Origin of the sequence: uncultured Neglectibacter sp. (assembly GCA_937958185.1) — a bacterium.
Classification (GTDB): Bacteria; Bacillota; Clostridia; order Oscillospirales; family Acutalibacteraceae; genus Acutalibacter.
Genome location: CALFFN010000022.1, coordinates 168,921 through 224,943, shown reverse-complemented (window position 1 = coordinate 224,943; position 56,023 = coordinate 168,921). Strand labels below are relative to the sequence as shown.

The 56,023-nt window shown below is 56.1% G+C and carries 55 protein-coding genes (2 of these 55 only partly in view); 36 read left to right on the top strand and 19 right to left on the bottom strand.

All coding sequences use genetic code 11. The features are described from left to right. The 7 genes from AB8996_RS07965 to AB8996_RS07935 form a co-directional block, all read left to right on the top strand. A protein-coding gene (locus tag AB8996_RS07965; RefSeq protein WP_369298445.1) for a YbbR-like domain-containing protein crosses the window boundary here: on the top strand, positions 1-1,164 show its 3' portion. It extends 276 nt beyond the left edge of the window; the window shows 1,164 of its 1,440 coding nt (coding positions 277-1,440); its start codon lies beyond the left edge, outside the window; the stop codon is at positions 1,162-1,164. 84 nt (positions 1,165-1,248) lie between these two features. Continuing rightward, positions 1,249-1,443, top strand: coding sequence for a DUF951 domain-containing protein (locus tag AB8996_RS07960; RefSeq protein ID WP_369298444.1), 195 nt, complete (start codon positions 1,249-1,251; stop codon positions 1,441-1,443). A gap of 60 nt (positions 1,444-1,503) precedes the next feature. Next, complete coding sequence (gene prfA / locus AB8996_RS07955; protein WP_369298443.1) at positions 1,504-2,568, top strand: peptide chain release factor 1; 1,065 nt, start codon at positions 1,504-1,506, stop codon at positions 2,566-2,568. 54 nt (positions 2,569-2,622) lie between these two features. Further along, entirely contained in the window at positions 2,623-4,278 is a 1,656-nt protein-coding gene (locus AB8996_RS07950; RefSeq protein WP_369298442.1) for an L-threonylcarbamoyladenylate synthase, read from the top strand. Continuing rightward, positions 4,275-4,829: a lytic transglycosylase domain-containing protein gene (locus AB8996_RS07945; protein ID WP_369298441.1), complete on the top strand. Its 555-nt coding sequence runs from the start codon at positions 4,275-4,277 to the stop codon at positions 4,827-4,829. Before AB8996_RS07950 ends, AB8996_RS07945 begins: the two co-directional genes overlap by 4 nt. A 144-nt stretch (positions 4,830-4,973) precedes the next feature. Then, positions 4,974-6,386, top strand: a complete 1,413-nt coding sequence (locus AB8996_RS07940; protein ID WP_369298440.1) for an aminopeptidase — start codon at positions 4,974-4,976, stop codon at positions 6,384-6,386. Positions 6,387-6,422: 36 nt separating this feature from the next. Further along, positions 6,423-6,809 carry a VOC family protein gene (locus tag AB8996_RS07935; RefSeq protein ID WP_369298439.1) on the top strand — a complete coding sequence of 129 codons (387 nt, stop codon included), beginning with the start codon at positions 6,423-6,425 and terminating at the stop codon, positions 6,807-6,809. A 77-nt stretch (positions 6,810-6,886) separates the two neighbouring features. On the opposite strand, the gene AB8996_RS07930 is transcribed toward AB8996_RS07935, so the two are convergent. Both AB8996_RS07930 and AB8996_RS07925 read right to left on the bottom strand, forming a co-directional pair. Further along, complete coding sequence (locus AB8996_RS07930) at positions 6,887-7,645, bottom strand: heparan-alpha-glucosaminide N-acetyltransferase (RefSeq protein WP_369298438.1); 759 nt, start codon at positions 7,643-7,645, stop codon at positions 6,887-6,889. Beyond that, positions 7,642-8,130 carry a cytidine/deoxycytidylate deaminase family protein gene (locus tag AB8996_RS07925; RefSeq protein WP_369298452.1) on the bottom strand — a complete coding sequence of 163 codons (489 nt, stop codon included), beginning with the start codon at positions 8,128-8,130 and terminating at the stop codon, positions 7,642-7,644. Before AB8996_RS07925 ends, AB8996_RS07930 begins: the two co-directional genes overlap by 4 nt. A 610-nt stretch (positions 8,131-8,740) precedes the next feature. Here AB8996_RS07925 and AB8996_RS07920 point away from each other — a divergent pair. The 5 genes from AB8996_RS07920 to AB8996_RS07900 all read left to right on the top strand — a co-directional run bounded on the left by AB8996_RS07920 (position 8,741) and on the right by AB8996_RS07900 (position 14,325). Beyond that, positions 8,741-10,924, top strand: a complete 2,184-nt coding sequence (locus tag AB8996_RS07920; protein WP_369298437.1) for a hypothetical protein — start codon at positions 8,741-8,743, stop codon at positions 10,922-10,924. After that, positions 10,921-11,790 (top strand): 16S rRNA (adenine(1518)-N(6)/adenine(1519)-N(6))-dimethyltransferase RsmA, encoded by an 870-nt coding sequence (rsmA, locus tag AB8996_RS07915; RefSeq protein ID WP_369298436.1) that lies wholly within the window; start codon positions 10,921-10,923, stop codon positions 11,788-11,790. Before AB8996_RS07920 ends, rsmA begins: the two co-directional genes overlap by 4 nt. Positions 11,791-11,881: 91 nt before the next feature. Next, positions 11,882-12,067, top strand: a complete 186-nt coding sequence (locus AB8996_RS07910; protein WP_369298435.1) for a hypothetical protein — start codon at positions 11,882-11,884, stop codon at positions 12,065-12,067. 166 nt (positions 12,068-12,233) lie between these two features. After that, positions 12,234-12,719 (top strand): RNA polymerase sigma factor, encoded by a 486-nt coding sequence (locus AB8996_RS07905; RefSeq protein WP_369298434.1) that lies wholly within the window; start codon positions 12,234-12,236, stop codon positions 12,717-12,719. Continuing rightward, positions 12,706-14,325 (top strand): hypothetical protein, encoded by a 1,620-nt coding sequence (locus AB8996_RS07900; protein ID WP_369298433.1) that lies wholly within the window; start codon positions 12,706-12,708, stop codon positions 14,323-14,325. The genes AB8996_RS07905 and AB8996_RS07900 overlap by 14 nt, the downstream gene beginning before the upstream one ends. 72 nt (positions 14,326-14,397) lie before the next feature. On the opposite strand, the gene AB8996_RS07895 is transcribed toward AB8996_RS07900, so the two are convergent. The 7 genes from AB8996_RS07895 to AB8996_RS07865 form a co-directional block, all read right to left on the bottom strand. Then, entirely contained in the window at positions 14,398-16,023 is a 1,626-nt protein-coding gene (locus AB8996_RS07895; protein ID WP_369298432.1) for a hypothetical protein, read from the bottom strand. After that, complete coding sequence (locus tag AB8996_RS07890; RefSeq protein WP_369298431.1) at positions 16,004-16,507, bottom strand: RNA polymerase sigma factor; 504 nt, start codon at positions 16,505-16,507, stop codon at positions 16,004-16,006. The genes AB8996_RS07895 and AB8996_RS07890 overlap by 20 nt, the downstream gene beginning before the upstream one ends. Before the next feature lie 124 nt (positions 16,508-16,631). Continuing rightward, a complete protein-coding gene (locus AB8996_RS07885; RefSeq protein ID WP_369298430.1) occupies positions 16,632-18,023 on the bottom strand; it encodes a uracil-xanthine permease family protein in 1,392 nt (463 codons plus the stop codon). Positions 18,024-18,312: 289 nt separating this feature from the next. Beyond that, positions 18,313-19,197, bottom strand: a complete 885-nt coding sequence (locus AB8996_RS07880) for a M15 family metallopeptidase (protein WP_369298429.1) — start codon at positions 19,195-19,197, stop codon at positions 18,313-18,315. A 284-nt stretch (positions 19,198-19,481) separates the two neighbouring features. After that, entirely contained in the window at positions 19,482-20,405 is a 924-nt protein-coding gene (locus tag AB8996_RS07875) for a hypothetical protein (RefSeq protein ID WP_369298428.1), read from the bottom strand. After that, on the bottom strand, positions 20,398-20,880 hold the full coding sequence (locus AB8996_RS07870; RefSeq protein ID WP_369298427.1) for an RNA polymerase sigma factor: 483 nt from the start codon (positions 20,878-20,880) through the stop codon (positions 20,398-20,400). The genes AB8996_RS07875 and AB8996_RS07870 overlap by 8 nt, the downstream gene beginning before the upstream one ends. Before the next feature lie 53 nt (positions 20,881-20,933). Further along, complete coding sequence (locus tag AB8996_RS07865; RefSeq protein WP_369298426.1) at positions 20,934-21,356, bottom strand: hypothetical protein; 423 nt, start codon at positions 21,354-21,356, stop codon at positions 20,934-20,936. Positions 21,357-21,726: 370 nt separating this feature from the next. Here AB8996_RS07865 and AB8996_RS07860 point away from each other — a divergent pair, with 370 nt between their 5' ends. From AB8996_RS07860 to AB8996_RS07850, 3 genes are all read left to right on the top strand, one after another. Continuing rightward, positions 21,727-22,344: a flavodoxin family protein gene (locus AB8996_RS07860; RefSeq protein WP_369298425.1), complete on the top strand. Its 618-nt coding sequence runs from the start codon at positions 21,727-21,729 to the stop codon at positions 22,342-22,344. 126 nt (positions 22,345-22,470) lie between these two features. Further along, positions 22,471-23,271, top strand: coding sequence for an SDR family NAD(P)-dependent oxidoreductase (locus AB8996_RS07855; RefSeq protein WP_369298424.1), 801 nt, complete (start codon positions 22,471-22,473; stop codon positions 23,269-23,271). 173 nt (positions 23,272-23,444) lie between these two features. Then, positions 23,445-24,008 (top strand): GNAT family N-acetyltransferase, encoded by a 564-nt coding sequence (locus AB8996_RS07850; protein WP_369298451.1) that lies wholly within the window; start codon positions 23,445-23,447, stop codon positions 24,006-24,008. Between the two features lie 124 nt (positions 24,009-24,132). Here the strand turns inward: AB8996_RS07850 and AB8996_RS07845 are convergent, their stop codons facing one another. Then, complete coding sequence (locus tag AB8996_RS07845) at positions 24,133-25,011, bottom strand: aldose 1-epimerase family protein (protein ID WP_369298423.1); 879 nt, start codon at positions 25,009-25,011, stop codon at positions 24,133-24,135. A gap of 258 nt (positions 25,012-25,269) precedes the next feature. Here AB8996_RS07845 and dtd point away from each other — a divergent pair, with 258 nt between their 5' ends. The 3 genes from dtd to AB8996_RS07830 all read left to right on the top strand — a co-directional run bounded on the left by dtd (position 25,270) and on the right by AB8996_RS07830 (position 27,295). Then, on the top strand, positions 25,270-25,725 hold the full coding sequence (dtd, locus tag AB8996_RS07840; protein WP_369298422.1) for a D-aminoacyl-tRNA deacylase: 456 nt from the start codon (positions 25,270-25,272) through the stop codon (positions 25,723-25,725). A gap of 30 nt (positions 25,726-25,755) precedes the next feature. Beyond that, on the top strand, positions 25,756-26,664 hold the full coding sequence (locus AB8996_RS07835; RefSeq protein ID WP_369298421.1) for an acyltransferase domain-containing protein: 909 nt from the start codon (positions 25,756-25,758) through the stop codon (positions 26,662-26,664). Between the two features lie 121 nt (positions 26,665-26,785). After that, positions 26,786-27,295 (top strand): helix-turn-helix domain-containing protein, encoded by a 510-nt coding sequence (locus AB8996_RS07830; RefSeq protein WP_369298420.1) that lies wholly within the window; start codon positions 26,786-26,788, stop codon positions 27,293-27,295. Positions 27,296-27,544: 249 nt separating this feature from the next. On the opposite strand, the gene AB8996_RS07825 is transcribed toward AB8996_RS07830, so the two are convergent. Genes AB8996_RS07825 through AB8996_RS07810 form a run of 4 tightly spaced genes read right to left on the bottom strand, consistent with a single transcriptional unit; the run spans position 27,545 to position 32,684 of the window. Beyond that, entirely contained in the window at positions 27,545-29,014 is a 1,470-nt protein-coding gene (locus AB8996_RS07825; protein ID WP_369298419.1) for a serpin family protein, read from the bottom strand. A gap of 52 nt (positions 29,015-29,066) precedes the next feature. Next, a complete protein-coding gene (locus tag AB8996_RS07820; protein WP_369298418.1) occupies positions 29,067-30,506 on the bottom strand; it encodes a serpin family protein in 1,440 nt (479 codons plus the stop codon). A 46-nt stretch (positions 30,507-30,552) separates the two neighbouring features. Further along, complete coding sequence (locus AB8996_RS07815; RefSeq protein ID WP_369298417.1) at positions 30,553-32,094, bottom strand: serpin family protein; 1,542 nt, start codon at positions 32,092-32,094, stop codon at positions 30,553-30,555. Continuing rightward, entirely contained in the window at positions 32,091-32,684 is a 594-nt protein-coding gene (locus tag AB8996_RS07810) for an RNA polymerase sigma factor (RefSeq protein WP_369298416.1), read from the bottom strand. Before AB8996_RS07810 ends, AB8996_RS07815 begins: the two co-directional genes overlap by 4 nt. Positions 32,685-33,045: 361 nt before the next feature. On the opposite strand from AB8996_RS07810, the gene thyX reads away from it, so the two are divergent. From thyX to AB8996_RS07745, 13 genes are all read left to right on the top strand, one after another. Next, positions 33,046-33,804, top strand: a complete 759-nt coding sequence (thyX, locus tag AB8996_RS07805) for an FAD-dependent thymidylate synthase (RefSeq protein WP_369298415.1) — start codon at positions 33,046-33,048, stop codon at positions 33,802-33,804. Positions 33,805-33,844: 40 nt separating this feature from the next. After that, positions 33,845-34,507: a dTMP kinase gene (locus tag AB8996_RS07800; protein ID WP_369298414.1), complete on the top strand. Its 663-nt coding sequence runs from the start codon at positions 33,845-33,847 to the stop codon at positions 34,505-34,507. 4 nt (positions 34,508-34,511) lie between these two features. After that, positions 34,512-35,060, top strand: coding sequence for a DJ-1 family glyoxalase III (locus AB8996_RS07795; RefSeq protein ID WP_369298413.1), 549 nt, complete (start codon positions 34,512-34,514; stop codon positions 35,058-35,060). Continuing rightward, complete coding sequence (locus tag AB8996_RS07790) at positions 35,048-35,740, top strand: 5-formyltetrahydrofolate cyclo-ligase (protein WP_369298412.1); 693 nt, start codon at positions 35,048-35,050, stop codon at positions 35,738-35,740. Before AB8996_RS07795 ends, AB8996_RS07790 begins: the two co-directional genes overlap by 13 nt. Next, positions 35,691-37,007: an endolytic transglycosylase MltG gene (mltG, locus tag AB8996_RS07785; RefSeq protein WP_369298411.1), complete on the top strand. Its 1,317-nt coding sequence runs from the start codon at positions 35,691-35,693 to the stop codon at positions 37,005-37,007. The genes AB8996_RS07790 and mltG overlap by 50 nt, the downstream gene beginning before the upstream one ends. Before the next feature lie 69 nt (positions 37,008-37,076). Beyond that, the gene (locus AB8996_RS07780) at positions 37,077-38,309 is read left to right on the top strand and encodes a U32 family peptidase (RefSeq protein ID WP_369298410.1); all 1,233 of its coding nucleotides are present in this window, start codon (positions 37,077-37,079) and stop codon (positions 38,307-38,309) included. Positions 38,310-38,466: 157 nt separating this feature from the next. Then, the gene (locus tag AB8996_RS07775) at positions 38,467-39,636 is read left to right on the top strand and encodes a D-alanyl-D-alanine carboxypeptidase family protein (RefSeq protein WP_369298409.1); all 1,170 of its coding nucleotides are present in this window, start codon (positions 38,467-38,469) and stop codon (positions 39,634-39,636) included. 220 nt (positions 39,637-39,856) lie between these two features. Continuing rightward, positions 39,857-40,183, top strand: coding sequence for a hypothetical protein (locus AB8996_RS07770; RefSeq protein WP_369298408.1), 327 nt, complete (start codon positions 39,857-39,859; stop codon positions 40,181-40,183). Positions 40,184-40,346: 163 nt separating this feature from the next. Then, on the top strand, positions 40,347-40,523 hold the full coding sequence (gene rpsU / locus AB8996_RS07765; protein ID WP_369298407.1) for a 30S ribosomal protein S21: 177 nt from the start codon (positions 40,347-40,349) through the stop codon (positions 40,521-40,523). Positions 40,524-40,676: 153 nt separating this feature from the next. Further along, positions 40,677-41,180: a YqeG family HAD IIIA-type phosphatase gene (locus AB8996_RS07760; protein WP_369298406.1), complete on the top strand. Its 504-nt coding sequence runs from the start codon at positions 40,677-40,679 to the stop codon at positions 41,178-41,180. After that, positions 41,177-42,259 (top strand): M24 family metallopeptidase, encoded by a 1,083-nt coding sequence (locus AB8996_RS07755; RefSeq protein ID WP_369298405.1) that lies wholly within the window; start codon positions 41,177-41,179, stop codon positions 42,257-42,259. Before AB8996_RS07760 ends, AB8996_RS07755 begins: the two co-directional genes overlap by 4 nt. Before the next feature lie 126 nt (positions 42,260-42,385). Further along, the gene (gene efp / locus AB8996_RS07750) at positions 42,386-42,943 is read left to right on the top strand and encodes an elongation factor P (RefSeq protein WP_369298404.1); all 558 of its coding nucleotides are present in this window, start codon (positions 42,386-42,388) and stop codon (positions 42,941-42,943) included. Between the two features lie 38 nt (positions 42,944-42,981). Then, entirely contained in the window at positions 42,982-43,422 is a 441-nt protein-coding gene (locus AB8996_RS07745) for a CD1247 N-terminal domain-containing protein (protein WP_369298403.1), read from the top strand. An 85-nt stretch (positions 43,423-43,507) separates the two neighbouring features. Here AB8996_RS07745 and AB8996_RS07740 read toward each other — a convergent pair whose 3' ends face one another. Next, positions 43,508-44,563 (bottom strand): hypothetical protein, encoded by a 1,056-nt coding sequence (locus AB8996_RS07740; RefSeq protein ID WP_369298402.1) that lies wholly within the window; start codon positions 44,561-44,563, stop codon positions 43,508-43,510. Between the two features lie 221 nt (positions 44,564-44,784). Between AB8996_RS07740 and AB8996_RS07735 the strand changes: the two genes are divergently transcribed. Continuing rightward, the gene (locus tag AB8996_RS07735) at positions 44,785-45,678 is read left to right on the top strand and encodes a helix-turn-helix domain-containing protein (protein ID WP_369298401.1); all 894 of its coding nucleotides are present in this window, start codon (positions 44,785-44,787) and stop codon (positions 45,676-45,678) included. Positions 45,679-45,966: 288 nt separating this feature from the next. Here the strand turns inward: AB8996_RS07735 and AB8996_RS07730 are convergent, their stop codons facing one another. The 4 genes from AB8996_RS07730 to AB8996_RS07715 form a co-directional block, all read right to left on the bottom strand. Continuing rightward, on the bottom strand, positions 45,967-46,539 hold the full coding sequence (locus tag AB8996_RS07730) for a hypothetical protein (protein WP_369298400.1): 573 nt from the start codon (positions 46,537-46,539) through the stop codon (positions 45,967-45,969). 244 nt (positions 46,540-46,783) lie between these two features. Next, entirely contained in the window at positions 46,784-48,172 is a 1,389-nt protein-coding gene (locus tag AB8996_RS07725; protein ID WP_369298399.1) for a radical SAM protein, read from the bottom strand. A gap of 63 nt (positions 48,173-48,235) precedes the next feature. Beyond that, positions 48,236-50,011 (bottom strand): oleate hydratase, encoded by a 1,776-nt coding sequence (locus AB8996_RS07720; protein WP_369298398.1) that lies wholly within the window; start codon positions 50,009-50,011, stop codon positions 48,236-48,238. 147 nt (positions 50,012-50,158) lie between these two features. After that, positions 50,159-50,722, bottom strand: coding sequence for a TetR/AcrR family transcriptional regulator (locus AB8996_RS07715; protein WP_369298397.1), 564 nt, complete (start codon positions 50,720-50,722; stop codon positions 50,159-50,161). 337 nt (positions 50,723-51,059) lie between these two features. On the opposite strand from AB8996_RS07715, the gene AB8996_RS07710 reads away from it, so the two are divergent. The 4 genes from AB8996_RS07710 to AB8996_RS07695 all read left to right on the top strand — a co-directional run. After that, the gene (locus AB8996_RS07710; RefSeq protein ID WP_369298396.1) at positions 51,060-51,911 is read left to right on the top strand and encodes a tyrosine-type recombinase/integrase; all 852 of its coding nucleotides are present in this window, start codon (positions 51,060-51,062) and stop codon (positions 51,909-51,911) included. Positions 51,912-52,148: 237 nt separating this feature from the next. Next, the gene (locus AB8996_RS07705) at positions 52,149-54,257 is read left to right on the top strand and encodes a Firmicu-CTERM sorting domain-containing protein (protein WP_369298395.1); all 2,109 of its coding nucleotides are present in this window, start codon (positions 52,149-52,151) and stop codon (positions 54,255-54,257) included. Continuing rightward, positions 54,254-54,859: an exosortase family protein XrtG gene (gene xrtG, locus AB8996_RS07700; protein ID WP_369298394.1), complete on the top strand. Its 606-nt coding sequence runs from the start codon at positions 54,254-54,256 to the stop codon at positions 54,857-54,859. The genes AB8996_RS07705 and xrtG overlap by 4 nt, the downstream gene beginning before the upstream one ends. Continuing rightward, positions 54,834-56,023: the start of a TIGR03111 family XrtG-associated glycosyltransferase gene (locus AB8996_RS07695; RefSeq protein WP_369298393.1), read on the top strand. The gene runs 1,753 nt beyond the window's last position; the window shows 1,190 of its 2,943 coding nt (coding positions 1-1,190); it begins with the start codon at positions 54,834-54,836; the stop codon falls past the right edge of the window. The genes xrtG and AB8996_RS07695 overlap by 26 nt, the downstream gene beginning before the upstream one ends.

Sequence of the window (56,023 nt, the reverse complement as noted above, 5' to 3'; positions counted from 1 at the left end):
GACCTTGAGATCGCCGGCAGCAGCCTGATCACGAACAAGCTGTCCGGGGAGGATTTTGAGGTGTCCGTGAACCTGAACCTCACCTCCACCAAGCTGACGGGCAATACCCTGCAGAAAGCCACGGCGCAGGTGCGGGCGGAGAAGAAAAGCTCGATCTCCGACTACAATATCGTGTCCATCAATCCCGAAGAGATCACGGTGGAATATGACCGCTACAAGGAGGTCACCTTCCCCATTGACCGCGAGGAGATACAGTACAGCGCCGATCCCAATTATTATCCCGGCACGCCCACGTTCTCCGCGGAAAGCGTAACGATTTCCGGTCCTGAATCCTCTGTGAACAAAATCAGCCGGGCGGCGGTGAGCTATACCCTGAACGACCCGCTGAAGGCGGACGCGTCCTTTACCTGTCCGGTGCGGCTGTATGACCAGAACAATCAGGAGATCAGCGATATTTCCTCCCTGTATCTGGAAATGGACGTGGACACGGTGGACGTGGTGATCCCCGTGCTGAGCAAAAAGACGGTAAATATCGTGGCGTCCACCGTGCACCAGCCAAAGGGCTTCTCCGACGCCAGGATCACAGTAAGCCCCGCCACCATTGATATCGCGGGCGCTTCCGATGTGCTGGCAGGGATCAGCGAGATCCAGCTGGATACCCCCATTGATTTTGCCGATCTTGACATTTCCCAGAAGAATACCTTTACCATGGATATCCCTCTCCCGGCGGGAGTAAGGAACCTCAGTGCTGCCGGGGAAAATACCGTCAGCCAGGCGACTGTGACCGTCAATCTGGCAGACTTCCAGGATTCCAAGGTAACGGTTTCCTCCGACAATTTCCAGATATCCAATAAGCCTGTGGGCAAGGACGTGACCATCAACACCCAGTCTCTGGAGGTTGCCCTGATGGGCTCGGAAGCACAGATCACACGGTTGACCGGCGACGCGCTGTCCGTGCAGATAGACCTGACGAACTTTGCCAACCGCACCGGCAGTGTGGAGGTGCCCGCCACCATTGCCATTACCGGCAGCGGCTCGGATTCCTGCTGGGTACTGGGCAAGTATACCGTGTTCCTGCAGATTTCCGACAGAGCCTCCAATCAGGCGGACGCGCCGCTCGGAAAGGGTGAGTCCGACGCGCTGGTGGCAACGCCGCAGGAGTAGAAGCACAAATTTTATCGCATAACTTTGGTAAGGGGAGCCGCAGGCTTCCCTTACCTTTCCCTATTGAAAAACAGGAGGTTGCCGATGGACGTTCGGGTAGGAGATATCCTGCGCATGAAAAAGCCGCACCCATGCGGCTGCTATGAATTTTCCGTGCTGCGTTCGGGTATGGATTTTAAGATCAAATGCTGCGGCTGCGGGCGGGAGGTCATGATCCCCCGGCTAAAGTGCGAAAAAAACATCAAGAAGATTTTGCGGGAAGAAGCGGGGGAACCGTAGCTTGGCTGTGTGATTTCGCGACAAGCGACTTTACTTTACACAGAAAGAGGCTGATTTCCCATGTTTGAAAATCTTCAGGCATTTGAGAACCGATTGGAAGAACTGAATTTGAAGCTGTACGACCCGGCGACCTCCGCCGACCGGGAGTTGTATGCTGCCCTGATGAAGGAATACAAAGAGCTGGAACCCATTGTGGAAGCCTACCGCGCTTACCGGCGCTGTGAAAGCGCCGCCGCAGAAGCCAGAGAGGTGCTGGAGGAGTCTTCCGACCGGGAGCTGCGGGAGCTGGCGCAGGCGGAGCTGAAGGAGAATGAGGAGGGCTTAGCCCAGTGGGAGGAGCGCATCAAGCTCCTGCTGCTGCCCAAGGACCCCAACGACGAAAAGAATGTGATCGTGGAGATACGGGGCGGCGCCGGCGGCGAGGAAGCGGCGCTGTTCGCCTATGACCTGTACCGAATGTACACCGCCTACGCGGAAAGCAGGGGCTGGAAAACGGAGATCGTGGGGCTGAACGAAACGGAGCTGGGCGGCTTTAAGGAAGTGAGCTTCCTGATCGACGGCGCGGGGGCGTATTCCCGGCTGAAGTTTGAAAGCGGCGCCCACCGGGTGCAGCGTGTGCCGGAAACGGAGACCCAGGGGAGGATACACACCTCTGCCGCCACGGTGGCGGTGCTGCCGGAAGCGGAGGACGTGGAGGTGGATATTGATCCCAAGGACCTGCGCATCGACACCTTTCGTTCCAGCGGCGCCGGCGGGCAGCATATCAACAAGACCTCCTCCGCCATTCGCATCACCCACCTGCCCACGGGTATGGTGGTAGAATGCCAGGACGAACGCAGCCAGTACAAAAATAAGGATAAGGCAATGAAGGTGCTCCGCGCCAGACTGCTGTCCCAGGAGCAGGAAAAGGTCAGCGCCCAGGTGGCAGAGGAACGGAAAAGCCAGGTGGGCAGCGGCGACCGCTCCGAGCGTATCCGCACCTACAATTTTCCCCAGTCCCGGGTGACGGACCATCGGATCGGCTTGACGCTCTACAAGCTGGAGGAAATATTAGCAGGAAATCTGGATCAGATCATCGACCCGCTGATTGCCGCTGATAGATCGGCAAAGCTGGAGGAATCCTGAGCTTTTGCCGGAGCTCCAAGTCCTCTAGCCGGCGCGCAGTATCGGAGAACTACTATGAATACATTACTTCTAAGCGGACAGCATACAAATGATATCAAAACAGCGGGGGAGCTTTTGCGCCGCGGCGATGTGGTGGGTATCCCAACGGAAACTGTTTACGGGCTTGCCGCCGCCGCCACGGACCCCGAAGCAGTGAAAAAAATTTTTGCCGCCAAGGGCAGACCGGCGGATAACCCGCTGATCGTCCATATCGCGGAGCTTTCCCAATGGGCACCGCTGGTGCGGAAGATCCCCAAGCAGGCTTTGCGGCTGGCGGAGCGCTTCTGGCCCGGACCGCTGACCATCATTCTGGAAAAGTCCGATCTGGTCCCCGTGGAGACCAGCGGCGGGCTTTCCACCGTGGGGGTGCGGTTCCCCTCCCACCCGGTGGCGCAGGCGGTCATTCGGGCGGCAGGCGTGCCGCTGGCAGCCCCCTCCGCGAACCGCTCCGGCAGACCCAGCCCGACCACATTTTCCCATCTGTGCGAGGATATGATGGGGCGGGTAGCGGCTCTGGTCGATGGCGGCGATTGCAGCGTGGGGGTGGAATCCACTGTTATCACGCTGGCGGGGGAACGCCCCAGACTGCTGCGCCCGGGCGGTGTGACCCTTTCCCAGCTGGAAAGCGTGCTGGGCGCGGTGGACGTGGACCCCGCGGTGCTGGACCGTTTGCAGGAGGGGGCGCAGGCTGCTTCTCCCGGCATGAAATACAAGCACTATGCCCCCCGGGCGCAGGTCACGCTGGTGGACGCTTCCCCGGAGGAGTATTCGAGTTATGTAAACCAGCAGAACGATTGCCACGGGGGAGAAGCGGAGCCAAATGGCTGCTATGCCCTGTGCTTTGACGAGGACATTCCCCTGCTGAAGCTGCCCTGTTTCAGCGTGGGCAGCCGGTACGACGGCGAAAAGCAGGCGCATTTGCTGTTTTCCACGCTGCTCCGGCTGGACGAACGGGACGCAAAGCAGGTCTATGCCCATATGCCCTCCAAGCGGGGGGTGGGGCTGGCGGTGTACAACCGCATGATCCGCGCGGCTGGCTTTTCCGTAGTGAACCCTTGGCGCCATTTTGTGGTGGGGCTGACAGGACCCAGCGGCGCGGGAAAATCCACAGCGGCAGCGGTGCTGCGGGAAGCCGGCTGGGCGGTGATAGACTGCGACGCCCTCACCCGCAGCGAAGCGGTTTACGACAGCGGCTGTCTTTATGAGCTGCAGCAGGCTTTTGGAAAAGATATCGTGACGGCAGCCGGGCTTGACCGCCGCGCTTTGGCGCAGAGGGCGTTTGCCACGCCGGAGAGCAAAAGAAGGCTGGAAGAGATCACCTTCCCGAAAATCCTGTCCGCGGTGCGCAGAGAGATCGCAGCTGCTTTTTCCGCCGGAAAGCGGGTGGTGGCGCTGGACGCCCCTACGCTGTTTGAAGCGGGTCTGGACGATGCCTGCGCCAGGATTTTGGTGCTTACCGCCCGGTCGGAGGAGAGGATCGCCCGCATTTGCGCCCGGGACGGTATTTCTGAGGAGCAGGCAAGGCAGAGGCTTTCCGCCCAGCACAGCGAAGAATTTTTCGCCGGGCGGGCGGATTGGGTGATAGAGAACCCCGCAGGGTGCGACCTGTCCGCCGCCCTTGCCCCTGTCATCGGGGAATTGCAGATAGAAAACGGAGATACTGCGCTATGAAAAAAGGACGCATCGTGCTTGCCGCCATTGTGCTGATCGTGACCGTATTGGGTGTTTTCGCCGGACCCTCTCTTGTGGAAACGGGCTGGCGGCTGCTGTACCCCCGCCCCTATGAGGAGCTGGTGCAGCGGGAAGCGCGGGAATTTTCCCTGGACAGCAGCCTGATCTACGCCGTCATGCGGACGGAAAGCCGGTTCCACGCGGAAGCAAAGTCCCACGCCGGGGCGGAAGGACTGATGCAGCTGACCCCTGCCACCTTCCAGTGGATCGCCTCGCTCTATCCTCCGGAAAACGGCGGCGAAAACGTGCTGGACCCCTCGGACAATATCCATTGCGGCTGCGCGCTGCTGCGGCTGCTGCTCAATGAATTTGGCAGCCTGGACGTTGCCCTGTGCGCCTACAACGCCGGAATGGGCAACGTGGAGGCGTGGCTTGCAGAAAGCAAATATTCCCACGACGGGGAGAACCTTCACACCATTCCCTACCCGGAAACGGATTCCTATGTGAAAAAGGTAAAGAAGGCCATGGAGCGGTACGAAGCGCTGTATTGACTGTGAAATCCCTTCTCCATGCAGGAAAGCGGTTGACTTTTTGCAAAAAGGAGAGTAAAGTTACCCTTGGACCTGGAAAATTCAGGAGCCCATAAATCCCGGGCTTACCTGGAATTTATCTGAAATAAAGAAAGGAAGATTCCTATGGCAAAGAAAGTGGAAAAGATCGACGCGAAAGAGCTCTCTAAGCAGCTTTTGAACGACCGTACCCACGGCGTGAAAAAAGCCGGCGCCGCTGAGATGAAGAAGGCGGACAAGTTTGCCGAGGGCTATAAGGCGTTCCTGGACGAGGCGAAGACTGAGCGGGAGTCGGTAGACTACGCTGTCAAGGCTGCGGAAGCCGCCGGGTTCGTGCCCTTTGACCCCTCTCACAAGTATAAGGCGGGGGACAAGGTATACTACAACAACCGCGGCAAGGCAATGTGTCTGGCGGTGATCGGCAAAAAAGGCTGCAGGGAGGGCGTCCGCATTGCGGCGGCGCATATCGACAACCCCCGCATTGATTTGAAGCCCATTCCGCTGTATGAGGCAAATGAGCTGGCTCTGCTGAAGACCCACTATTACGGCGGGATCAAGCATTACCAGTGGACGGCGATCCCCCTGTCCATGCACGGCAAGATCGTGCGCAAGGACGGGACGGAGATCACCGTAAACGTAGGCGATAAGCCTAGTGACCCCCAGTTCACCATCACCGATATCCTGCCCCATTTGGGCAGGGACCAGATGGGCAAGAAGCTGGGCGAAGCCTTCACCGGCGAGGACCTGAATATCCTGGTGGGCAGCCTGCCTTTGGAGGATGCCGAAGGCGAGCAGCTCTTTAAGCTGAATGTGATGAAGATTCTGAACGAGCAGTACGGCGTGGTGGAAAGCGACCTCATCTCCGCGGAGATTTCCTTTGTTCCCGCTTTCCGTGCTGCCGATATCGGCTTCGACCGCAGCATGGTCGGCGCTTACGGTCATGACGACCGGGTGTGCGCCTATCCCGCTTTGGAAGCGATCTTGAACTGTAAGACCCCTGAGCGTACCGTGATCACCTGTCTGGCGGACAAGGAGGAGATCGGCAGCGTGGGCAACACGGGTCTCTGCTCCGAATATCTCAACTATTTTGTGGCTGATCTGGCAGCTGCCGAGGGCTTGGAGCCCCGCCATGTGTGGTCTGCTTCCAACTGCCTGTCTGCCGATGTGACCGCGGCATACGACCCCACCTATGCCTATGCCTATGAAGTGGGCAATTCCTGCTATCTGAACCGTGGCGTGGGCGTTGCCAAGTATACCGGCTCCCGGGGCAAGGGCGGCAGCAACGACGCCTCCGCCGAGTTTGTGGGCTGGGTGCGCCGGATTTTGGACGATGCCGACGTGGTATGGCAGATCGGCGAGCTGGGCAAGGTCGACCAGGGCGGCGGCGGAACCGTGGCGCTGGATATCTCCCGCCTGAACGCGGACGTCATCGACATCGGCGTGCCGGTGCTTTCCATGCACGCGCCCTTCGAGGTGGTCTCCAAGCTGGACGTTTATATGGCGTACAAGGCGTTCAAGGCTTACTTTGAGGCGAAGTAAGAGAAAAGCGCTCTTGTATGATGCGGGGGAAAACGCATGAAAAATTATACGCAGGTCTATGTGAAAAACAGTCTGGAAGCGGCGGCGTTGTATTGCCGGGCTTTCGGCGCGGAGATCACATTTGAAATAAAGAACCGCGATAAAACCGCGTATGAGCATTGCGAATTATCCGTAAACGGCGAAGGCTTTCTGGCATTGGCTGAAGCGGAGAACCCCTGCGACGTAAGCCTTGTCCACAAATTGAAGTGGGAGACGATGACCTTCAACGTCTTTGAAATGGGAAGCAGGGAAGCGGTCGATCAGGCGTTTCGTGCCCTGAGCGACGGCGGCGCAGTTCTGCACCCCATTCACTCGCTTCCATGGAGCGAATACTGCGCAACGGTGATAGATAAATTCGGCGTATGCTGGTGGATCTCCATTTGACAGGCGCGGTATTTTTCCAGAACACATGAAATTGAAAAAACGGATACGGCTGTAAAAAAGCCTGTATCCGTTTTGTTTTATTTCAGATAGGACAAAAGGAAAAAGGTTCCCAGCAGCACGGGCTGGTGCAGAAGATAGATGAGCAGGCTGTGCCGCCCCAGAAAGGACAGGGGCGCAATGCCGGGGCGTAAGCGCTCCATTGCCTTTTCACGCGGGGAAAGGAGCTTCCAGAGGAAGTATCCGGCGGCGTAAAGGAAAAACCATGGGAGCAGCGGGAAGTAGTCGGCGGAGAAAAAGGTGGGGGAGGGAAATCCCAGCAAAGCTGCTAAATTCGTGTCAGAGAGGAAATCCGGCAGCACGATTGGCCGGTCAAAGGGCAGAGAGCCACGGGACAAATTCCGCGTCAGGAAAAGCAGGAGCAGGGAAACGCCCAAGCCTGCCGGGGCGGGAATGCTCCAGTGCAGCCGGTCAAAGAGCCGTTTCAGCCCCGTGAGCAGCAGCGCCGACAGCCCCAGCAGCGTCAGCACACCGTACTGGATCAGCTCCGAGGGCATGAAAAAGTAGGTGATCAGTGTGATGGCAGCCCCGCAGCCCACCAGGACCAGCCCGTGCCGCAGAGGGTGGTGGGAAAAGCTCCAGCAGAAGCCGGAAAGGGCGATAAACGTCCAGCAAATGCTCTGCTGCCAAAGATAGCCCGGCATATCGTCCAGCCACGGGACGGGCACGCCGATGATATTTACCAGATCATACACCCCGTGAAAGCCGATCATGCTGAGAAGGCACAGCCCCCGCAGGGTGTCCAGCGCGCCATAGCGGCTGCTTTTTGGGGCGCTCAATAGCCCAGCACCCCTTGCAGGGATTCGTCGTCCCGGACCCAATCGGCAACGTAGATGGTGCGGTAATGCTCCCCATCGTCCCGGACGATGACCTTCTCAATGCCGGCGTTTATCACCATGCGCTTGCACATGGAGCAGCAGGTGGCGTCCTTGACATACTCGCCATCGTCCACGTTCCTGCCCACCAGATACAGGGTGGCGCCGATCATGTCCCGGCGGGAAGCGGAAATAATGGCGTTTGCCTCCGCGTGGACGCTGCGGCACAGCTCGTACCGCTCCCCTCTGGGAATGCCCATTTTCGTCCGCAGGCAGTAGCCCAGATCGGAGCAGTTTTCCCGCCCTCTGGGCGCGCCCACATAGCCGGTGGAGACTACCTCGTCATTTTTTACGATCACGGCTCCGTACAGCCTGCGCAGGCAGGTGCCCCGCAGGGCAACGGTTTCCGCCAGGTCCAGATAATAATTTATTTTGTCGCGCCGCTTCAGCTTTTCCATAGAACAGCCCCCATATGTAATTTGTTTTGCGGTCATTACCGTAGGCACCAAAGGTGCGTTGATATCGTGTGTCCATCGCCCATTATTCACAGCACAAACCGGGCGACAAATTGTAGTTTAGCGGTTGCCGGAGAAACCATTTTCCATAGCTTCTGCTTTCGCACATTTAGATCCCTGCCTTTTCGATTATGCTGCCGTGTGCGATTTTTTCTTTCTTCGGTGGGGGACTTCGTCCCCCACCTTCCCCCTGATAAAGGGCAGATAGCCTGCGGTTTTCCCATCGGGAGTGAATAGAACTTTTTTCTCCTCCGTTATTTCGATTTTACGAGATAGAGGAACGAGAGTTCTACGATAATTGCGCGTTACTCATTTCTCATTTCTCATTGCTCATTTCTTGCGTGCTAAACTAAAATTTGTATAATAGCCGCTTTGCGGTTATTATACAACAATTTCCCCGGAAGCGCAAATTTTCAAAAATGCCTGGGCGGAGCAAGGCGTTTCGGCGCATTTCCCACAAAGCGGCTTTACTTTATTCGGCAGGACGGGTATAATGGGCGTAGAGCGACCCTCTCCGCCGGGAATCCTGCGGCGGAGAAAACGCATGAGGAAGAAAGGGGAGGAAACGATCTTGACGGAAGCGTACTGGTTGATTTTCTTTTTCCTGCTTTCTTCTCTTTTCTTTTTTGCGTTCCAGCTTTGCGGCGTGCTGATGGCGCGGCGGCTGCTTCCGGGAGAAAGCGGCGGCGTGCGGCTGCTGCTGGGCAGTGTGCTGGGCAGCGTGCTGCTGCAATGGTGCCCTGTTCCCTTTTCTTTCTTTTTGGGGTTCACGGCGGCGTCCAATCTTTGCGGGCTGGGGGCGGCGGTGCTGCTCTGCGTCCTCTGCCTTGTGGCTTTCAAAAAAGGAGAGCGCGTACCCCTGGGCTTTTCCGCCTTTCGGCGCAGGAAATTCCTGTGGGCAGCCGCTGCGGTGCTGCTGCTGTTTTGGGCGCTGGTGTGGCGCTCCTTCCGCTTGGAAAACGGCAGGATATTTTCCAGCCAGGCGACCTACGGCGACATGAGCATGCACCTGAGCTTTATCACCAGCATTGCCAGGCAGGGCGCGTTCCCGCCCGGTTACCCGCTGCTGCCGGGCTTCCGGCTGTCCTATCCCTTTTTGAGCGACAGCATTTCCTCCTCCCTCTATCTCCTTTACTATCTGGCAGAGGGGTTGACCGGCTGCTGGGACATTGCGCTGAAATGGTCCTATTTCCTGCCCATGGCGGTCGCCGGGGCGCAGGTGCTGTTTGGGGGCTATCTGTTCATGTCCCGGCTGTTAGGGTCGGCGAAAAAAGCGGCGCTGGCATGGATTTTTTTCTTCCTGAACGGCGGCTTCGGTTTCCTGTATTTTCTGGGCAGCAGGGAAGACTTTTTTCGCATTTTTACAGATTTTTACCAGACCCCCACCAACTACGTGGAGGGCAATATCCGCTGGGTCAATGTGCTCGTGGACATGATGCTGCCCCAGCGGGCGACGCTGTTCGGCTGGGCGGTGCTGTTTCCCACCCTCTATCTCCTGTACCGGGCGGTATTTGAGCAGGAAAAAAAGTATTTTCTCACCGTTGGAATTTTGGCTGGGCTGCTGCCCATGATCCATACCCACTCCTTCGTGGCGCTGGCGCTGTGCTGCGGCGTTTGGCTGCTCGCTTCCCTGCTCCGGCAGGCGGACTGGGAACGTCAGGCTGCCCGGGTGGGGAAATGCCTGCTGGTTTTCACGCTGCTGGTGTTCTGCGTTTTGCAGCACTATGCCAAGGGCTCCGGGCAGATAGGATCCGCCGGGCTGTTGTGGGCAGCCTGCATTCTGGCAGGGATTTTCCTGCTTTTCCTGGGGTGGCTGCTCTGGAAAGCGGTGCGGGCAGGGGAGGGCAAAGCCCTTTTGACCACCTGGGGCGTGCTGCTTCTTGCCGCCTGTGTGCTGGCGCTTCCCCAGCTCTGCTTCTGGACCTTCCGTCAGGCGGGCACCGGCGGGTTTATCCGGGGGCATTTCGGCTGGGTCATCGGAGAGGACGAATACCTTTGGTTCTATTTGAAAAACCTGGGGCTGGCGGGGGTGCTGGCGCTTGGGGGCGTCCTGACCGCCAGGAGCGGTCGCTTTATGAAATACGCGCCGGCGCTGTTCCTCTGGCTGCTGGCGGAGCTTGTGGTCTTCCAGCCCAACAATTACGACAACAACAAGCTGCTCTATGTGGCGTATCTCTTTTTGTGCTGCGCCGGAGCGGAGTGCTTCTTCCGGCTCTTGGACTTTATCCGGCTCAAAGGCGTAAAATGTGTTCTTGTGGGGCTGACGGTGGCGGTCTGCTCCTGCTCCGCGGTGCTGACCGTCGGCAGGGAATGGAACGCCCGGTATGAAATTTATGGAGACGGGGCGATCGCCCTCAGCAGGTTCGTGGAGGAAAACACCGCCCCCGATTCGCTGATCTTGACGGATACCCGGCACAATAACGAGATATGCACCCTTGCCGGGCGGAACATCGTCTGCGGCTCGTCCTCCTATCTCTACTTCCACGGGCTGCCCTTTGGCAAGTGGGAGCATGCCGCCGGGCTGATGTACGAGCACCCGGCGGAGAACCCGGGGCTGTTCCGGGAATACGGGGTGGATTATGTGCTGGTCAGCGATTTCGAGCGCTCCACCTATGAGGTGGACGAAGGGTGGATCGCCGCCCATTTCCCAAAAATATACGATGACGGGGTGCGTGTGTTGTACGACGCGCGGCAGGAAAAAACAGACGGAGAAAAGGAGCGGTCATGAGCAGGCTTTCGGATATTTCCTATATCAAAGAGGTGCTGTCCCGCCACGGGTTCCAGTTTTCCAAAGCCATGGGGCAGAATTTTCTGGTAAACCCCGGCGTCTGCCCCAGAATGGCGGCGGAATGCGGGGCAGAGGACTGCGCCGGCGTGGTGGAGATCGGTCCCGGCATGGGCGTGCTGACCTGGGAGCTGTCCCAGGTGGCGAAAAAGGTGGTGGCGGTGGAGCTGGACCGCCGCCTGTTCCCAGTACTGGAGGAAACTTTGTCGGGCTGCTCCAACGTGGAGCTGGTGGAGGGCGATGTGCTGAAGCTGGACCTGGCGCGGCTCATCGAAGAAAAATTCGGCGGCGGGGAAATTTGCGTCTGTGCCAACCTGCCCTATTACATCACCTCCCCGGTGCTCATGCGCCTGCTGGAAAGTGATTTGCCTTTACAGAAGATCACCGTGATGGTGCAGAAAGAGGCGGCGAAGCGTATCTGCGCCCAGCCCGGCAGCCGGGAGTGCGGGGCGGTCAGCGCTTCCGTGTGGTACCACAGCCGGCCGGAAATCCTTTTTCCCGTCAGCAGAGGCAGCTTTTTGCCCCCGCCCAATGTGGATTCCGCCGTCATTCGGCTGACACTGCGCAGGACGCCGCCGGTAGAGGTGGGAAACAAGGAGCAGTTTTTCAAAGTAGTCCGTTCCGCTTTTTCCCAGCGCCGGAAAACCGCTGCCAATTCCATTGCCGCCGCCGGGCAGTACACCAAAGGGCAGGCGGAACAGGCGCTGCTTGCCGCAGGGGCGCCGAAAAATGCCCGTGCCGAGCAGCTTACCCTGGAACAGCTGGCGGCACTTGCAAACGCGCTGGAAATTGAGTATAATAAGTGTTAAATACTGGATACTGAAAAAGAGTGTGCTCTTTTGTCCCGTCCTTTCTAACAACTAACAACTAATGACTAACAACTAACATCGGGGGTTTTTCATGACGGACGTAGAAAAAAGGCTGTATCGTCTGCTGATCGGGGCGGACGCTGTCGCGATCCTGATCAGCATGGTGGCAGGTCCGCTGGACCGCACTGCCATCGCGCTGGGAGCTGCCGCCAGCGCCATTCTCATTTCCCTGTGCCTGCTGGGGTACGGGCTGTATTTCTGGCCGAGAAGGCGGTAAATCGGAAAGAAACAGGAGGGACGTCCACGGGGCGTCTCTTTTTCTTTTCGGCGGGTTTCAAAAATTTTTTCCGGGCGCAACCTTTTGGGAAGATACAGGGTATTCAGGGCAGAAGCGAAAACCGGTTTTCACGATCTTCTAAAACAGAGGAAAGGGGAGAACTCCTATGAACGAGCCGTTGGAACGGGCGGAGCAGGTCATCAGCAGGCATTCGGATATGGTATATAAGCTTGCCTTTGCCCAGCTGAGGAACCGCAGCGACGCCGACGATGTGTACCAGGAGGTATTTCTCCGATATGTGCGCAAGGCTCCGACCTTTGAAAGCCCGGAGCACGAAAAAGCATGGTTCCTGCGGGTGACGCTGAATTGCTGCAAAAAGCTGTGGGCTTCCCCCTGGCGGCGGCACAGCGTCCCGCTGGAGGAAAGCATTCAGGCGGATATGCCGGAGAACCACTATTTGACGGAAGAATTGAAGAAGCTGCCCTTAAAATACAGCGCGGTGCTGCACCTGTTTTACTGGGAGGATATGACCGTGGACGAAATCAGCGCTATGCTGGCGCTGCGTCCCGGCACGGTGAAATCCCGGCTTTCCAGAGGACGGGAGCTGCTGCGGAAACGGCTGAAAGGAGAGAACGATCATGTTGGAACGTGACTATAAAGAATTGATGGCCCAGGTAACGCCCTGTGCCGCCCTGCGGACGCAGACCGCGGAGCGTATGGCGGAGGAAGAACGGAAAAGGACTGCCGCGCCCCGTGCCCGCGGCACGAAGCGCCTTGCCGCCGCGGTGCTGGCGTGTGTGCTGGTCCTGGCGGTGTCTATGACGGCGCTGGCAGCGTTCCCCGGCTTCCGGGAGCTGCTGTTTGGGGAGAATTCCCCGGTGGGCGAAAGCCTGACCCCTGTTACAACGGTCAGTGAGAAGGACGGGCTCCGCCTGGAGGTGCTGGGCGCCATGAGCGATAAGAGCAACGTGATCGTCTATTTTACGCTGCAGGATACGGAGGGTGAGAACCGATTGGGCTCGGATATGTACCTGAGTGTCTTTGCCAAGCTCAATGGGGAATACCCGGAAGAAGCGTGGGAGAAGACGCAGGACAACGGAAAGAACGACTATGCCTCCGTGCTGGATTATGACCCGGAGACCCAGACGGCTTTCTGCCGTTATGAAATGACCACCGGCGAGAAGCACGATGTCACGGGGGCTGCCGGCGGGGAGTATGACGCCACAGGGGCTTCGGTTCAGCTGTGGTTGGACCGCATCTGGTACCAAACCCGGAGTGACTTTACCACGCTGGAGCTTTCCGGGGTTCCCTTGACCGGGGAGACCATGCCTGTGGCGTACTATCAAACTTGGTTCACGGCGCTGAATGACCAGGGGGAACAGTATATGAAAAAGGACGGTCTGCTTTCCCCGGCACCGGACGGAGAAGCCACCGGCCTTTTCAATGATTTCCGTGGAAACTTTGACGAGAACGGCAGACCTGTGGTATTGAAGCCCGGAGAACCGCTGCTGGAAACCGAGGACGGCAGCGCTGCCGTGACCGCGGTGGGCCTTCTGGACGGCAAGCTCCATATCCAGACCAGAGATCAGGCTTGGAGCAAGGGCGACCTTAACGGAACAGTGTGCTTTGCAGACGTCAGGCTTGCGCCGCTGGGCGAGGGACAGGCGCTGGAAAAGGAGCTGGAGAAGCACCAGATCGGGCGCTGGGTAGACCCGGAGCTGATGGAAAAGCTTGATCGTTTCAGCTCGGGCTATGGCAACCACTTCACGATCGATGAGGAGGGGCAGGTCATCTGGAACGCATACGCCATGATCGATGCGGGAGAAACTTATTATACGGAAGCGATTTTTGAGATCGGTTCGGCGGAAGAACTGGCGCAGTACGATTGCCTCGTGGAATTTAGAGAAAATAAGGGAATGACAATAGACCTGCGCACGGAGGAATTTTCCACTGTCGGCGAGCTGGCAAAAAGCACCGCTTCCTATCACGGCCTGCAGGCGGGCGATATTGCCATCGACACGTTGGATATCACGGCGCTGGGCGTGTACGCCAGCGGGTGGAACAGTGACATGAAGAAAATCAAAACGCTGGAGCTGGTCTGCGGCGGGGAAAGCTATCCCTACAGTATCAGCTACAACAATAACTATGAGCGGGAAGACATGAGCTTCACCATGAAATTCATCAGCGACGGTGTGCCGGTAGAGCCGGAAGCCGTTACTGCCGTCCGTATAAACGGCGAGGAGATCCCGTTGAGCTGACCGATCAGACAGTAGAAAAAGCACAGGCAAAAGCCCGGGGAATTTTCCCCGGGCTTTTGCTGCTGGCTTTCGCTATTTTGTAAGCTCTGTTTTTATTCCGTTGATTTCCACCGCTGTGATCGCTTCCACAGGGATTGGCGCGCCTGTTGAGGTAAGCTTGAGGGTAAGCTCGTCTTCATCGGAGCTGGGGAGCCTGATATCGTTGTCGTCGCCGATGAGGCAAAGGGGATAAGAAGCGTCATTGCTCCAGAGCCGGATCGATTTCAGACCGCGCAGCTCTCCTTTTTTGCCGGAAAGAACGACCCCGATAGGCGTGACGCTCATTTTGTCAATAGAGATGCCGCCGCACTCGATCGTGCCGAAATCCGTTCCTCCGGCGGGCAGGCTGTCTGTCAGGTCAAAGGTGGCGGTAAGCTGGGCGCGGTGTGTTTTATGCCGATAGGCGGAGAAATAGAAATCGTAATCGTCCAGCTCGCCGGGAGAAATATCAAACACATATTCCTGATAGCGCTCGCCGCCGGTTTTTCCCCACTGCACCTCTCCGCTGCCGCTCAGGTCAAAATAACTGAAGGCAATCGTGGGCTGCTTGTAAAGAGCTGCTTCACTGCCATCGACGGAAGCCGAAATATAGCGGTTCTTTTCCTGAATTTCAGAAATGCCCGCGCCTTTGTCGGTACAGTAAAGTGCGGTGTCCGCTGTGGAACTGCCGGAGTGCCGCAGCTGGATATGGAGCCTGCCGCCCAGAAAGCCGACCTTGGTGATCGCCGCGCCGCCACCGATGGAGACAGGCTCCCCGGGGGTCAGCACGGACAGGGTCCCGTTTTCATCGTACTGGTACCGCAGGGCTTCCTCCGCTGCTCCCACGTCCAGCTCGCCCAGCAGCTCCTTTTCCTTTTCTCTTGCCGCAGAATATTCCTCCGGGGTAAGGAACCCGCTTTCTTTGGGGGAAATGCCTTCCAGCGCTTCGGGGGAGACATAGCTTTGATAAAATTTTGCGACCGGGGTGGTTTCATCGGAAAGTTCAAACAGGGAAAGGTCGAGCTTTTTCCTGTCCACGTCGGGCTGGGAATTGACGATACGGTCAACGGAGAGCTTTACCCTGGCGTTTTCCGCATTGTAGGCACCGCCGCTTCGGGCGCCCTGGAACCACGCCGTGTCGTCAGGGTCGCCGGTCAGCATGGTAAAACGGTAAAGCGCGGTATCGGTTTCCGAATCAAAGCCAACGGCTTCCGCTTTGCGCACCATGCCGCCGTACATATTGTTCAGCAGGTCGTCCGGCGGGTACTCCCCGTTCAGCTGTGCGCGGGGGCTTACAACGCTGCTTGCCGTGACCCGCCCCTGCCCGGCAGTGTCCCGCAGGGTAAAGTAGGCGGTAAAGCCTTTTTCATTTCCCATTGCGCCCAGCACCTCTAATCGGAGCCCGTCCTCTTCGCTGACGGCGGCGACAGGGTTCAGGCTTTCCGCCACAGGGGACTGTTTTCCAAACAGCAGCTCCCGAAAGCCGGGAAATGCGGAAGCCAGCGCCGTGACCGACAGGGTCAGCACCAGTGCCGCCGCAAAAGCTGCCGTTACGAAGCGCTTCCACTTTTTGGTCGGGTTTCCCTTTCTGCCCGTTTCCATGCGCCGCAGGGTTTCGGAAATCAAAAGGGGGCTGGGAAAAAGCTTTTCGTTCATGGTTTTATATGTGTTCTCCAACATAGTCGTTTTCCTCCTCTTCCAGCAGTTTTTTCAGCCTTGCTCTGGCTCGTTTCAACCGCTGCCGCGCCGCCGCGGGCTGACAGCCCAGCGCCAGCGCCATTTGCTCGGTCGTCATATCCTCCCAGTAAAAGAGGTGCAGCACTGCCCGGTCCTTTTTCGGCAGCTTTTGCAGCTGCTCCCGCAGGTGCGTTTCCTCAGCGTCCCATGCGGGCAGGTTTTCCGCTTCCTCCAGCGCGGTGCGGCGCCTGCGGAAGGGGGAGCGGAACAGGTCCCTGCAGCAATTCAGCGTGACCCGCAGCAGCCATGCTTTTTCGTGCTCCCGTCCCTGAAAGACCGGCGCTTTTTCCACATATCGCAGAAACACCTCCTGGAACACGTCTTCCGTATCCGCAATATTTTGCAGCTGGGAAAACGCCAGACGGTACACTGCCGCGCCGTGCTCCCGGACAGCAGCTTCGCTGCGTTCCCGGTCGATTGCGTTCATCATTGAGCCTCCTTTCGTGTTGTAAGCAGTTCACCCTGTAAACGGAGCTGAGCAGGGAAATGTGACAAGGGAGAAAATAAAAAAAGACGGGAGAAACCTCCCGTCTCTTTGATATCTGGATTTTTTAGGCGTTCTTTTTCTTGTCCCCGGCGTGGAGGAGCAGGTTGACGAGGATGCCAAGGATCAGGGCGGTGGCGACAGAGGTGATCTGGATTTTGCCGAAATCCAGCACCAGACCGCCGATACCGGCAATGAGAATGGCAGACACGGTGAACAGGTTGCGGTTATCCTCCAGATCGACCTTCTGCACCATCTTCAAGCCGGACACGGCAATGAAGCCGTACAGCGCCATGCACACGCCGCCCATAACGCAGGAGGGAATGGACTCCACAAAGGCGACAAAGGGAGAGACGAACGAGATGAGAATGGCGAGAATGGCGGTAGCGATGATAGTCGCCACGGAAGCATTGCCGGAGATCGCCACACAGGCGACAGACTCGCCATAGGTGGTGTTGGGGCAGCCGCCGAAGATGGCGCCCGCCATGGAGCCGATGCCGTCGCCCAGCAGGGTGCGGTGCAGACCCGGCTCTTTCAGCAGGTCTGTTTCAATGATGGAGGAAATGTTTTTGTGGTCGGCGATGTGCTCGGCAAAGACCACGAACGCCACCGGCATATATGCCAGCGCCACGCTGCCGATGTAAGCGCCGTCGATTTCAGAAACGCCCTTCATGGCTTCCAGGAAAGTGAATTTGGGCAGCGTGAAAACGCCGATACCGGAGAAATGAGAGAAGTCGATGAGCTTCAGCCCGTCATTGCCCGTTGCGATGCCGATGACCGTGAACAGGGCGCACATGGCATAGCCTGCCACAATGCCGATGATGAAGGGGATCAGCTTCAGGTTCTTGTTGCCGTATACAGAGCACAGCATGGTGACGACCAGCCCGAACAGACCGCAGAACACAGCCAGCAGGGGATAGGCGGAAGAAACCATGGAAGTTTGCTCCACGATCGCGCCGTCCTGGATCACCTGACTGACAGACTCTACCAGATAGCCGCCGGCATTCAGATTGGAGATGGCGCTTCCGGCAAGCCCCAGACCGATGATGGCGACCGTAGGACCGATGACCTGCTTGGGCATCAGCTTGTCGATCCAGCCCACGCCTGCAAGCTTTACGATGAGGGCGATGACCACATACACCAGACCGGCAAACACAGCGCCGATGATCAGCCCCATATAGCCTGCCTGTACGGATACCGCGCCGGCAAAGGCGGCGCTCATAGAGCCGATAAAGGCAAAGCTGGAGCCTAAAAATACGGGGCTCTTTGCCTTGGTGAACAGCACATAGACCAGTGTGCCCACGCCTGCGCCGAACATGGCGGCGGTCTGCTGCATGCCGTTGCCGACAATGGCAGGAACAGCGATGGTAGCCGCCATGATCGCCAGCAGCTGCTGGATTGCAAAGACGATGAGCTGCCCGAACTTCGGTCTGTCCTTGGTGTTGTACGTCAGTTTCATGTACATTCCTCCAGTTTGTTTTTTCGGTTTCCCCAATCGCCCGAAAATTCAGAAAAGCAGGCGGAATGGACCGCACCGGGGAATCCTTTTTCGCGCGCGTTCTGCGCTATCCGACACATTGTACCATTTCCGCAGGAAAATGTCCAGAAAAAAATGAAGGGTGGAAAACCTGTTTTTTCAGGAAAATCGCATGAAAAATGGAGCAGGCAGAAACGCCTGGCTCCATCTGAGACCACGGGGACAAAAGCGCTTTGCGCCCTGCGGCGTTCTGCCTGTCGCGCGGAGAGTGTCACTGGCTTTCCAGATAATTGATATATTCCTCCAGGCACAGGGAACGCTGCTGCATGGCGGAGGCGTATTCACTGCCGACATAGCGGATCACGGTGGGATCGGCGTCCAGCCCGGTGGAATCCTCCTTATAGGCTGGGTATCGGAAAATAAAGCCGTATTTCCCCATGTTTGCCTTGAGCCAGGAATAGGTGCGGGAGCTTTCAAAGGTTTTGGGGTCGCCGTCCAGCCGGACGCACATTCCGCTTTGAAAATCACTTTCTCCTGGCAGGGGCTCCTGGGATCTGGCTTCCGATTTCGCCATAACGGTGGTCAGCCCCTGCTCCTTGACCAGCTTGTCCGCTGCCGCCTGGAAACGTTTTTCCTGTTCCTCAAAGGTAACGTAGCCCTCCGTAAAAGTCAGGGCAAGCCCTTCTTCCTTGGCAGCGGTGACCAGAAGCCGCAGTGCGCCGGCGATACGGGAATCCACCTGCACGCCGTTTACCTCGGTGAGCTCCGGGGAAAAGCCGCGGTCCACCGGGTGGTCCTCATTGACCACAAACAGGCAGACCTCCTCGCTGTAAACGGGCAGGCCCATGCTGTCATATTCCGGCAGCGATTCGGAGGGCGCGGAGGAAAGGCCGGATTCCACACCAGAAGTGCCGGACACCGTCATCTCCGAGCGGATCCACGGTCCCACATAGGATACGGCAAGAACGACCCCCACCGTGGAGACGGCAAGGATCACCAGTGTCAGTACGACCCGCATCCACACCTGAATGCGCCGGGCCGCCCGGCTCTGCGCCTGCTTATCCCGGGAGACAAAGAGGTTCCTGCCCGCCACGCTCAGATCCAGCCGATGGTCGGTGCGCTGTAAGATTTCCCTTTTGACCCGCCGCTTTGCCATGGTGCCGAACCTCCTTCCTGGAAAATAAATGTCTACGGGAATTGGCGTACAGCCTGAAATCCCCGGCATATGTGTCCAAAATTTATCCTGGGCATGGTTCTGTATGGCGACCGCAGGCAGCCCTGCCGCTTTCATGCCTTTTCCAGAATCCATCGCCTAATGTCTGATATCTAGTATATCACAAGTTGCAAAAAAGCAAAAGGCAGATTTTCGTTGCTTTTTGAAAATGAAAAAGAAAAGCGTACCGGGCTCCCCCGATACGCTGACTGTTCTGCTTTTATTTGTCAGGAACTATGGTTCCCGCCATGGTGCATGCCGCGTCCATGCCCTCTGCCTTGTCCATTTCCTTGTCCCTGTCCATTTCCCTGTCCGTTTCCCATGCCGTTCCCGCTTCCATTATGCTCTGGTTCACAACTGCTTGTCGGCGTGGTCCCGGTCCCTGGCTGGGAAGGAGCGGCGCTGCTTGTCAGGGCGGCATTATCTTCGGGAAGAGAGGGATCGGCTGGCTGGCTGCTTTCCCCGGACAGTGCGGCAAGCATATCCCGGAGCTCCCGCATGGTCTTGCCCTGCACGTCCTCCGGGGTCAGAGAGGGGTCGAGAGCCTGCAGCTCCAGAAAGACCCGGTATTTTCCCAAAGGCAGTCCGGCTTCCTGCGCGGCGGCAGCCTCCTCGCTGTTTCCGGCATGGCAGTGTACGTTGTGGTGCCCGGCGGCGCCGTGGTGCGTGCCGACACAGCTTTTTACAGTGGCGAGCATTTCGTCGCTGTGCTGTTGGTTGGGGCAGACCACCACGATGGACATGGGGTCGTCCTGCCGCAGAAGCTTTTGGATACTGCTGTCGTCCAGAATCTGGTGGAGGGCGTCCTCATAGGAGAGGAAGGTGAGCTTCAAATGCTCCGCCAGGGCTTCGCCGTCCGGGTTTTTCCCTGTGACAGACAGCACCCGGTCAAAGCGGTTGATGCTCAGCTCCAGGGACGGATTGATGTCGATGGAAATTGCCGATACCGGGGTGAAATATGCCCAGCCCGCGCCCAGTGAAACAAGCAGGACCAGCACGCAGCAGGCGAGAATGGGGACCAGCCGGGGAACGCCGGAGCGCTTCTTCTTCTGAAAATCCCCGGTTTTCTGCGCCAGGAAGCTTGCCGTGCGTTCTTTTAACGCAGCTTCGGCATGGACCGCGCCGAAAGCAGCCTTTAGCCTGTTATCCATCAACTTCACCTCCCAGGCTTTCCTGTAAGAGCTTTTTGGAGCGTGTCAGCAGGGTGTACACCGTGTTTACATTCTTCCCCAGAATTTTTCCGATTTCCGGGGCGGTGTACCCCTCGTAGTAGTGAAGAAATACGATATCCCGATATTTTTCCGGCAGAGCCAGCACCGCGCTCCAGACCTCCCGGTGCTCTGCGGACAAATCGGCTGGTTCGTCCAGCAGCTCGTCCAAAGGGACAGTCCGGCTGCGGAAAAAGCTTTTCAGCAGATCCTTGCAGGCGTTTACGGTCACCCGGATAAACCATGCCTTCTCATGCTCCCCGTTTTCAAATACAGCAGAGCTGAGGACATATTTCAAAAAGACGGTTTGAAAGATGTCCTCGGTATCGGCATGATTTTTCAGATGTACCATACAGATCCGCCGAACCGTATCAGAATACAGCTCGATCGCCCTGCTGGCCTCCTGCTCGCTGCGCATACCAGCCCTCGCTTCATTTCCTGAATATTGCGTATGATATTTGCGGCGCTATATTACCACTGATGATGGCCGTGTCCTCTGCCGCCATTCCCGTGATGACCTCCACCGTTTCCGTGGTGTCCGCCGCCGTTGCCATAACCGTTCCCGCAATTGCCCGTGCCCCAGTTGTCGCAGACGCCGTCGCCGTCTTCGTCTACAAAGCCGTTGCCGTTACCGTAACCGTTCCCGCAATTGCCTGTGCCCCAGTTGTCGCAGACGCCGTCGCCGTCTTCATCGACAAAGCCAAAGCCGTGGTTGCAGTTTCCCGTGCCCCAGTTGTCGCAGACACCGTCCTTGTCGGTGTCAACAAATCTGCCGCAGCTGTTTGCAGCCGTCCGATGCCCACAGTAACCTCCGTGATGACGGGCAAAGGCGCTTGCCGTGCCAACGGGCAGCAGCATTGCCACTGCCAAAACGGTGATCAATAATTTTTTCATGTTCGCTTCCTCCTGATTTTGTATTCCGCGCTTTTTGCGCTTCTGTCATCAATACGACTGAAATCGGGGGATCCATTCACTTGCCGAAAAAATTTTTTCTTTTTTGCAAACGATATCTCCAGCGTATGATAGTCAGGAGACAACGTCCGATTGGTGAGACGCAATAACTGATTTATACTCATTATAGCACGTCTTTTTTCTTTTTGCGAGTGGCAGATTTCACAGGGATCCACTTGCATTTCCGCATTTCCTATGGCATAATGATTGCAGAACGGTCATCTCAGTGGGCGCCTTCGGCGCTTATCACAATGATCTCAACAGAAAACGGTGCTGCGGAATGCTCTGTGGCAATCCAGAAAGGATGACGGCAATGAAGGTACTTATCATCAACGGCAGCCCCCGGGCAAACGGGAATACTTACACGGCGCTTCATCAGATGGAGGAAGTTTTCCATCAGGAGGGCGTGGAGACAGAGATCGTCCATGTGGGGAACAAGGCGATCCGCGGCTGTGTCGGCTGCCGGAAGTGCAAGGAGACCGGCAAATGTGTATTTGACGATCTGGTCAATGAAACGGCGGCGAAGCTGGAAGCCTGCGACGGTCTGGTCATCGGCAGCCCGGTGTACTATGCCTCTGCCAATGCCACGCTGGTCGCGTTTATTACCCGGCTGTTTTACAGCACGCCGTTTGACAAGACCATGAAGGTAGGGGCAAGCGTTGTAGCTGCCCGGCGCGGCGGGCTTTCCGCAACCTTCGACGAGCTGAACAAGTTCTTCACGATTTCGGGCATGCCTGTGGCGTCCGGGCAGTATTGGAACAGCATTCACGGCGCCCAGCCCGGAGAGGCGGCGCAGGACGTGGAGGGGCTGCAGGGAATGCGCACCCTCGCGCGGAACATGACCTTCCTCATGCGGGGAATCGCCCTCGCCAAGGAACAGTACGGTCTGCCGGAAAGAGAAGCCCCCCAGTTCATGAATTTTATCCGCTGATCCCGGGGAATTGGCAGACAAAGCTGCTTGACAAATAAATAACAATCTGCTATGCTAAAGCATAGCGATTGACCGGGGACCTCCCGGGGAAAACACGACAGACAAATAAAAAAAGGAGAGAGAAAAATGGGCTTTTTAACTGGTAAAACTGCAATCATCACAGGCGCGGGGCGCGCTGTCCTCAGCGACGGCAAGTGCGGCTCCATCGGCTATGGCATCGCGACCGCCTATGCCAAGGAGGGCGCGAACCTGGTCATTACCGGGCGCAACGTGAAAAAGCTGGAAGACGCGAAGGAAGAGCTGGAACGCCTTTACGGCGTTCGCGTCCTGACCGTGCAGGCAGACGTCAACGCAGGCGCGGACAACGAAGCTGTGGTCAATGAGGTGGTCAGGCAGGCGGTGGAGACCTTTGGCGGTATCGACGTGCTGATCAACAACGCACAGGCTTCCGCTTCCGGCGTGACGCTGGCGGACCATACCGTAGAGCAGTTTGATCTGGCTGTGTATTCCGGGCTGTATGCCACCTTCCACTATATGAAAGCCTGTTATCCGTACCTGGCAAAGTCCCACGGCTCCGTTATCAACTTCGCTTCCGGCGCAGGTCTGTTCGGCAACTTCGGTCAGTGCGCCTATGCCGCCGCGAAGGAAGGCATTCGCGGGCTGACCCGTGTGGCTGCCACCGAGTGGGGCAAGGACGGCATCAACGTGAACATCGTCTGCCCCCTGGCATGGACCGCTCAGCTGGAGCAGTTCCAGCTGGCGTATCCCGACGCCTTCAAGGCAAATGTGAAAATGCCCCCCATGGGTCATTACGGTGATTCCGAGCTGGAGATCGGCAGGGTGTGCGTACAGCTGGCGTCCCCCGACTTCAAGTACATGACCGGCGAGACCATCACGCTGGAGGGCGGCATGGGGCAGAGACCGTAAGCTGACCGCCGCATTTCGCAAAACGAAACAGGAACCGCCCCACACATGGGGCGGCTCTTCATAAGCAAAGACATAGCGCCCGCGGAAAAGAGCTTGCTTTTCCGCGGGCGCCGCCGTATAATGACCTCATCGAAAAATTGGGATTTGCAGGGGGGAATATGCGCTTGAAGCACGTGGGAACAAAAACGGTCGAAACGCCGCGATTGACCTTGCGGAGACTGGAATCTGCCGATGCGGAGATGATGTTCCATAATTGGACAAGCGATGAGAAGGTCACGCGCTTTTTGCGGTGGGACGCACATAAAACGATCGAGGAAACAAAGGACATGGTCCGGCGGTGGGTGAATAGCTATCAATATGATTCTACTTATTACTGGGGGATGTACCTGAAAAACGGTGAAATGATCGGCTCGATCGGCGTCACTGTGATCTCAGAGCCTGATCTCAAGGGCGAATTGGGCTACAAGATCGGCAGCCGTTGGTGGGGGCAAGGCTATTCCAGTGAAGCGGCGGGAGCGGTGGTTGATTATATGTTCCGCAATACGGATATGGAGCGGATTTCCGCTTTCAGTTCGGTGGAAAACCCCGGTTCCAGAAAAGTGATGGAAAAAATCGGCATGCACTATGAGGGGCTTTTACAGCATTATTATAGAACACGGGACGGATTCCATGATTGCACGTTATACGCGATCCTGCGAAAGGAATGGGAGCAAGCATGCAAAGCGGTTTGTTTGTGAAAGAGGGGGTCGTACAAATTTTAGCGTATCGCCTTTTCCATGGAACAGACCGCACGGTGAAAAAAGGGCAGGACAAACCCGAATGGTTCGTCCTGCCCTGAGCTTTTTTCTGGAGTGCCGCCTGCTACAAAATCTTCACGGAGAAGGCAAATTCCGCCGTTCCTCCGGCGGGGAGGAAGGTCATGCCCTTTTTCTTCTCGAATTCGTCGCCCTCGTCGGTGCGGGTGGCGCAGCCCGTCCAGGGCTCCAGGCACACATAGGGACCGTCGTTCTGCGCGGACCAGATCCCCAGCATGGGGAAGCCGGAAAAGTCCATTTCAATGCCCTTGCCGCTGGCTTTGTTCACGATCTGCACCCTGTCGGAGCGGAGGTTCTCGAAAATCAGCGCGTCCTTATAGAACAGCTCGTGCCGCAGGGGTATCTCCTGCCCGTTCTCCAGCCGGAACGCTGTTGTGCCGGGGTCAATCAGCCCTTTTCCCAGCACGATGCCGGGGCAGGTCTGGGTTTCCGGCTGCGCAAAGCGAATGGTGTAATCCTCAAAAGCGGCGGCTTCGTCCACAGGGAGATTGAAGCCCGGGTGCCCGCCCACGGCAAAGGGCAGCACCTTTTCCCCGATATTCTCCACGGCGAACCGGGTGGTAAAGCCGGCGTCCGTCAGGGTATAGGTCACGGTGAAGACAAACTCAAAGGGATAGAGCTTCTTTGTTTCAAAATCGGACGCAAGCTTCAGGGAAACGCTGCCGCCGCTCTGCTCCGCCACGGCAAATTCCCGGTGGCGGGCAAAGCCGTGCTGCCCCATTTCGTACCAGTCGCCGCCGATTTGCGCCTTTCCCTCCCGCAGCGCGCCCACTATGGGGAACAGCACCGGGGCGTGACCTTTCCAGTAGGCGGGGTCGCCGGTCCAGATGTACTCAAAGCCACGCTCATTTTTCAGGGAAACAAGCTGCGCGCCCAAGGAGTCGATTTGAGCGGTCCAGCTGCCGTGATGCAATTCGATAACCATATTCGTTCCTCCCGCAATTTCTTCCTTTATCTTAGTATAGCAAATTTTCCCGGCGGATACAACGCCCGCGATTGCTTTTTTTCCTCTGGCATAGTATAATAATTGGAAACGATTTCATAGATACTGGATTCTGGATTCCAGATGTCAGAAAGTGCAAAAAATTCCTGGTCGGGTGATTTACCTGTGGTTTGTGCAAGAACGCTTCACGATTGCCCACCGCAGGTGCGATAGGATAGTTTTCAGAAAGGGGCTGGGACCATGCGGGCAGTGATCCAACGGGTGCAGGGAGCGCAGATGACCATTGAGCACAGCGAGGTGCGCGCCATCGGGCAGGGCTTGACCGTGTTTCTGGGCGTGATGAAGGGGGACACGGAACAGCAGGCGGATTTCCTGGCGGAGAAAATTCGGGAGCTGCGCATTTTCACCGATGAGAACGGCAAGATGAACCTGTCCCTCATGGATATTTCCGGCGAACTGCTGGTGGTTTCCAATTTCACCCTGAGCACGGACTGCAAAAAAGGACGCCGTCCCTCCTTCGATACGGCGGCGCCGCCGGAGGAAGCCAGGCGGCTCTATGACCGCTTTGTGGAGCAGGCAAAAGCTTCCGGCGTAAAAAAGGTGGAAACCGGGGAGTTTGGCGCCCACATGGACGTGCTGGTCAATAACGACGGTCCCGTTACCATTATCATCGACACGGAAAAGATCGGGAAATGATCCCCGAAATTCCAGAAAAGGAGCAAACACATGAACAAGGAATTTTATTCTCTGCTGATGGAAAAGACCGATTTTCCCAAGGAAGCCCGGGAAGAGCTGCTGAAAAATGCCGATGTGCTCACCGCCGCGGGGCAGGAGGAGGCGCTGGACGGCGCGGTGGGATTTTTCTATGACAACGATTTCAGTATTTCCCTTTCCCGGCCGCTGATCGAGGAGATCGCGGAGAAAGCGGGGCTTTCGCCCTATACGGTGTGGCTGCTGTTTTTGATGGAAGCGGCGGCGCCGGTAAAGGCTTCCTTCGAGGAGGACGGTATTCCCGGGCAGATTTTCTGGGACACCTTTGCCGACCTGCGCTACAAGGTGCAGGAATGCCAGGATATTCACGGCGTATGGGGAAATTTCGTGGCGTTCTGGTACCCCATTTTCTATTCCCGGGATATTGTGAAGCTGGGCAGGCTGGAATATGAAAACGTCCTGTATGACGAAGACACGCCCTATGAGAAAAACGGCTATGTGGTCAAAAAGGGCGACAGGGTAAAGAGCATTCATATTCCCTCCAGCGGGGAGCCCTTCGGCGAGGAAGCCCGGCTCGCGTCCTACAAAAAAGCCTATGAGTTTTTCAAGGACGAGCTGGACGGGAAGCCCCTTGTCTGCATCTGCCATTCCTGGCTGCTGAACCCAGAGTACGGGAAGATCCTGCCGCCGACCTCCAACTTTGTCAGCTTCCAGCACGATTTTGACATTGTGAGAGCGGAGGAAAGCGATACCTTTGACGACGCCTGGCGGCTCTTTGGCAGGGACTATGAGAAGCCCATGGAGGAAATGCCGGAGCGCACCTCCATGCAGCGGGCGTTCAAGCAGTATTTCCTGAACGGGGGCAAGCCCGGAGAAGGGGCAGGCATTTTGATTTTTGACGGCGAAAAGATCGTCAACCGCTGAAAAGCAACGGAGAATTGCGGAAACGCACGGCTGACATGGTAGACAGCCCAGCCGGTTCCGGGTACACTGTCTCCCAAAAGAAGCGTTTTGTGAAAGCGGGGCGCGTTGTGGAGGTGCTTTGATGGAGCTGGGCGAAAAAATAGCGGTCTGCCGCAGGAAAGCCGGGCTTTCCCAGGAGGAACTGGCAGGAAAGCTGGGGCTTTCCCGGCAGGCGGTCTCCCGGTGGGAGACCGGGGCAGCCGTGCCGGACACGGAAAAGGTGGTGGAGCTGAGTCGGCTGTTTTCCGTGACTACCGATTACCTGCTTCTCCCGGAACGGACGGAGCCGGAAACACCGCCCGGGGCAGAGCCTTTGCCGCAGGAACCTGTTTTTGTTGACCCCGCGGTGGAGCGCCGCCGGAAATTTCGGATCGGCTTCGGCATTGCCGCCGCTGCTTTAGGGCTGCTGACGGCGGTCGCCGCCCTGTTCCTGACCCAATCCTATGCGGAAAGCCTGACGGAATGGTGGACAGATTTAGGAAAATTCGGCACCGCGCTGCAAAGCTGGCGGGGCGTTCTGCTGGCATTTGGCGTTTTGCTGTTCCTGACGGGCGGCGGGGTGCTGCTGCGGGAATATTTTCGGAAAGATTAAAGGCAATGCCACACAATTCACGGCTGACGCCTTGAGCACCATCTTGCTTGCAGATTTTCCGACATATTTCACAAAAATCCTCGGTCATACACAAGCATGACCTGCGGTTTTTGCTTTATCTGACGAAAAATTTGCCGACGCAATCTGGCACTTAGAATTATGCGGTATTGCCTAAAAAATGAGCGCCCCTTGGCAGACATTTCGTTTGCCGAGGGGCGCTTTTAGGAAAAGAAAGAGTTTGTGTGCGGTTTATTTTGCGGTAGGGTCGCCGCAGACGCCCACAAAGAGCAGGGTGCTGTTCAGCGATTCCTGTCCCGCTCCTTCGTGCCCCTGATTTTCCGTGAAGCTGTCTGTTGTAATGGCGAACAGGAAAGGACGGTTCAGAATCATTTCAATTCTTCGGTCAGGGCTGCCGCCTGACCCGCCGATTGCCATTGTCAGTGCAGAATAGGCGGCAGCTTCTACGCCCTTTTCGTCAATGCCAACCGAAGTGCCATGTTTGGCGCCGGAAATATGCAGGGGCAAATCGCTCATGCCGGAAAAGTTGGCAGAAACGGCATTCGTAGCCTGATGTAAACCCATGCTTTGCAGGACAGAAATCAAATCGTAGTCATTCTGGAATTGGAACTTCGGGATTTCCCAATACACCAGACAGGGGATCAATGTGTCCTGCCTTTTCGGATAGAACATATCTTCAAAAGCAGCGGGGTCGCGCAGGAGCGCTTTCGGAGAAACGCCTTCATCGGGAAGAATAAAAATCATTTCGTCATCGTTGGAGAGACTTAATGAGGCTCTGGTGAAACCGTCACCCTCGTATGCGCTGCCATTACAGCCCTGTTGAAGAAAATCCACAGCCACCGCTGAACCGTCCGCCCGATAAAAATCTTTTGTAGTGGTTAGTCTTTCCAGAAAAGGCTCCTTCCATTGGGCATTGTAGTACACGGTGTTGATGATGGAGAGCATACTGTCTGGAGAAAATTCAAACTTTGGTGATAACAGACCGTTTGTATGCTCAGATACCCATTGTTTTGCATGGTCTCCAATGGTTGGATCGGTGAAATCCACTCGAAATAAGTCGGAATAAAAATTTTTTTCCGCATTGGAAATGTATTCCTGACGGAAGTTGATTCTACCGTCCAGCCAAAGAGAATTTGCAAGCTGAAAGCAATAATCGTCTTCCATCCTGTAATGCTGCCGGTAGAACTTGCCGCATTGCTCCGCTGCCCAGCCGTCCTCCTTTTCGGAAAGGACATTCTGGAACTCCGCTTTGGTCTCTCCCTCCGCCCCGGAGCCTGCCAGCGCCAGCGCGTAGTACAGGCTTATGGGAGCGTAACAGGAGTTAATGCTGAATTGTTGACTGAGGGATCCTATGGAATCTCTGGCAAAATCATTGATGGAGCAGGGGAAATCTGGATCGATCAAGGTCTGATCGGCTATTTGGCGCAGGTATTCATCTTTCCCGGCAGGAGAACACTGGTTTTCTGCCGCAGAGCCATCTTCGACCAGGTAGATTTCTTTTCCATAAGCGGCATTATACAGGGTATAGGGTGAAATTGACTTCGGGCAGGTACTGTTTCCCACCTGCGTCAGCCGGGGAATGTCGCCCGTCCTTTTTTTGCCGCCCAAAAGCTTCGGCAGGAAAAGGCTGCCCACTACGGCGAACAGGAGAAGCGCCACCGCCAGGGAAAGAACAAGCGCCAGCCCTCTTTTTCGAGTCATAAGTCTCCCTCCAATCGAAAAGCCTGTTTGGGAAAGTCTGTGTCTGCCGAGATCAGCCTGCCGCCGCAACGGGACCGCTGCCGGAGGCAGTGGGATCGCCGCAGACGCCTATAAAGAGCAGGGTGTGGAAATCGTCGTCCGTGGCAGTTTCCTCTGTGGTGATGTCGGTGCCGAGCACGGCGAACAGGAAAGGCCTGTCCAGAACCATTTCCCGACGTTTATCGGGAGGTATCCCCGCGCCCATGAAGTGCAGCTCGGTACAGGCGGAAGCCGTTACGCCCTGCTCGTCAATGGCAAAGCGCGTGTCCTGCTGGAGGTCGGAAAGGAACAGGTCCTCGTCTCCTATACCTGTAAAGTCGCATTGCTTTCCATCAAATGCCCGTTGTAATCCCGCAGCCTGTAGTGTGTCGTTCAGGGCATGGTGACTGGAAAAATCAAATTTTGGGATCTGCCAGCGGAGCTGGCAGTGCAGCTGTTCCTCCGGGTCCGGCAGAAGCAGCTCCTCCAGGGTCTTCCCGCCGGAAAGCAATTCCTGGGGGGAAACGCCTTCGTCGGGCAGGAGAAACACCATATAGTCCCGGTTTTGCAGGAAAAAGTATGCCTTTTGGTAGCCTTCGCCCTCATACAGGGTGCTGTCTCGATAATCCCGGTTCAGGTATTCCGCTGTCACGTCCGTGCCATCCGCCCGGTGGAACACATCGCGGGTATTGTCGGCTTCCTGAAAGGGCGTGATCCACGCGGCGTAGTAGTCCACCGTATTCAGCAGCGCCAGCCGCTGCTGCGGCGAGATGGAAAAGCTGGGGGAAAGCTGCCCGTCCGTATGGTCGGAGACCCACTGCGCCATGTCGCCGCCCAGCGTTTTGTCGGCAAAATCCGCCTGGAACAGGTCTGCTGAAAAGTTTTCCACCGCGCCTGTCAGGAATTTTTCAGAAAAATGATAGTGCCCGTCCAGCCACAGGGAGGTCCCCAGCCGGAACCGGGAGCCGGGACCGTCATGGTAGTGCTGACGGTAGTAATTCCCGCATTGCTCCGCCGCCCAGCCGTCCTCCTTTTCGGAAAGGACATTCTGGAACTCCACTTTGGTTTCCCCTTCCGCCCCGGAGCCTGCCAGCGCCAGCGCGTAGTACAGGCTCAGGGGGGAAAGGCAGCTGTTGACGGAATCTTTTCCCAGGACGGAAACGGTGCTCTGGGCAAGGCGGTTGACAGCAAGGGGAAATTCCGGGTCGATCACAAACTGGGAGAGAAATTCGTCCTGCTCCTCTTCCGTAAGCATAAGGGGCTCTGCCGGTCTTTCCTCTTGAGGGACTGCCATGTCAAACAATGCCCAGTCCTTGGGCAGCGCCGCCGTGCCCACCTGCGTCAGCCGGGGAATGTCGCCCGTCCTTTTTTTGCCGCCCAAAAGCTTTGGCAGGAAAAGGCTGCCCACTATGGCGAACACGAGAAGCGCCACCGCCAGGGAAAGGACAAGCGCCAGCTTTCTTTTTCGAGTCATAAGTCTCCCTCCAATCTATAGGGGATTCGTGATAGTTGTGAGGTCATCAGCCTGCCGCCGCAGCGGAGCCGCTGCCGGAGGCAGTAGGGTCGCCGCAGACGCCCACAAAGAGCAGGGTCTGGGTGCTGGTATCATCGGAAACGGTCAGGTCATGGCTGCGAATGGCAAACAGGAAGGGACGGTTCAGGTCCATCTCAAATACGTTTTCCGGGGCTGCGCCCGTGGCCTCCGCGCCGAACTCCGTATAAGCGGCAGCCTCCACGCCGTTTTCATCAATGCCGATGTGAACGCCCTGCTTCGTTTCGGACAGGTACATTTCCAGCCTGCCCATGTCGGAGAAATCCGCCAGGACCTCGTCAAAAGCCCTGTCCAGTCCCAGCCCCTTCAGCGTGTTCTGCAGATCGTATTCGCAGTCGAAGCTGAACTTGGGCACGCTCCAGTGGATCATCCCGGATTCCACAGGCACGTTCTCGTTGAGGAACATATCTTCAAAGAGCACGGGGTCGGAAAGCAGCTCCTGGGCGGAAATCTCTTCGTCGGGCAGGACGAAAACCATTTCGTCGGAGTTTTTCAGGCGGAGGGAGGCGCTGATAAAGCCGTTGCCGCGGCGGACCTCCCCCATGTTGGTGCTGCAATGCATGAAGTCCGCCGTTACCGTGCTGCCGTCCGCCTTGTAGAAATCGCCGGGGGCGGTGGCGCTTTCCTGGAACTGATTTTGCCACTGCGCCTTGTAGTAGACGGCGTTCAGGATCGTCAGCATCTGATCCTTTTGGAACTCAAATTCCGGCTGAAGTAAGCCGTTTGTGTGGTCGGAGACCCATTTTTTCATGTCCCCGCTCAGGGTGGGGTCGGAAAAATCCGCCTGGAACAGGGAAGAATAGAAGTCTTCCTCTGCTGTTTTGATAAAATCGTCTCCAAAGGAGTAGCGCCCGTCCAGCCACAGGGAATTTGCCAGCCAGAAGCTGCTGTCCTCCCCGTCGTGATAGTGCTGCCGGTAGAACTTGCCGCACTGCTCCGCCGCCCAGACGTCGTCGGCGTACAGGATCGATTCAAATTCGTCCTTTGTCTTGCCGCCCGCGCCCCTGCCTGTCAGCGCCATGGCGTAGTACAGGCTCAGGGGAGAGTAGCAGCCGTTTTCGCCGAACTCCTCCTGAAGCAGCACGGAGGAATTTTTTGCGAATTGATTGATAGAGTAGGAAAATTCCGGGTCGATCTTCGTTTCGCCCGTCAGCTCCCTGACAAGCTCCTCGGTGACCTCCGGGGCGGATCCCCCGTTGTCAGCGCCGCGCTTCTGGTAATCGCTTTGAATTTTGACAAGCTTTTCTTCCGGGGAGCTCTGGTGATCGAATAAGCCGATATCCACAGGATTGACCGGGTTCCCCACCTGGGCGATCCGCGGGATACGCCCGGTTCTGGCAATGGGAACGACGCCGTTCTGAATGGCTCTGGGAATGAACACGCTGCCGAGCACGATCAGGAGCGCCAAGGGAATGCAAAGCAGCGCCTGCTTTTTTCTGCGCCTTCTGACCACCAGCTGCGCGCTGTGCTTTTCATACACGTCGTTTCTGAATTCTTCTGGGGTTTTCATAAGAATAAGTCCTCCTTGTCCAGTTTTTCCCGCAGGGCAGCCTTGCCCCGGTAGGAGAGGTTTTCAATTTGCTTTTTGTTCTTTTTCATTACATGTGCGGCTTCCTCCAGAGAAAGCTCCTCAAAATACAGGAGGTACAGCACTTCCCTGTAATCGGAAGGGAGGGTATCCAGCGCACGCAGCAGCCTGCGGTGGCTTTCATCACGGCAGAGCCGCTCCTCCATGGCCAGGTCCTCCTCCAGGGGGAGCAGGGAGGTTTCCCGGAAATTGTCCCGCCGTTTCTGCTTTTTCAGCAGATTCATGGCGTTGTTCCTGCCCAGTGTAAACAGGTAGGTTTTCAGGGAAGCGCCCTTTTCTTCCCGGTAGGGGTGGAACAGCAGGGAAACAAAAGCGTCCTCCGCTGCGTCCTCCGCGTCTTCAATACTGGGCAGATAGCGCAGCAGGAAGAAAATCAGATTCTCCCGGTACAGCTCGATCAGCCCGTCGAAGCCGCCGTCATCGCCGGCTTGATAACGGCGGTACAGTTCCTCACCTTTTCCCACGGTCCAGCCCTCCTTTTCGACCGCTTTCAGAATGCTTACTTCACCCATTATACAACGTTCCCTTAAAAAACACTCACCACTTTTTCAAAATTTTTTCAAAAAAGGAAAGCGCCCGGATAAAAGAGAGAACGGCGGCGCATTTTCCCCTCCAAAAAGCTGGGAAACGCACGGAAACGCTTTGTCCCGGGCGCACCCTAAAAAAACTTAACTTGGGGTTGCCCTGAAAGGCGAAATTTGGTATAATATCCGCAAAGAGCCGCGGATATTATATATCTAACTTTGTCCCGGCCAGTTTGCGCTGTGCGCAACGGCCGATGGACATATTATACCAACGCACGTTCCGCGCTTATGGTATAATAAACAAACTGTAGGCTTTATCCATACCGACTGCCTGAAAAGGAGAAAAAACATGCTGGTAAAACTGCTTGCTTATACGCCGGAGCCGGAAAAGACTGTTGCCTGCGCGGCAAAGCTCTGCTACGCCGCTTCGGATATCGACACCCTGTACGACGGTCTGACGGAGGAAAAAACCTCGGCGTTTCTGGACCATCTTTCCGCCATCGGGCACGAGAGCCCCATCGAACACGCCAGCTTCACCTTTGGCATTGAGGGCGTTTCCCGTTCCCTGCTGGCGCAGATCACCCGCCACAGGCTGGCGTCCTTCAGCGTCCAGAGCCAGCGCTATGTAAAAGAAAATTCTTTTGCTTTTGTGCTGCCGCCGGAGATCGAAGCGGTGCCGGAAGCAAAAGCGGAATTTTTGCGGGCGATGGAGGAGGACCAGAAGCATTATGAAAGCCTGGCGGCGATTTTGACCGCCCATCATGAAAAGGAGCTTTTAGCCCAGGGGGAAGACGAGAAGTCCGCCCGGCGCAAGGCGGAAAAGAAAGCCATTGAGGACGCCCGCTTTGTCCTGCCCAATGCCTGCTGCACCAAAATGATCTGCACCATGAACGCCCGCTCCCTGATGAATTTCTTTACCCTGCGCTGCTGCAACCGGGCGCAGTGGGAAATTCGGGAGCTTGCCACCCAAATGCTCCGCGAGGTCAAGGCGGTTGCGCCCCACCTGTTCCAGAACGCCGGACCCGGCTGCGTCCGCGGCGGGTGCCCCGAGGGCAGTATGTCCTGCGGGAAAGCGACAGAGATGCGGGAAAAATTCAAAGCAATGTAAATGATTCAAACAAACGGAAAAACGAGTATCGGAGGGCACCATGGGGTTACTGGTATTGGAGGGGCTGGACGGCAGCGGGAAAGGCACACAGTCTGAGCTGCTGCTGCGGGAGCTGGAGGCTCGTCCCGGCGGGGCGAGAAAGGTCACCTTCCCGGATTACAGTTCGCCGTCCTCCGCACTTGTAAAAATGTATCTGAGCGGGGAGTTCGGCTCCGACCCCCAGGCGGTGAACGCCTATGCCGCCAGCGCCTTTTACGCGGTGGACAGGTTCGCAAGCTATGAAAAGGATTGGAAAACGGACTACCTGAACGGCGTTACCATTCTGGCGGACAGATACGCCACCTCCAACTATATTTACCAGATGGGCAAGCTTCCCCGGGAAAAATGGGAAGACTACCTCTCCTGGGTGGAAGATTTAGAGTACGGTAAGCTGGGGCTGCCGAAGCCGGATCAGGTCATATTCCTGGATATGCCCATCGAGGTGTCCCAAAAGCTGCTTTCCCAGCGGTACCATGGGGACGAGCAGAAAAAGGACATTCACGAAAATCATCTGGATTTCCTGCGCACCTGCGCGGAATGCGCCGCGTTTGCGGGAAAGCGGCTGGGCTGGGCAGTGATCCCCTGTGCCGAAGAAGGCGTGCCCCTGCCCATCCAGAAGATCCATCAAAAGGTACTACAGGCGATAGAAGAAAAGAGGAGATAGTTTCATGATAGCGGTACTGCTTGCAAATGGATTTGAGGAAGTGGAAGCCCTTGCCCCGGTGGATATGATGCGCCGCGCCGGGCTGACTGTGAAAATGCTGGGCGTAGACGGCGAATCGGTCACCGGGTCCCACGGGATCACGGTCAAAGCCGATGGAAAAATTGAGGAGCTTGACATGGAAACGGTAGACGCCATGGTATTGCCGGGCGGTTTGCCGGGAACGCTGAATTTGGAGCAGTCCCCCGCGGTGCAGGCGCTGCTGACCCATTGCGTGGAGCGCGGAAAACTGGTCGCCGCTATCTGCGCCGCGCCGTCCATTCTGGCGCACCGCGGTCTGCTGGAAAACAGGGTCGCCACCGCGTTCCCGAATTTCCAGAAGGATCTGGTGGAGGGCGGCGCGCGCCTGGGAGAAGCCTATGTCTGTGAGGACGGGAACTTCATTACCGCCCGGGGCATGGGCGTGGCAACGCAGTTTGGCTTAAAGCTGGTGGAACGCCTCGTTTCGCCGGAAAAGGCGGCGGACATTCAAGCAGGGATCCAGTGGGAGCAGTAAGCGAAAAGGCGCGGCTGCGCCGAAGCCTTCTGGAGCGGCGGAAGAAACTTTCCCACCGGGAGCAGAAGGATCAAAAAATACTGGAAGCGGCGCTGTCCTTTCCATTGTACCGCGGCGCGGAAACCGTTTTGCTCTACCTCAGCACGCCGCAGGAGGTGGATACCCACCGGCTGCTGGAAGCGGCGCTGGGAGAGGGGAAAAAGGTATTCGCCCCGGTGCCGTCGGCAGATGGGACCATGGCGTTCCATCAGGTTTTCCGGCTGGAGGACCTGCGCCCCGGGCGGTTCGGCATTTTAGAGCCGCCGGGATCGGCGCCTGTGTTTTCAGCGCAAGCGCAAAACCTAAACGGGAAAGCCCTGTGCTTTGTGCCAGGAGCGGCGTTTGACAGGCGCGGCCACCGGCTGGGCTATGGAAAGGGCTACTATGACAGGTTTTTAGCAGAAGCTCCTGTGATAAGCGTGGGCTTGTGCTATGAAGAACTGGTTCTGCCCCGGCTGCCGGCGGAGGAATTTGACCAGCCGGTAGACTTTTTGACGACAGAGCGGGGCTGCCGTAAAATGGAACATTCCCACAGTAATGTGTACATGCGGATATATGACGATAGAAATGAGAAAGGAAGAGGTGATTGCAGTGAACGAAACACCCAATCAGAACCGAAAGGATTTGACAGCGCCCGGTAAGCCCCGCGCGACCGGGGATTTCAAGGTGAATATCGACGAAAGAGATCTGGCGACGGGCTCGTTTGATCCCGCCCAGTACACGGAAAGCCGCCCCGTTCGCAGCGACTCCGCTTCCGGCACCGCCTATTATGCTTCCGATAAGGAGCGCAAGGCGGAAAAGAAAGCCCACAAAAAGCGGGATAAGCTGAAGGCGCGGAAGAATAAGCGGGTGTTTTCCCTGGTGTGGCTGTGCATGGTGCTGCTGCTGGGCTTTACGCTGGCGTCTTATCTGATCGGCGGCTCCAATGATTTCTTTGCCGTAGGGCGCAACGAGGGTTCTACGGAAGTAACGATCCCCGAAAAGCTGGACGCCGATTCCCTGGCAGAGCTTTTGTACCAGCGGGGCGCGATCAGCAAGCCGGAGTTTTTCTCCCTGTACTGCAAGGTCACCGTGGACGAGGACGAGTGGAAATATTTTGAGCCCGGTGTGTACCGCGTGGACACCAACATGGACTACCAGGGGCTGATTACGGTCCTGCAGGGCGGCAATGAAAGCCGGGAGGAGGTGCGCGTTACCTTCCCCGAGGGCAGCAATATTCTGGAAATTGCCCAGATTTTGGAGGATAACGAGGTCTGCACCAGAGCTGATTTCCTGGAAGCGGTCAACACGCTGGACTTTACCAATTACGACATTATCGCCCAATTGGGGGACACCTCCGGCAAGTATTACAAGCTGGAAGGCTACCTGTTCCCCGATACCTATGATTTCTATAAGGGGGAAGAGCTGGTCTCCGTCATCGGCAAAATGCTGAATAACTTCCAGACCAGAATTTCCGACGCCACCCTGAGCCTGATCCAGCAGTCCGGCTATACCATGGATCAGATCATTACCCTTGCCTCCATCATACAGGGGGAGGCCGCCAATGACAGCGATATGTTCAACGTTTCCGCCGTGCTCCACAACCGCTTGAGCTTCGGCGCGGATTACGGCATTTACCAGCTGCAGTGCGACTCTACCAGCTGCTATCCCTATAAGAACCCCCAGGCGGTGCCGGCGGAGGGGGCGCTTTCCTACGGAAATTACGACACGTATCAAATTGAAGGCCTGCCTGCCGGGGCGATCTGCAATCCCGGTATGGACGCCATCATGGCGGCATTGAAGCCCAACAGGGACGGCGACGCGTCTTCTTACCTGTATTTCTGCCACGCGGCAGACGGCACGGCGTATTACGCCACCAACGAGGACGACCACTGGTACAACCGGGAGCTGGCAGGTCTGAACAATTAAGCGAAGCAATGGCGCTCGACAGGTCGTCGGGCGCCGAACCATATATTATTGGAAAAAGGGGGAATGGAAATGGGGCTGACGGATTTGGAGCTGCTGGCTCCGGCAGGGGACATGGAGCGGCTCGTTTCCGCCGTAAAATACGGCGCCGACGCCGTATATCTGGCTGGGAAAAGCTTTGGCATGCGGGCTGCCCCTCAGAATTTCGGCGAGCAGGAGCTGCGGGAGGCAGTATCCTATTGCCATGAAAATAATGTCAAGGTCTATGTGACCTGCAATACTCTCCCAAGAAACGGCGAGCTGGCGGAGCTGCCGGATTTTCTCACCTATTGCGGGGAGATCGGCGTGGACGCGTTCATCATTTCCGATCTGGGTGTGTTGCAGCTGGCGAAAAAATACGCTCCACAGGTAGAGCGCCACGTGTCTACCCAAACGGGTATCGTCAACTACGCCGCCGCTAACGCCTGCTATGAGCTGGGCGCCAGCCGGGTGGTGCTGGCAAGGGAAGTGCCTTTACAGGAGATCCGGGGGATCCGGGACAATACACCGGGGGAGCTGGAGCTGGAAGCCTTTGTTCACGGGGCGATGTGCGTTTCCTTTTCCGGGCGGTGCCTGCTGTCCAACTACATGACAGGCAGGGACGCCAATCGCGGGCAGTGCGCCCAGCCCTGCCGCTGGGAATATTTCCTCACGGAAAAGGAGCGCCCGGACAGGCACTTTACCATATTGCAGGAGGAGCAGGGAACGTATATCTTCAATTCCAACGACCTGCGCATGATAGAACATATCCCGGAAATGGCGGCGGCAGGCGTTACCAGCCTGAAGATCGAGGGCAGGGCAAAATCCGCCTATTATGTGGCAAGCGTGACCTCCGCCTACCGGCAGGCAATCGACTTTTTCCGGGCAAACCCCGGCAAGCCCCTGCCGCCGGAAATATTGGAGGAAACGGAAAAAATCAGCCACCGCACCTATTCCCACGGCTTCTACTTCGGCGGCGAGCCGGGGCAGACCCCCGACCGCAGCCAGTACATCAGAAAATATGAGCTGGCGGCGGTCTGCGAGGGCAGGCAGGGAGAGTATGTAAAGCTTCGGCAGCGCAACCGCTTTTTCCGGGGAGAGACCGCCGATATCCTGCAGCCCGGCAAGCGTGCCTTCACCGCGCCGTTGGGAGAACTGTTCAATGAGGACTGGGAGCCTATCGAAGCTGCTCCCCACGCGGAAATGGCAGTCTATTGGAAAACCGATGTTCAGGTGGAAGAGGGCGCGTTCCTGCGCATTCGCCGGGACAGGGAGGTATCGCTTTGAAAATGGAGCGATGGGAAAGCAAATGACTGAATTCTGGAAAGTCCCTGTTGGGGGCTTTCTTTTTTTCGGAAAAACGTCTGTTTTACAGCGGACCGGCATATTTTTCTAATGGGAAAGCCGGATAGACCGGTTTTTCGGAAAAGAAAGGATGGTTCCCGTGAAGAAAAAACTTTTCCTGCTTCTCTGCCTGCTGCTGGCGGTTATGATGATGTTTCCCGCTTTGCCCGTTCACGGCGAAACAGAAGCGGACACAGAATTGCCAGGGGGCACGGAGTTGCCCCTTACCGCCCCCTCGGCAGTGCTGATGGAAGCGTCCACCGGGCGGGTGCTGTTCGAGAAAAATTCCCATGAGGTGCGCCCCTGCGCGTCCATTACAAAGGTCATGACCCTGTGCCTGACCTTCGACGCCATCGAGGCGGGTCAGCTTTCCCTGACGGATACCCTGACCGCTTCCGCCCACGCCGCTTCCATGGGCGGCTCGGACATCTGGCTGAAAGAAGGGGAGGCCATGACGGTGGACGATCTGATAAAGGCCACCGTTATCATGAGCGCCAACGACGCCGCCGTGGTGCTGGCGGAGAACGTGGCAGGCAGCGAGGAAGCCTTTGTCCGGCAGATGAACGAAAAGGCGCAGGAGCTGGGCATGACGGACACCGTGTTCAAAAACTGCAACGGCTTAGACGAGGAAGGGCACCTGACCAGCGCCCACGACGTTGCGCTGATGAGCCGGGAGCTTATCACCCACCCGAAGATTTTCGACTACACCCTGACGTGGATCGACTATGTGCGGGACGGGGCGACACAGCTGGTGAACACCAACAAGCTGATCCGCTCCTATAACGGGATCACCGGGCTGAAAACCGGCACCACCTCTCAGGCTGGCAGCTGCATTACCGCCACGGCGGAGAGGGATTCGCTGGCGCTGATCTCCGTGGTCCTGGGCGCGGACAGCACCGACCACCGTTTCCAGGACGCCGCCGCGCTGCTGGATTACGGCTTTGCCGGGTGGTCCGTGGTGGTGCCGGAGGCTCCCGCGCTGGAAAATGTGGCAGTTTCCGGCGGCATGGAGGAGACCGTCCCCGCGCAGATCGGCGAAATGCCGAAGATACTCACCAGGGCTGCCGAGCGCGGCAAGGTGGAGGAAAAGATAGAATGGCTGCCGGAGCTGACCGCCCCGATCCAAAAGGGGGACGTTATCGGCAAGGTGACCTACACGATAAACGGGGAGCCCGCCGCCCAAACCGATATCACCGCCGGCGCGGACGTTCCCGAAATCACCTTTTCCGCCGCTTTCCAGTATCTGCTGCACAGCTTTTTTACCATGTGAATTTTTACCCTGTAAAAACGAAAATAAAATCTCCCGTCGCCCCGCTTGTCGGCAGGGCGGCGGTTTTGCGTTCCCGGCTGGCTTGCCGCTCTTTTCAACATTTTTTCTCTCTGCCCACACCGCTTTCCGCGCTGTGCTTTTCCCGGAATCCGGCAGGCTCGTATTGACTATCCGCGGCAGAGGAAGTATACTTTGAAAAAAGAAAAAGGGAGTGGGGAAAATGAATATTGCCTTGTATGTATTGACCTGCGCGGTCAGCGCGCTGTTTGGGCTGCTATCCCTGGTGGCTGCGGTGAGCCAGTGGAGGACGCAGAAGCAGAAGGTCCCCGCGGGGATCATGGGCTTCGGCAGCGTACTGCTGCTTGCCGCGGTGGTTTGCTCCCTGTGCAGGGTGCAGCTTGACTGGCTTCTCGCCCTTGCGGGGTGCGCGCTCATCTGCGGCACTGCCGTTTATAATGGCGTTTCCGCAAAAAATGTCCACGTGCCGCACCATATCATTCGGGTCGGGCTTTCCGCGCTGCTGGTCGTGGGATTTTTGCTGCTGTGAGCGGCGAAAAATTTCCGGGAAAACCGCCCTGCGCAAAAATGACGGAAAAATGAAAGAAACAGGGCTTGACAATCCGAAAAGAGAGGGATATAATAACCTTTGTTGTATTGTAGCAATATGACGCAGAAGACCCCTGCCTTACGGCGGATGGGAGGGATATACAATGGCTGAAATTCGGATCAAAGAGAATGAATCTCTGGACAGCGCTCTTCGCCGCTTCAAAAAGCAGTGCGCCAGAGCTGGTGTCATTCAGGAGGTTCGCAAGAGAGAAGCTTATGAAAAGCCTTCTGTCAAGCGGAAAAAGAAATCAGAAGCAGCTCGCAAGCGCAAGTACAAGTAATTGCTGCTCACAATACCTCTTGGAAGCGGGCTGTTGCCCGCTTTTTTGTTCTCAAAAAGCGAAAGCTCCTCTGCAAAAAGCGGGGCTGCGACCCTTTTCTAAAACAGGAAGCAGCGGTTTCCGCAGGACAGGGACGGCAGGAGAATCAAGGATATGGCAATTTTTCGACCGACCGCTATGAAGCGGGGGCTTACCGACCTGACCCCGGAATTTTTGTCCGGGCTGGGCGTGAAGGCGCTGCTGTTAGACGTGGACAACACAGTGGCTTCCTATACCTCGCACGAGCCCATTCCCGGCGCGGTGGAGTGGGCGCACCGCATGGTAGACGCGGGGTTCCGGGTGCTGGTGGTCTCCAACAATTTCAAAAAGCGGGTGCAGCCCTTTGCCGCCCGGTTCGGGCTGGACTGTATCAGCTTTGCCATGAAGCCTTTGCCCTTCGGCTACCTGAAGGCGCGCAGGCTGCTCAGGATGAAATGCCCGGAATGCGCCATTATCGGCGACCAGATATTCACCGATGTAATCGGGGCAAACCTCTGCGGCATGAAATCCGTGCTGCTGACGCCCATCGAGGAAGAGGAAGGCGTTACGTTTCGGGTGCGCAGGCATTTTGAAAAAGGGCTGCGGGAAAAATATCGAAACAGGAGAGATGTTTTATGAGCAAAAATCCGATAGAACGCTTGCAGGACGCTTTGCTCCGGGGCGACCCGCAAAAGGCGGCGCTGGTATTTTCCGAGCGGAACCGCCGGTATTTTACCCGGTTCCCCGCTACGGACGGCGCGCTGCTGGTCACGGCGGAGCAGGCGTATCTGCTGATGGACTTCCGCTATGAGGAAGCCGCCCGGTACAAGGCGGAATTTTGTAAAGTCGTCGGCTTTCAAAATTTGTACCAGAAGCTGGGCGAGCTGCTGCAAAAGCACGGGACCCGGCAGGTCTATCTGGAGATGGACAGGCTTTCCGTGGCGCAGGCGAAGCTTTTCCAGAAGAGCTTTGCGGAGATCGGCGTGGAAGCTGTTCTGGACGAGTCCCTCGACCATGTGATCCGGCAGCAGCGCATGATAAAATCTCCCGAGGAAGTGAAGAAGATCGAAGCTTCCCAGGAGATCACCGACGCGGCGTTCCAGCACATTCTGCCTTTTATCAAAGAGGGCGTTACCGAGCGGGAGCTGGCGCTGGAGATCGAATTTTTCATGCGGAAGAACGGCGCGGACAACGTGGCGTTCGAGCTGATCGTGGCTGCGGGTAAAAACGGTTCCCAGTGCCACGCGGTGCCGTCGGACAACCAGGTGCACCGGGGCGATTTCGTCACCATGGACACCGGCGCTTTATTGGACGGCTATCATTCCGACATGACCCGCACCGTGGCGCTGGGCAAGGTTTCCGAGGAGCAGCGCCGGGTATATGAAACGGTGCTGCGGGCGCAGCTGGCGGTCATCGACGGCGTGAAGCCCGGAATGCCCTGCCGCGATGTGGATAAGATCGCAAGGGACATCATCGAGAAGGACTATCCCGGCACCTTTGGACACGGGCTGGGGCATGGGGTCGGCTTTGAGATACACGAAGCGCCCCGGTTCGCTTCTCACGACAGCACCCTCTGCGCGGAGGGCATGGTCATCACGGACGAGCCGGGCATCTATGTGCCCGCCAAATACGGCGTGCGCATTGAGGATATGCTGCTCATCACGGCGGACGGCTGCCGCAGCCTGACCAAATCTCCCAAGGAGCTTTTAGAGCTGTAAAAAAGCTCTGCTGCGTGAATTTTTCCGCGAAATCCCTTATTTTTCCGTAATCTGCGTATTTTATCTTGAAATTGCAGGAAAAATAGGGTAAAATTCATAGTAAGAATAATATTGGAGGTCATTTTTATGGTAACCGCAGGCGATTTTAGAAACGGCGTTACATTTGAAATGGACGGCGGTGTGTATTCCATCATCGAGTTCCAGCACGTAAAGCCGGGCAAGGGCGCCGCCTTTGTACGCACGAAGATCCGCAATGTCATTTCCGGGGCTGTGACGGAAAAAACCTTTAACCCCAACGATAAATTCCCCACCGCTTATATCGAGCGCCGGGACATGGAATATCTGTACAGCGATGGCGACCTGTACTATTTCATGGACAATGAGACCTATGAGCAGACCCCGATCAACAGCAGCGTGCTGACCGACAACTTCAAGTTCGTCAAGGAAAACATGGGGTGCAAGGTGCTGTCCTACAAGGGCAATGTGTTTGGCGTGGAGCCTCCCAACTTTGTGGAGCTGGAGGTCGTGAAGACCGAGCCCGGCGTCAAGGGCGATACCGCCACCAATACCCTGAAGCCCGCCACTTTGGAGACCGGGGCGGAGATCCGCGTTCCCCTGTTCATCAATGAGGGCGAGAAGATCCGCGTGGACACCCGTACCGGCGAGTACATGGAGCGTGCGTAAACAATATCTGTGGTCTCAGACCCAAAAGGAGAAAGACAATGACTAATTCTGAACGTGCTTCTTATATCCGTGGCTTGATGGAAGGGCTGGAGCTTGATCCCAAGGCAAAGGAGACAAAGGTGCTTAATGCCATGATAGAGCTGCTGGACGACCTGTGCCTGTCCGTGGAGGAGCTGGAAGACGGCTTCGACCTGCTTTCCGAGCAGGTGGACGAGATCGACGAGGACCTGGGCAACGTGGAAGAGGATTTCTACGGGCTGGAGGAAGATGAGTGCGGCTGCGGTCATCATCATGGCGACTTTGAGGACGCCGAATTTGAAGTGACCTGCCCCAGCTGCGGCGACACCATTCAGCTCACCGATGAAATGCTGGAAGAGGGCAGCATTACCTGCCCCGGCTGCGGTGAAACGCTGGAATTCGACTTTGACGATGAAGACGAATGCGGCTGCGACCATTGCCACAGCGAGGAAAAAGAGTAAGCTTTACACACAGAAACGCCGAAGCGGTATATTCCGCTCCGGCGTTTTTTGCGTGTGTGATGTTTTGCGGAAATTTGGTCTGCTGTCAGCCCCGGTCCCTGGAATGCTTCCAAATCAGCTGCTGTACCTCCGCAGCCTCCTCCATGGTGTTTATTCCACCGATCATCATGTGCAGCCCGCGGCAGCTGAGGTTGTCCAGCAGCTTTTCCACCTCGTTCGCCTGGGGGAACAACATCAGGCTTTTCCCAGCCTTCTGTATCTTTTGCAGCTGGGGGATAAAGTCGGAGGTGGGGGGCTGGCTGACCACAGGGACCCACTGGATCGCGCGGAGCCTTTTCAGGGAGAGCAGGGAATCCAGATGGCGTATCTGCTCCTGCCCGTCCAGATGGTAGATGGGATAGTCCAGAAATTCCGTCATTTCCTCCAGCTCCGGCATGATAAACTCCCGGAACATCTCGTTGGAGATCATCACGCTCAGGTCGCACTGCATTTGCGCGCAGCGGCTGGGCGCCCACAGGTGCATCCAGGAAAGGATCGACCCTTCGTTGTTTTCCTGAACCAGCTCAAACAACTCGTTTTGGGTCTGCTTGTAAATGGGCATCAGCTTTTGAATGCCCTCCATGACAAAGTCCGGGTCGGTCACCATGTCCATCATCAGGTTTTCACCGCCCCGCATGGCGGACAGCGCGTCGGCAATGCCGCAGTTGTCCGTGACGGAAACGGGATAGTCGCCGCCGGACAGCTCGATGAGCTTTGCGATGGCGTCCTTTTGGCGCTGGAAGGCTTCCGGCTTGCAGTAGCTGATCCGGCTGGCGTCCGGCTCGTCCAGACATGGCTCGAACCAGGTGGTCCGCGGCGTGTAGACCGCTTCGCTGCCGGCGTATTCCGCAATGCCTGAGGTGCCGAAATAGGGGAACACGCTGGGGATCGCTTCCCACAGGTATTCGTGCCCCGCAAAGCGCTTTCGGTGTATGGCGTCTCCCTTTTCCACGTCAAAATAGTAGTTGACCACGTCGGGGTCGGGGTCGGTATATCCCGGCTTCGGCACGATGATACCGGCGCAGCAGCGGTCCGTTGCCTCGCGGTCCCAAAAGGCGGCCATGCGTTCCTTGATCTCGTTCCAATGGTCCGTGTACAGCATGATACAGTACCTCCATTTCAAAATTTGACTTTTTTTCAGGTGGGGTTTATGATGAAATCACAACAGCAAGGTGTTGTGATTCTGGAAAAGGTCTGAGTAAAAGAAAGCCTGCGTCTTTCTTCGAAAAACACCTTTCTTTTCTCGTGAACTCGAAAAGCACCGACCTTTTCAAAGCAATTATGAAATTAAAAATACGCTTTCAAAGCAGCAGGGGGAAACAGATGGAACGGATTACGGAGCTTTTGGATCTGCAAAAGGACTTCCCCTTTGTGGTGTGGCAGGGCAGGGGTTTTACCCGGCAGGAGGAAACTGCCGGAAAGGTGTACCTGCACAACCACCATGGGCTGGAGATCAACTATTGCCTGGAGGGGAAGGGACAGTATGTGATCGGCGAGAACAGCTATCCCATCGAGCCGGGCGACGTGTTTATCATCAACAATATGGAATATCACAGGGCTGTCAATGAAGACGGCAGGCTGAAGCTGCTGGTGATCGTATTCGACGCGGAGCTGGTGCTTTCCAGCAGCGGGGATTACAGCTATATCCGCGCCTTTTACGAGTGGAAGCCCAGCTTCCGCCATCGGCTTTCCGGGCAGGAATTTGTCACGGAAGGTATCAGGACCCTGTTGGAGGAAATGTCTCAGGAATGGGAAAATCAGGATTCGGGCTACCGTCTGGTATTGAAAGCCGACCTGATGAAGCTGCTGGCGCTGATCTACCGGCGCTTTGAGCAGGCGGAGGGCTATGGGGAGCAGATACTGCTGTTCCAAAACGGCAGGAACCGGCTGGCGGCGGCGCTGAGCCTGATGGAAAATCACTTTCAGGAGGAGCTGAGCCTTGCCGAGCTGGCAAAGTCGGTGCATATGAACCCCAACTATTTTTCAGGGCAGTTTTCCTCTTTGATGGGCTGCACGGTATCGGAATACCTGGTTCGCCGCAGGCTGGAGCACGCGGCACTGCTGCTGGTGACTACAGCCCGGGACATCGCTTTTGTCGCCATGGAATCCGGCTTTCGGAACGTATCCTATTTCAACCGCGCTTTTCGGAAACATTTTGGCGTTACGCCGGGGGAATATCGAAAAGGAAAAACCGTGATCTTACAGGAGCACCCATAGCCTTGGGGCGGCGGCTGGGTTCTTAAGCCTGTTTCCAGTATAGCAGGGAGCAGGACGGATTTCTTCGCCTGATTTCCCGCTTTCTTGCACTATTTTCACATTTCAGGGAACAGATTGCGAAACGAGCCGCCTAAAAGAAGAAACAGCGTTCCGGGAGAAGCGGGGGAAAACAACGGGCAAGGGTGGAAAAAGAAAACTGTTTCGCCATGATTTGCGGCGAAACAGTTCCGAATGCGGCGAAACGAAAAATGGAAAGCAAACGAAGCGTTTGTTTGGACAGGGAAGCGGTCAAGCTTTAGAATACCGCTTGACCGCTTCCCCGATCTCCTTTGGGGTGATCTCCCGAGGGAGGGAGCCCACAAACTCGGTCCCATACCATGTGGCGTAGCCGTCCCAGGTGTAAGAATCCGGGTCGCGCCCGGAATTGTACAGCTCTTTCGTCGCCCTGGCTGTAAACTGGTAACGGTCATTTGTGCCTGCCGCTAAATGGAGCCGAATGTCAGGGCGCATGCCAAGCTTCCAGTTGTGGTCGCCGTGGGACTCCTTTTCAAAAAGCTCAAAAAGGTCCTGGATAAAATCCTCATCGCAAACGATGGGCTGAAGGTAACCCAGAATGGTATAGGCGCATTCTTCCTCAAAGCTCATTCCGCTCACCGTGATTGACACGCCCGCGCCGTATTCGTACTTGCACGAAACGGCAGAGAGAGGGTATTCCCTGCGGACATTCTGTTCAAACTCCCGGAGCTGGGGAAGCCGCAAAGGACGGTATAAGGTACACCCGGACAGGCTGGCTGCTAAAAAGCACATCAGCAGGACAACGCAAGCTGCCCGGGATACGGTCCCTGCTTTTTTGCGGCTCATGGAAACTTCCTCCCTGATGGCGCGATCCAGCCTTTCTTGAAGAAGCGGGTAAGGCATGGAAAACGCCTTTTCTTAAAATAAAGTATATCATGGAGGGAAATATCCTGCAAGAGCACCGAGGAAAAAAGAGGGTATCCTATGGAAATCTTTGACAGCTGGAATGCCGTACCCGGTTCCAATTCAGGCGGCGCGGGACAGGCGCGGTGCTTTACAGCTGGGCCGGGTGCGTTTTTTTACAGCAGCTTTATTTGACACAGCCTTCTGCCGGCTCCGGCTTTTCCTTCTCCGCTTTTTCGCCGGCGGCGTTCCACAGGCGCTCCGCCTCAGGTTTCCAGCAATCGGCGTAGGAGATACATTTGTCGCACAGGTGGTCCACACTTTCCGGGGACTGCAGATCGGTGGAGTGGGCGCCGGTCTCCTTTACCATCTTCCGCAAAAGCTCCGGGTTTTCCAGCATGGGGCAGGGGCGCAGATGGTTCTCATTAAAGGGCTGGTTGTCATGGTAAGCCATAAAGATCGGGGAGCGCAGGCAGTCCAGCAGGGACGTTTCCCGGATATTGCAGTTGGAATAATGAATAAATACGCAGGGGTCCACATCCCCGTTGGCGTTGATGTGCAGATACCGCCGTCCGCCGGCAATGCAGCCGCCCACAAATTCGCCGTCGTTTTGAAAATCCATGGCGAAAATTGGTTTGGTAGAGCGGATCTCCCGAATGCGGCGGTACATGGTTTCCCGTTGTTGAGGATCGGGAAGCAGGGCGGGAACTGCGTCGTTGCCCACGGGCATATAGTGGAAATACCAGATGAATTTCGCGCCCCATTCCACCAGCTTATCCATAAAGGCGTCAGAGCTGATGGAGTCTAGGTTCTGGCTGGTGTAGCAGGCGGAAATGCCGAAAGGCAGCCGCTTTGCTTTCAAAATGGACATGGCGCGGAGCACCTTCTGGTAGACGCCGTCCCCCCGGCGCCCGTCGGTAGCTTCCTCAAAGCCCTCCAAGCTGATGGCGGGGATAAAATTCCTGACCCGCAGCATCTCATCGGCAAAAGCTTCGTCGATAAGCGTAGCGTTGGTAAAGCAGAGGAACTGGCAGTCGTTATGCTTTTCGCACAGAGCGATCAGGTCATTTTTCCGTACCAGAGGTTCACCGCCGGTATAGATGTACAAATAGGTTCCCAGCTCCTTGCCCTGACAGATGATGGAATCGATCTCGTCAAAGGAAAGGTTCAGCTTGTTGCCGTATTCCGCCGCCCAGCACCCGGTGCAGTGCAGGTTGCAGGCGCTGGTGGGGTCCAGAAGGACTGCCCAGGGAATATTGCAGCCGTATTTTTCCCGCATTTGCTCCTGCCGGGGCCAGCCGATGATATTGGCGTTGAGGAAGAAATCCTCAAAGGTGGTCTTGAGGACCTCCCTGTCCACGTCCCGGAACAGGTTCATGATCAGGCGGTACATGTTGTTTTCCGGGTCCTCGATCACGGAGCGGACCACGGCGCGCTGTACAGGGAAGCTCTCAGGACCGTCCCCAGCCAGCTTGTCTACCCAGTCCATCAGCTTCGGCAGATTTTTTTCGGGGTCCTTTTCGATGTAGCCAAAGGCAGTTTTCAGCCCGAGTGCGGTCAGTTTTTTGGGGATCATGGGAATTTTTCTCCTTCGTAAGTAAAATGAGTTTTGCAGGTCCGCTTCTGCGGATACGGTTCGTTAGATGGCGTGGTATTCTTTCAGGAGCTTTTCAATATCCGTCCCCGCAGTTTCCTTCAGCAGCTCCTTTAACGCGATGCGCTCTTTGAGACCCAGCTCCATCTCGGTGATAGGCTTGCCGTCCCGCAGCTTCACGGTAGCGTCCAGAAGATCGCGCACATCGTAGGTGCTGCCCCATACCTCGGGTACGCCGCGGTCCACCTGCAAAAGGGTGTAGACAGCCTCCATGCCGGAACGCATGGAATACTCCGTAGTGAAGATCGTGTCCCGGGGAATTTCGGCAAACTGACCCAGGAAAGCAAGGTTTACAGAGCCGTCAGGCACTACCTTGGGGCGGTCGGTATCGGTACGGGGCATAAAGAAAGCGTCAATGTAAGGCATCATTACCGGCACGGTGTTGGCGCTGTGCTCTGCCAGCTCTTCGATCTGGTTCTCAGGCACGCCGATGTGATAAAGCCACTCCATGCAGATCTCCTTGCCTGTGCAGTTCCTCATAGGCTTCTTTACATAGTCGCCGGGCTTGTCGGTGAAGAGGGAATAGACCCAGACAAGGCAGTGCCCTTCAGGCTGGTCCCGGAACTGGGGCTGCCGGTTAATGGTCCAGCTCATGAGCCAGCTGGAATCCCTGACAGTGACGATGCCGCCGGTAACTACCCCGCCGGAGAAGGGGTCCCTTTTGCAGATGTTTTTGATGTAGGGGATGATGCGCTGATCCAGAGTTTCCACAGTGGCGCTCATCCAGTTGGTCTGTTCGGGGTCGGAGCAGAACTTGTCCGGATTGCCAAAAGCCGGGTCCTGGGCGGCTATTTTCCGCCACATGTCCCAGCCGCCGCCGGGACGGATCTCCGTGTCGTAAGGGGCAGGGGTGTTCTGATCGCCCATGGTGGAGTTCTCTACGCAGCCGCCGTTTGTGATAAATACCAGATCGTCTTCCGTGAGGTCAATCGACTCTTTCTGCCCCTCCCGCAGTAATTCGATGCGGCGGGCTGTTTTTTTACCATCAGCGCAGTCAATGTGAACATTTTCCACTTTCACGTTGTAGTGGAACTGGACATGGTGCTCCTCCAGATACTTTATCATAGGCAGGATCATGGATTCGTACTGATTGTATTTGGTAAAGCGGAGCGCGGTAAAATCGGGCAGACCGCCGATGTGGTGGATATATCTCTTGATGTAGCGTTTCATTTCCAAAGCGCTCTGCCAGTTCTGGAAGGCAAACATGGTGCGCCAGTAAAGCCAGAAGTTGGACTGAAAGACCTCATCGTCAAAATAGTCTTCGATCTTTTTGTCGAACAGCTCTTCATCAGGCGTAAAGAATAGCCGCATAATCTCCAGCGCAGCCTTGTCGGACACGCCGAATTTCTTGTCGGTATGAGCGTCCTGCCCCTGCTTTTCCGTAGCTCTGCACAGGGAGAAGTTAGGGTCCTTCTTGTTCAGCCAGTAGTATTCGTCCAGAACGCTGACGCCCTCTGTCTCGATGGACGGGATCGAGCGGAACAGGTCCCACATGACCTCGAAATGGTTATCCATTTCCCTGCCGCCCCGCATGACGTAACCGGCTTGTTCAAACCGCCAGCCATCACAGGCGCCTCCGGGAAGGGCGTCTTTTTCAATGATGTGGATATGCTCGCCCTTCATCTGGGCGTCCCGCACCAGATAGCAGGCAGCCGTCAGGGCGGCGAGCCCCGTGCCGATGATATAGGCGGATTTGTGGTCTACCCCCTCCGGCTTGACAGGGCGGGCGAATGCTTCATAATTTCCGCTGGAATAATACATTGAAAAACCTCCAAAAGTGTATTTTGTCTTTCACACCTTCAGAATACGACCGTTTTCCCCCAAAAACAATTTACAGCTCCGCTCTGGTGAATAAAAACTTTTCACCAGAGCGAAGCTGTAAGATTTTTTATCAAAGGTAGAAATTTGTCAGGATTTTTTTGTTTCCATGCGTTTGCAGGCGGAAGCGATGTTTCCCTGCACAACAAGAGAAAGCCGATCGACCAGCGCCACAGGATCGTCCTTCATATTGCCCCGGATCCAGTCCAGCATCAGACCCACAAAAGCATATTTGTAAACATGGGCGATAAATTCCTTGTCCGACTGATGGATCGAAAAGCCCTTCGACTGTTCCTCCACCACGCCGATCAAAAGGTCATACGTCACCTTGTACAGATAATTTTCGATCTGCTCACGGCTGACCGAATGATAAACATTCATGATAAAGGGCTTATTTTTCTGCACGGTTCGGAAAATCTGTAAAGCGCCCTCCTGCCAGGTATCGTAGGTCTTTTTTCCCTGCAGGGCTTTTCGGGCTTCTTCCTCGCAGGTCCATTCCACCAGTTCAAAGATATCCTGAAAATGGTAGTAAAAAGTCATGCGGCTGACGCCGCAATTCTCAGTGATATCATTTACGGTGACCTTATTCAACGGTTTCTGCCCCAAAAGCTGCTTGAGGGATTCCCCCAGCGCCCGCTTGGTGATTTGTGACATAACCTCCACTGCCTTTCCTCACCTGTGGATTTTTCTCATTTTACCTGAAAAACAGCTTTTCGTCAAGCTGGCAAAGCCGGTGGGGAAGGGAACGCCGCAGCTTTTTTATTCCCAGCCAATCGTGTTCCTCACCTGCGGAAAAAGCGCTTGTTTCTTATCTTTTTTCAACTGGCACGGATCGCCGGAACTCATGGGGGAAGGTCGGATACAAGCAGAAACTTTCGTGAAAAAATATTGCAAAAATCCCTCTTGTACAAAAAATAATATTTTCTGCACATACTGCTGACACACAGGAGAAGTACAATAAAAGAAGTTTCACAGAGAAAGGAGTATCATCATGAAACAAAAACAGCACATTCTGTCGGAAAAGCAGCTCGAACGGTACACCGTGTATCTGAGGCAGCAGGAGCGGGCGGAAAGCACGGTGCGGAAATACTTGCATGACCTGCGTGATCTGGAACAGTATGCGGACGGGAAGCCGCTGACCCGGGAGCGGGTACTCGCGTGGAAGGAGGAGCTGCAGCGGGACAAGCGGGCTTCCACGGTAAATTCCATGCTGGCGGCTGCAAACGGATTTTTTACCTTTATGGGCTGGCAGGAACTCTGCCTGCGATTTTTGAAGGTACAAAAAGCTCTGTTCCGGGAAGAAAGCCGGGAACTGACCCGCGGGGAATATTTTTCACTGGTAAGAGAAGCGCAGAAGGAAGGGAACTACAAATTGTCCCTTGCCATGCAGACCATCTGCGCCACAGGAATCAGAGTATCGGAACTGCAATATATTACAGTGGAGGTGGTGGCGGCAGGACGGGCGGTGATCCGCAACAAGGGAAAGCTGCGCACTGTATTTTTGCCGGAGTCGCTGCGAAAGCTGCTGCAAAATTATCTTCGGGCGCAAAAAATCACCGCCGGAGCGGTGTTCGTTACCAAATCGGGAAAGCCCCTGGACAGGGCGAATATCTGGCGGAGCATGAAGCTGCTCTGCGAGAAAGCGGAGGTCCCGTCGGAAAAGGTGTTCCCCCACAACCTGCGGCACCTGTTCGCCAGGACGTATTACACAGCGGAAAAAGACCTGGTGCGGCTGGCGGATATCCTGGGGCACTCCAACGTAAATACGACCCGGATCTACACGGCGGAAAGCAATACAGATTACGCGAAACGCATGGAAAAATTGGATCTGATTGCAACATAATTTGCATTTTGTCGTACAATTACATACGGTAAATTATAGCACAGGAACATAGGTTTTGCAAGACATTTCTTGAATTTCCCCTTGTTACAAACAAGGCAATTTTTGGGTTCTGCCATTTTTCTTAAACCAGGAAAGCGATAGGAATTTTCCCCCCAAATACGTTTCGATTACAACAGAATGCAAATTATGTTGTAATTCGTTTGGGAGGGAGTTTTTATGCAAAAAAGCGGAAAAAAAGTGTGGATTCGTCGGGCTTTGTCCGGCATGATGATTCTGTCCCTCTGTATTAGCTTATTCGGCATGCTGCCTATGATTTCCGCCGCAGCATACAGCACGGGAAACGATTCTGTTTCAGAGTTCTCGGCCTCCTGCGACGGCTCCGCACTGAATCTGTCCTTGAAGGGCAGGACGCATTATTCCGACAATCTGAGTGTGGTGCTGCGCGCTGCGGACGGCAGCACGGAGACATATCAGCTGATTATCAGTGACAGCATTCAGTTCACACAGAACCGGACCCCGGTCAGCGGCTCCACAGGAAGCATAGAGCGGGACAATTCCGCGGAGGGAAACTGGGGAGAAGTATATACGGGCACGGTCAGCGTTCCGCTGAGCGCCCTGCCTTTTGAAAGCTTTTCCCTGGAATTTTTAGGCATTTCCATTTCTGCCGCGGAGCTGGGTCTGCCGGAAGAGCCTGTGGAAAGTGAGCCGGAGGCGTCCGGCGTGGAAAGCCAGCCCGAAAGCTCCGGCACAGAACAGGACCCGTCCTCCAGCCCGGAAAGCAAGCCGGAGGACCCCACCGCAGGGCGGACTCCGAATACCGGCGGCCGTATCGTGGTGGACGGCGACGCTTCCGATTGGAAAAATGTGACTGCCCTTACTCTTCCCGGAGGCAGCGACCAGGGGATTCGGGTGGACTCCCTGAAAACGGCTGTGGATACTGAGGGAAATGTGTACCTCTGCCTGGAGGGTATGGCGAACCAGTACAGCCTGCCGAACGCAGGCTGGATCATGCTGAATATCACGCAGAACGGGGTCACCCAACCCGTTTCTTTGAACCAGCTGCTCGAAGCGGGCGGACAACTGCAGACCGGCGGTCAGGTAGGGGATACCGAGGGCGCTGTCTGTGTTGAGGTGAGTATCCCTGCAGGGTATTTCACTGACGGGAATTTTGCCATCAGCTACCAAAACGTCAATGTTTCCGCCGCGGATATGGCGGTGATGGACGGTGTGCCTGTCAGCGAGGAAGAGCCGGTGTACAACGGTATCGTCATCGACGGAAGCTTTGCCGACTGGGACGCCGTAACAAAATACCCCGGCAACGATCCCAAGGGCAATTTGAAGTCTGCTTCGGCTGTGTTTGATGGAGATTGGGTCTATCTGTACTTTGAAGAGTCCCAAAACGGCAATGCTTCCGCGGCGGGAAGCCACGGCAACGGCAAGTATTTCATCAAAACCGATCTGGGCTATGAGCTTCTGGTGCAGCTGAACCCGGACGGCACGGTGAGCTGCCCTGCGGAAAACGCTTCATGCAGGCATGTGGGCACTCAGTGGGAGGTTGCCATTCCCGCCTCCGCGCTGCCCGCTTATCAAAATACCTTTGATTTTGGGCTGTATCTGCATGACCCCATCGTTACCGGCGTGGCGAACCTGAACGGGCAGGGCAGCGGCGGCACCTTTGAAGGAATCACATACGACGGGCTGTACGGCGACTGGACGTACTATCCCCATACCACCATTGAGTACAACACGGCGGGCACGGGAGAGACCATCACGGACGCTACCGGGGCGCTGTATGTCAGCGGCTCCTCTCTGTACGGTCATGTAAAAACCAACATGGAGACGCATTTGGCGGACGGGGGCGGCGAACTGAGCAAGGCGTTCACCGTCAGGTTCAATGTCAATGAAAGCACGGAGCTGCACGTTCGTCTTGTTTCCGTGGGGACGGACGGCTCCATCGACTATCTCACCAGCACCGAAGGGCTGCCTGCCGGTACATATGAATTTTATATGGTTGACGAGCGGGACAGCCAGGACCTGGGAAACATCAACAATTCCGACAACCCCTGGTATGACCAGCTTGCGCCCTATGGAAAAATGATGATCACCGTCTCCGACACAATGGACGAGGGCGAGTTTGTGATAGATCTGGAAAAGGTCGCAAAGCGGCTTGGTCTTTCTTCCAGCGAGCTGAAGACAATTGCCGCCCGGTTTGGCAGACTGGGAGACAAATGGATCACCATTTCCGGCACGCCTACCGGGGCATGGCTGGGTGTGCTGCTGTGTATCGTTTTTGTGCTGGGCGTGGCGTTGTTCCGCAGACAGAAAAAGAACAGGCCGGAAGCATGAGCGTATTCTTTTATCTTCTTGCAATCGGTATTTGGCTGGCGCTGCTGACCGTTACGAAAAGGGCTGAGCTTCACGCGTGGCACTTTCTGATAGGCAGCGCCGGGCTGTTTATCCTGCTGATGGTGGTTGTCCGCCCGGTAGCGACCCAACCCCTGGCGCAGGTCGTTTCCGCCTTGGTAGGGGCGGTTGGAAAACTGACAGGGCAATTCTCAGCATATTTCAAATATGGCATCATTTTTCTCTCTACCCACGGGGAGTCCCTCACCCTGCAAATCGACTTTGAGTGCTCTGGCATTATCGAAATAGCCGCTTTTGAAAGCCTGCTGTGCTTTTTCAACGTGTACAGCAGTCTGGAAAAGCTGCTGCTTGCGATCATCGGGTTCTGCTATATCATGCTTGCCAATGCGTTCCGCATTCTGGTGATCTGTTTTGCCGTGTGCATTTTCGGACCGGGGGCATATTACGTCGTCCATGCCATCGTAGGGAGGATATTATTCTATATTCTCAGCATCTATCTGTATTTTTACATTTTTACCAAGCCGCAGGTCGTGAGAATGAAAGTTGGGAGCTTTGTCTATGCCCATCCTAAAGAGAATCCTTAATTCTTTTATTTTCTGGGGCGCATGGATCATCGTCTCAGTCATTATGGAAATTATCCCGGCGCTGGGAAGCATCGGTTTGCTGATAAAGCGCCGCTTTCAAAACCGCAAGCCCTATGAGCGTCCTGTCATTGACCCGGAGATATCGGTCATTATCCCGGTGTATAACTCGGCGGAAACGCTGTTTTCCTGTATCCAGTCCATTGCGGAAAGCACCTATTCCACAGAGAGCATTCGGGTGTTTTTAGTCAATAACGGCGGCAGTGACAACAGCTTTTCGGTGTTTGCCGACTGCCAGAAGACGTTTCCCGATTTGAGAATGCAGTGGCTCAACGCCGAGCAGGGAAAGTCCCGCGCTATGAATCTGGCGCTCTATAACAGCAGCGGGAAGTACATCATCAATCTGGACAGCGACGGGCGTTTGGAAAAAAACGCCCTTGCCAATTTAGTCGCCAAATTTGAAGCGAATCCCGACCTGAACTGTATGACGGGGGCGATCCTGACCGAGCCGGAAAAAATCAGGGCGGGGAAGCTGGGCTTTTTGAGGCTGATCCGCAATCTGGAATTTATGGAGTATGCTCAGGCGTTCCTTGCGGGGCGCAGCTACGCCTCGGAAACGGATTCCGTTTATACCCTGTCAGGCGCGTTTTCGGCGTTCCGCAAGTCTGCGGTGCTGAACTCCTGGCTGTACAACACCGACACCATCTGCGAGGACACCCACATCACCTTCCAGATGCGCTACCGCCAGGGGGAGCGGGTGGAGATCTGCGAAAACGCCATTTATTTTACCGACCCTATCGAAAGCATGGATAAGCTGTATACTCAGCGGCAGCGGTGGCAGAGGGGCAGCCTGGAAGTGGCGCAGATGTTCCTGAACAAAAACTTCCGGGTCTCCAGGCTGGGAAAGGACGTAAACGTCAGGACCCTGCTGTTTGACCACACCTTTGCGCTTCCCAGAATGATATGGTATCTTGCCATGATCTGCCTGGTGTTCATGAATTATTCCGGGCAGACCATTCTGTACGCCATGGGCGTAATTTTTCTGCTGTACATTCTGATCGGATTTTTCTACTTCTTTTCCGTGCTGGCTTTCCTGAAGCTGGGCGCCCCCGAGCGGAAGTATTATGCAAAGCACTGGTGGTGCATTTTTTTACTGCCCTTTTTCAA

Excerpts from the sequence above, each read along its gene's own strand:
- efp (WP_369298404.1), top strand. The coding sequence starts at position 42,386 with ATGGTAACCGCAGGCGATTTTAGAAACGGCGTTACATTTGAAATGGAC.
- rsmA (WP_369298436.1), top strand. The coding sequence starts at position 10,921 with ATGAGCAGGCTTTCGGATATTTCCTATATCAAAGAGGTGCTGTCCCGC.
- AB8996_RS07865 (WP_369298426.1), bottom strand. The coding sequence starts at position 21,356 with ATGAAAAAATTATTGATCACCGTTTTGGCAGTGGCAATGCTGCTGCCC.
- AB8996_RS07810 (WP_369298416.1), bottom strand. The coding sequence starts at position 32,684 with ATGGGTGAAGTAAGCATTCTGAAAGCGGTCGAAAAGGAGGGCTGGACC.
- AB8996_RS07905 (WP_369298434.1), top strand. The coding sequence starts at position 12,234 with ATGAACGAGCCGTTGGAACGGGCGGAGCAGGTCATCAGCAGGCATTCG.
- AB8996_RS07725 (WP_369298399.1), bottom strand. The coding sequence starts at position 48,172 with ATGATCCCCAAAAAACTGACCGCACTCGGGCTGAAAACTGCCTTTGGC.
- thyX (WP_369298415.1), top strand. The coding sequence starts at position 33,046 with ATGCTGGTAAAACTGCTTGCTTATACGCCGGAGCCGGAAAAGACTGTT.
- AB8996_RS07935 (WP_369298439.1), top strand. The coding sequence starts at position 6,423 with ATGAAAAATTATACGCAGGTCTATGTGAAAAACAGTCTGGAAGCGGCG.
- AB8996_RS07720 (WP_369298398.1), bottom strand. The coding sequence starts at position 50,011 with ATGTATTATTCCAGCGGAAATTATGAAGCATTCGCCCGCCCTGTCAAG.
- xrtG (WP_369298394.1), top strand. The coding sequence starts at position 54,254 with ATGAGCGTATTCTTTTATCTTCTTGCAATCGGTATTTGGCTGGCGCTG.
- AB8996_RS07940 (WP_369298440.1), top strand. The coding sequence starts at position 4,974 with ATGGCAAAGAAAGTGGAAAAGATCGACGCGAAAGAGCTCTCTAAGCAG.
- AB8996_RS07710 (WP_369298396.1), top strand. The coding sequence starts at position 51,060 with ATGAAACAAAAACAGCACATTCTGTCGGAAAAGCAGCTCGAACGGTAC.
- prfA (WP_369298443.1), top strand. The coding sequence starts at position 1,504 with ATGTTTGAAAATCTTCAGGCATTTGAGAACCGATTGGAAGAACTGAAT.
- AB8996_RS07885 (WP_369298430.1), bottom strand. The coding sequence starts at position 18,023 with ATGAAACTGACGTACAACACCAAGGACAGACCGAAGTTCGGGCAGCTC.
- AB8996_RS07825 (WP_369298419.1), bottom strand. The coding sequence starts at position 29,014 with ATGACTCGAAAAAGAGGGCTGGCGCTTGTTCTTTCCCTGGCGGTGGCG.
- AB8996_RS07760 (WP_369298406.1), top strand. The coding sequence starts at position 40,677 with ATGGCAATTTTTCGACCGACCGCTATGAAGCGGGGGCTTACCGACCTG.
- AB8996_RS07830 (WP_369298420.1), top strand. The coding sequence starts at position 26,786 with ATGGAGCTGGGCGAAAAAATAGCGGTCTGCCGCAGGAAAGCCGGGCTT.
- AB8996_RS07730 (WP_369298400.1), bottom strand. The coding sequence starts at position 46,539 with ATGAGCCGCAAAAAAGCAGGGACCGTATCCCGGGCAGCTTGCGTTGTC.
- AB8996_RS07950 (WP_369298442.1), top strand. The coding sequence starts at position 2,623 with ATGAATACATTACTTCTAAGCGGACAGCATACAAATGATATCAAAACA.
- AB8996_RS07735 (WP_369298401.1), top strand. The coding sequence starts at position 44,785 with ATGGAACGGATTACGGAGCTTTTGGATCTGCAAAAGGACTTCCCCTTT.
- AB8996_RS07890 (WP_369298431.1), bottom strand. The coding sequence starts at position 16,507 with ATGAACGCAATCGACCGGGAACGCAGCGAAGCTGCTGTCCGGGAGCAC.
- AB8996_RS07815 (WP_369298417.1), bottom strand. The coding sequence starts at position 32,094 with ATGAAAACCCCAGAAGAATTCAGAAACGACGTGTATGAAAAGCACAGC.
- AB8996_RS07740 (WP_369298402.1), bottom strand. The coding sequence starts at position 44,563 with ATGCTGTACACGGACCATTGGAACGAGATCAAGGAACGCATGGCCGCC.
- AB8996_RS07960 (WP_369298444.1), top strand. The coding sequence starts at position 1,249 with ATGGACGTTCGGGTAGGAGATATCCTGCGCATGAAAAAGCCGCACCCA.
- AB8996_RS07820 (WP_369298418.1), bottom strand. The coding sequence starts at position 30,506 with ATGACTCGAAAAAGAAAGCTGGCGCTTGTCCTTTCCCTGGCGGTGGCG.
- AB8996_RS07800 (WP_369298414.1), top strand. The coding sequence starts at position 33,845 with ATGGGGTTACTGGTATTGGAGGGGCTGGACGGCAGCGGGAAAGGCACA.
- AB8996_RS07745 (WP_369298403.1), top strand. The coding sequence starts at position 42,982 with ATGACTAATTCTGAACGTGCTTCTTATATCCGTGGCTTGATGGAAGGG.
- AB8996_RS07860 (WP_369298425.1), top strand. The coding sequence starts at position 21,727 with ATGAAGGTACTTATCATCAACGGCAGCCCCCGGGCAAACGGGAATACT.
- AB8996_RS07780 (WP_369298410.1), top strand. The coding sequence starts at position 37,077 with ATGGGGCTGACGGATTTGGAGCTGCTGGCTCCGGCAGGGGACATGGAG.
- AB8996_RS07855 (WP_369298424.1), top strand. The coding sequence starts at position 22,471 with ATGGGCTTTTTAACTGGTAAAACTGCAATCATCACAGGCGCGGGGCGC.
- AB8996_RS07715 (WP_369298397.1), bottom strand. The coding sequence starts at position 50,722 with ATGTCACAAATCACCAAGCGGGCGCTGGGGGAATCCCTCAAGCAGCTT.
- AB8996_RS07920 (WP_369298437.1), top strand. The coding sequence starts at position 8,741 with ATGAGGAAGAAAGGGGAGGAAACGATCTTGACGGAAGCGTACTGGTTG.
- AB8996_RS07875 (WP_369298428.1), bottom strand. The coding sequence starts at position 20,405 with ATGGATAACAGGCTAAAGGCTGCTTTCGGCGCGGTCCATGCCGAAGCT.
- AB8996_RS07945 (WP_369298441.1), top strand. The coding sequence starts at position 4,275 with ATGAAAAAAGGACGCATCGTGCTTGCCGCCATTGTGCTGATCGTGACC.
- AB8996_RS07910 (WP_369298435.1), top strand. The coding sequence starts at position 11,882 with ATGACGGACGTAGAAAAAAGGCTGTATCGTCTGCTGATCGGGGCGGAC.
- AB8996_RS07895 (WP_369298432.1), bottom strand. The coding sequence starts at position 16,023 with ATGTTGGAGAACACATATAAAACCATGAACGAAAAGCTTTTTCCCAGC.
- dtd (WP_369298422.1), top strand. The coding sequence starts at position 25,270 with ATGCGGGCAGTGATCCAACGGGTGCAGGGAGCGCAGATGACCATTGAG.
- AB8996_RS07835 (WP_369298421.1), top strand. The coding sequence starts at position 25,756 with ATGAACAAGGAATTTTATTCTCTGCTGATGGAAAAGACCGATTTTCCC.
- AB8996_RS07880 (WP_369298429.1), bottom strand. The coding sequence starts at position 19,197 with ATGGCAAAGCGGCGGGTCAAAAGGGAAATCTTACAGCGCACCGACCAT.
- rpsU (WP_369298407.1), top strand. The coding sequence starts at position 40,347 with ATGGCTGAAATTCGGATCAAAGAGAATGAATCTCTGGACAGCGCTCTT.
- AB8996_RS07755 (WP_369298405.1), top strand. The coding sequence starts at position 41,177 with ATGAGCAAAAATCCGATAGAACGCTTGCAGGACGCTTTGCTCCGGGGC.
- AB8996_RS07900 (WP_369298433.1), top strand. The coding sequence starts at position 12,706 with ATGTTGGAACGTGACTATAAAGAATTGATGGCCCAGGTAACGCCCTGT.
- AB8996_RS07795 (WP_369298413.1), top strand. The coding sequence starts at position 34,512 with ATGATAGCGGTACTGCTTGCAAATGGATTTGAGGAAGTGGAAGCCCTT.
- AB8996_RS07870 (WP_369298427.1), bottom strand. The coding sequence starts at position 20,880 with ATGCGCAGCGAGCAGGAGGCCAGCAGGGCGATCGAGCTGTATTCTGAT.
- AB8996_RS07845 (WP_369298423.1), bottom strand. The coding sequence starts at position 25,011 with ATGGTTATCGAATTGCATCACGGCAGCTGGACCGCTCAAATCGACTCC.
- AB8996_RS07770 (WP_369298408.1), top strand. The coding sequence starts at position 39,857 with ATGAATATTGCCTTGTATGTATTGACCTGCGCGGTCAGCGCGCTGTTT.